At 69.1% G+C, this 45,387-nt stretch carries 51 protein-coding genes, 1 pseudogene and 1 riboswitch; of the genes and pseudogenes, 3 read left to right on the top strand and 49 right to left on the bottom strand.

Annotation, left to right across the window (positions count from 1 at the left end; all coding sequences use genetic code 11):
* Nucleotides 1-203 precede the first annotated feature (203 nt).
* The 5 genes and pseudogenes from AB0B68_RS29780 to thiE form a co-directional block, all read right to left on the bottom strand.
* A pseudogene (locus AB0B68_RS29780) lies at nt 204-749 on the bottom strand (thiamine phosphate synthase); the annotation flags it as partial.
* Nucleotides 746-1,525, bottom strand: a complete 780-nt coding sequence (locus AB0B68_RS29775) for a thiazole synthase (protein ID WP_357264185.1) — start codon at nt 1,523-1,525, stop codon at nt 746-748. The pseudogene AB0B68_RS29780 and the gene AB0B68_RS29775, both read right to left, overlap by 4 nt.
* A complete protein-coding gene (thiS, locus tag AB0B68_RS29770) occupies nt 1,522-1,722 on the bottom strand; it encodes a sulfur carrier protein ThiS (RefSeq protein ID WP_238667543.1) in 201 nt (66 codons plus the stop codon). The genes AB0B68_RS29775 and thiS overlap by 4 nt, the downstream gene beginning before the upstream one ends.
* Nucleotides 1,713-2,879 carry a glycine oxidase ThiO gene (thiO, locus tag AB0B68_RS29765; protein WP_357264188.1) on the bottom strand — a complete coding sequence of 389 codons (1,167 nt, stop codon included), beginning with the start codon at nt 2,877-2,879 and terminating at the stop codon, nt 1,713-1,715. Before thiO ends, thiS begins: the two co-directional genes overlap by 10 nt.
* Nucleotides 2,876-3,502 (bottom strand): thiamine phosphate synthase, encoded by a 627-nt coding sequence (thiE, locus tag AB0B68_RS29760; RefSeq protein ID WP_357264182.1) that lies wholly within the window; start codon nt 3,500-3,502, stop codon nt 2,876-2,878. Before thiE ends, thiO begins: the two co-directional genes overlap by 4 nt.
* Nucleotides 3,497-3,606: riboswitch (TPP riboswitch) on the bottom strand. It overlaps the preceding gene by 6 nt.
* 312 nt (nt 3,607-3,918) lie before the next feature.
* On the opposite strand from thiE, the gene AB0B68_RS29755 reads away from it, so the two are divergent.
* Both AB0B68_RS29755 and AB0B68_RS29750 read left to right on the top strand, forming a co-directional pair.
* A complete protein-coding gene (locus AB0B68_RS29755) occupies nt 3,919-9,750 on the top strand; it encodes a ThuA domain-containing protein (protein WP_357264179.1) in 5,832 nt (1,943 codons plus the stop codon).
* A gap of 72 nt (nt 9,751-9,822) precedes the next feature.
* Nucleotides 9,823-10,377 carry a hypothetical protein gene (locus AB0B68_RS29750; RefSeq protein WP_357264176.1) on the top strand — a complete coding sequence of 185 codons (555 nt, stop codon included), beginning with the start codon at nt 9,823-9,825 and terminating at the stop codon, nt 10,375-10,377.
* A gap of 156 nt (nt 10,378-10,533) precedes the next feature.
* Here the strand turns inward: AB0B68_RS29750 and AB0B68_RS29745 are convergent, their stop codons facing one another.
* Genes AB0B68_RS29745 through AB0B68_RS29730 form a run of 4 tightly spaced genes read right to left on the bottom strand, consistent with a single transcriptional unit; the run spans nt 10,534 to nt 14,654 of the window.
* Nucleotides 10,534-11,496 (bottom strand): aldo/keto reductase, encoded by a 963-nt coding sequence (locus AB0B68_RS29745; protein ID WP_357207843.1) that lies wholly within the window; start codon nt 11,494-11,496, stop codon nt 10,534-10,536.
* Nucleotides 11,497-11,533: 37 nt separating this feature from the next.
* The gene (locus AB0B68_RS29740; RefSeq protein ID WP_357207845.1) at nt 11,534-12,331 is read right to left on the bottom strand and encodes a nucleotidyltransferase domain-containing protein; all 798 of its coding nucleotides are present in this window, start codon (nt 12,329-12,331) and stop codon (nt 11,534-11,536) included.
* Complete coding sequence (locus tag AB0B68_RS29735) at nt 12,328-14,007, bottom strand: ATP-binding cassette domain-containing protein (RefSeq protein WP_357207847.1); 1,680 nt, start codon at nt 14,005-14,007, stop codon at nt 12,328-12,330. The genes AB0B68_RS29740 and AB0B68_RS29735 overlap by 4 nt, the downstream gene beginning before the upstream one ends.
* 41 nt (nt 14,008-14,048) lie before the next feature.
* Nucleotides 14,049-14,654 carry a methyltransferase gene (locus AB0B68_RS29730; protein WP_357207850.1) on the bottom strand — a complete coding sequence of 202 codons (606 nt, stop codon included), beginning with the start codon at nt 14,652-14,654 and terminating at the stop codon, nt 14,049-14,051.
* Nucleotides 14,655-14,756: 102 nt separating this feature from the next.
* On the opposite strand from AB0B68_RS29730, the gene AB0B68_RS29725 reads away from it, so the two are divergent.
* A complete protein-coding gene (locus AB0B68_RS29725; protein WP_357264172.1) occupies nt 14,757-15,866 on the top strand; it encodes a hypothetical protein in 1,110 nt (369 codons plus the stop codon).
* Nucleotides 15,867-15,878: 12 nt separating this feature from the next.
* On the opposite strand, the gene truA is transcribed toward AB0B68_RS29725, so the two are convergent.
* The 40 genes from truA to AB0B68_RS29525 all read right to left on the bottom strand — a co-directional run bounded on the left by truA (nt 15,879) and on the right by AB0B68_RS29525 (nt 45,234).
* Nucleotides 15,879-16,709 carry a tRNA pseudouridine(38-40) synthase TruA gene (gene truA, locus AB0B68_RS29720; RefSeq protein ID WP_357264169.1) on the bottom strand — a complete coding sequence of 277 codons (831 nt, stop codon included), beginning with the start codon at nt 16,707-16,709 and terminating at the stop codon, nt 15,879-15,881.
* 67 nt (nt 16,710-16,776) lie between these two features.
* Nucleotides 16,777-17,334, bottom strand: a complete 558-nt coding sequence (rplQ, locus tag AB0B68_RS29715; protein ID WP_091402374.1) for a 50S ribosomal protein L17 — start codon at nt 17,332-17,334, stop codon at nt 16,777-16,779.
* Between the two features lie 34 nt (nt 17,335-17,368).
* Entirely contained in the window at nt 17,369-18,391 is a 1,023-nt protein-coding gene (locus tag AB0B68_RS29710; RefSeq protein ID WP_007465227.1) for a DNA-directed RNA polymerase subunit alpha, read from the bottom strand.
* Nucleotides 18,392-18,489: 98 nt separating this feature from the next.
* A complete protein-coding gene (rpsD, locus tag AB0B68_RS29705) occupies nt 18,490-19,116 on the bottom strand; it encodes a 30S ribosomal protein S4 (RefSeq protein ID WP_030329921.1) in 627 nt (208 codons plus the stop codon).
* 13 nt (nt 19,117-19,129) lie between these two features.
* Complete coding sequence (rpsK, locus tag AB0B68_RS29700; RefSeq protein WP_030329919.1) at nt 19,130-19,537, bottom strand: 30S ribosomal protein S11; 408 nt, start codon at nt 19,535-19,537, stop codon at nt 19,130-19,132.
* A gap of 87 nt (nt 19,538-19,624) precedes the next feature.
* The gene (gene rpsM, locus AB0B68_RS29695) at nt 19,625-20,005 is read right to left on the bottom strand and encodes a 30S ribosomal protein S13 (RefSeq protein ID WP_030329917.1); all 381 of its coding nucleotides are present in this window, start codon (nt 20,003-20,005) and stop codon (nt 19,625-19,627) included.
* A 266-nt stretch (nt 20,006-20,271) separates the two neighbouring features.
* Nucleotides 20,272-20,385, bottom strand: coding sequence for a 50S ribosomal protein L36 (rpmJ, locus tag AB0B68_RS29690; RefSeq protein ID WP_043965539.1), 114 nt, complete (start codon nt 20,383-20,385; stop codon nt 20,272-20,274).
* Between the two features lie 91 nt (nt 20,386-20,476).
* Nucleotides 20,477-20,698, bottom strand: a complete 222-nt coding sequence (infA, locus tag AB0B68_RS29685; RefSeq protein WP_007073013.1) for a translation initiation factor IF-1 — start codon at nt 20,696-20,698, stop codon at nt 20,477-20,479.
* Between the two features lie 328 nt (nt 20,699-21,026).
* Nucleotides 21,027-21,578 carry a DUF1707 domain-containing protein gene (locus AB0B68_RS29680; protein WP_357207558.1) on the bottom strand — a complete coding sequence of 184 codons (552 nt, stop codon included), beginning with the start codon at nt 21,576-21,578 and terminating at the stop codon, nt 21,027-21,029.
* Nucleotides 21,579-21,714: 136 nt separating this feature from the next.
* Nucleotides 21,715-22,566 carry a type I methionyl aminopeptidase gene (gene map / locus AB0B68_RS29675; protein WP_357207561.1) on the bottom strand — a complete coding sequence of 284 codons (852 nt, stop codon included), beginning with the start codon at nt 22,564-22,566 and terminating at the stop codon, nt 21,715-21,717.
* Between the two features lie 87 nt (nt 22,567-22,653).
* Entirely contained in the window at nt 22,654-23,307 is a 654-nt protein-coding gene (locus AB0B68_RS29670; protein WP_088950228.1) for an adenylate kinase, read from the bottom strand.
* A complete protein-coding gene (gene secY, locus AB0B68_RS29665; protein ID WP_357207564.1) occupies nt 23,308-24,636 on the bottom strand; it encodes a preprotein translocase subunit SecY in 1,329 nt (442 codons plus the stop codon).
* A gap of 232 nt (nt 24,637-24,868) precedes the next feature.
* Nucleotides 24,869-25,312, bottom strand: a complete 444-nt coding sequence (rplO, locus tag AB0B68_RS29660) for a 50S ribosomal protein L15 (protein ID WP_088950230.1) — start codon at nt 25,310-25,312, stop codon at nt 24,869-24,871.
* On the bottom strand, nt 25,312-25,494 hold the full coding sequence (rpmD, locus tag AB0B68_RS29655) for a 50S ribosomal protein L30 (protein WP_007465262.1): 183 nt from the start codon (nt 25,492-25,494) through the stop codon (nt 25,312-25,314). The genes rplO and rpmD overlap by 1 nt, the downstream gene beginning before the upstream one ends.
* Nucleotides 25,494-26,108 carry a 30S ribosomal protein S5 gene (gene rpsE / locus AB0B68_RS29650; RefSeq protein WP_357206394.1) on the bottom strand — a complete coding sequence of 205 codons (615 nt, stop codon included), beginning with the start codon at nt 26,106-26,108 and terminating at the stop codon, nt 25,494-25,496. Before rpsE ends, rpmD begins: the two co-directional genes overlap by 1 nt.
* 33 nt (nt 26,109-26,141) lie before the next feature.
* Entirely contained in the window at nt 26,142-26,531 is a 390-nt protein-coding gene (rplR, locus tag AB0B68_RS29645) for a 50S ribosomal protein L18 (protein ID WP_030329901.1), read from the bottom strand.
* Complete coding sequence (gene rplF, locus AB0B68_RS29640; protein ID WP_357206396.1) at nt 26,528-27,070, bottom strand: 50S ribosomal protein L6; 543 nt, start codon at nt 27,068-27,070, stop codon at nt 26,528-26,530. Before rplF ends, rplR begins: the two co-directional genes overlap by 4 nt.
* A gap of 16 nt (nt 27,071-27,086) precedes the next feature.
* A complete protein-coding gene (rpsH, locus tag AB0B68_RS29635; RefSeq protein ID WP_007465270.1) occupies nt 27,087-27,494 on the bottom strand; it encodes a 30S ribosomal protein S8 in 408 nt (135 codons plus the stop codon).
* 116 nt (nt 27,495-27,610) lie between these two features.
* Nucleotides 27,611-27,796, bottom strand: a complete 186-nt coding sequence (locus AB0B68_RS29630; protein WP_007465272.1) for a type Z 30S ribosomal protein S14 — start codon at nt 27,794-27,796, stop codon at nt 27,611-27,613.
* A gap of 1 nt (nt 27,797) precedes the next feature.
* Nucleotides 27,798-28,364, bottom strand: coding sequence for a 50S ribosomal protein L5 (gene rplE, locus AB0B68_RS29625; RefSeq protein ID WP_091402385.1), 567 nt, complete (start codon nt 28,362-28,364; stop codon nt 27,798-27,800).
* Entirely contained in the window at nt 28,364-28,684 is a 321-nt protein-coding gene (rplX, locus tag AB0B68_RS29620) for a 50S ribosomal protein L24 (RefSeq protein ID WP_172899047.1), read from the bottom strand. Before rplX ends, rplE begins: the two co-directional genes overlap by 1 nt.
* A complete protein-coding gene (gene rplN / locus AB0B68_RS29615; RefSeq protein WP_007465279.1) occupies nt 28,681-29,049 on the bottom strand; it encodes a 50S ribosomal protein L14 in 369 nt (122 codons plus the stop codon). The genes rplX and rplN overlap by 4 nt, the downstream gene beginning before the upstream one ends.
* 97 nt (nt 29,050-29,146) lie before the next feature.
* Nucleotides 29,147-29,425, bottom strand: a complete 279-nt coding sequence (rpsQ, locus tag AB0B68_RS29610) for a 30S ribosomal protein S17 (protein ID WP_112584814.1) — start codon at nt 29,423-29,425, stop codon at nt 29,147-29,149.
* Nucleotides 29,422-29,658: a 50S ribosomal protein L29 gene (gene rpmC / locus AB0B68_RS29605; protein WP_007465283.1), complete on the bottom strand. Its 237-nt coding sequence runs from the start codon at nt 29,656-29,658 to the stop codon at nt 29,422-29,424. The genes rpsQ and rpmC overlap by 4 nt, the downstream gene beginning before the upstream one ends.
* Complete coding sequence (rplP, locus tag AB0B68_RS29600) at nt 29,658-30,083, bottom strand: 50S ribosomal protein L16 (RefSeq protein WP_053653940.1); 426 nt, start codon at nt 30,081-30,083, stop codon at nt 29,658-29,660. Before rplP ends, rpmC begins: the two co-directional genes overlap by 1 nt.
* 3 nt (nt 30,084-30,086) lie before the next feature.
* Nucleotides 30,087-30,956, bottom strand: coding sequence for a 30S ribosomal protein S3 (gene rpsC / locus AB0B68_RS29595; RefSeq protein WP_091402401.1), 870 nt, complete (start codon nt 30,954-30,956; stop codon nt 30,087-30,089).
* A complete protein-coding gene (gene rplV / locus AB0B68_RS29590) occupies nt 30,956-31,414 on the bottom strand; it encodes a 50S ribosomal protein L22 (protein WP_007465297.1) in 459 nt (152 codons plus the stop codon). Before rplV ends, rpsC begins: the two co-directional genes overlap by 1 nt.
* A 42-nt stretch (nt 31,415-31,456) precedes the next feature.
* Nucleotides 31,457-31,738, bottom strand: a complete 282-nt coding sequence (gene rpsS, locus AB0B68_RS29585) for a 30S ribosomal protein S19 (protein WP_007465299.1) — start codon at nt 31,736-31,738, stop codon at nt 31,457-31,459.
* 12 nt (nt 31,739-31,750) lie between these two features.
* Nucleotides 31,751-32,590, bottom strand: a complete 840-nt coding sequence (rplB, locus tag AB0B68_RS29580) for a 50S ribosomal protein L2 (protein ID WP_053653944.1) — start codon at nt 32,588-32,590, stop codon at nt 31,751-31,753.
* A 12-nt stretch (nt 32,591-32,602) separates the two neighbouring features.
* Nucleotides 32,603-32,905, bottom strand: a complete 303-nt coding sequence (gene rplW / locus AB0B68_RS29575; RefSeq protein WP_007465304.1) for a 50S ribosomal protein L23 — start codon at nt 32,903-32,905, stop codon at nt 32,603-32,605.
* Nucleotides 32,902-33,552 (bottom strand): 50S ribosomal protein L4, encoded by a 651-nt coding sequence (gene rplD, locus AB0B68_RS29570; protein WP_030489587.1) that lies wholly within the window; start codon nt 33,550-33,552, stop codon nt 32,902-32,904. Before rplD ends, rplW begins: the two co-directional genes overlap by 4 nt.
* Nucleotides 33,549-34,214, bottom strand: a complete 666-nt coding sequence (rplC, locus tag AB0B68_RS29565) for a 50S ribosomal protein L3 (protein WP_357206399.1) — start codon at nt 34,212-34,214, stop codon at nt 33,549-33,551. The genes rplD and rplC overlap by 4 nt, the downstream gene beginning before the upstream one ends.
* Nucleotides 34,215-34,225: 11 nt before the next feature.
* Nucleotides 34,226-34,534, bottom strand: coding sequence for a 30S ribosomal protein S10 (gene rpsJ, locus AB0B68_RS29560; protein WP_007073037.1), 309 nt, complete (start codon nt 34,532-34,534; stop codon nt 34,226-34,228).
* A gap of 350 nt (nt 34,535-34,884) precedes the next feature.
* Nucleotides 34,885-36,078, bottom strand: a complete 1,194-nt coding sequence (gene tuf / locus AB0B68_RS29555; RefSeq protein ID WP_030489585.1) for an elongation factor Tu — start codon at nt 36,076-36,078, stop codon at nt 34,885-34,887.
* Nucleotides 36,079-36,290: 212 nt separating this feature from the next.
* Nucleotides 36,291-38,387: an elongation factor G gene (fusA, locus tag AB0B68_RS29550; RefSeq protein WP_308193421.1), complete on the bottom strand. Its 2,097-nt coding sequence runs from the start codon at nt 38,385-38,387 to the stop codon at nt 36,291-36,293.
* 74 nt (nt 38,388-38,461) lie between these two features.
* The gene (gene rpsG, locus AB0B68_RS29545) at nt 38,462-38,932 is read right to left on the bottom strand and encodes a 30S ribosomal protein S7 (protein ID WP_030489583.1); all 471 of its coding nucleotides are present in this window, start codon (nt 38,930-38,932) and stop codon (nt 38,462-38,464) included.
* Nucleotide 38,933: 1 nt separating this feature from the next.
* Entirely contained in the window at nt 38,934-39,308 is a 375-nt protein-coding gene (gene rpsL, locus AB0B68_RS29540) for a 30S ribosomal protein S12 (RefSeq protein WP_007465318.1), read from the bottom strand.
* Nucleotides 39,309-39,816: 508 nt separating this feature from the next.
* On the bottom strand, nt 39,817-40,197 hold the full coding sequence (locus AB0B68_RS29535; protein ID WP_355009603.1) for a hypothetical protein: 381 nt from the start codon (nt 40,195-40,197) through the stop codon (nt 39,817-39,819).
* Between the two features lie 685 nt (nt 40,198-40,882).
* The gene (locus tag AB0B68_RS29530; protein ID WP_210784125.1) at nt 40,883-41,251 is read right to left on the bottom strand and encodes a hypothetical protein; all 369 of its coding nucleotides are present in this window, start codon (nt 41,249-41,251) and stop codon (nt 40,883-40,885) included.
* 95 nt (nt 41,252-41,346) lie between these two features.
* Nucleotides 41,347-45,234, bottom strand: coding sequence for a DNA-directed RNA polymerase subunit beta' (locus AB0B68_RS29525; RefSeq protein ID WP_357207783.1), 3,888 nt, complete (start codon nt 45,232-45,234; stop codon nt 41,347-41,349).
* Nucleotides 45,235-45,387 lie beyond the last annotated feature (153 nt).

Here is a 45,387-nt window from a genome sequence, read left to right as displayed (position 1 = left end):
CCACTCGGACTGCAACTGCCGGATCTGCTGCCGGCTCGGCTTCTCCGTCTCGTCGGCGCAGTTGATGGCCAGGTTGGCGTCGAACAGGTTCGAGTCGGCCGCAGCCCTGACGTGGGGACCTGAGGGACCCCGCGGCGGGTTTGGGTCAGCTTGGGGGTGACCGCCTCTTGAAAAGCGCTGGTCAGGGTGGCGGCTGTTTCGGTGGGGTTCCCTGCTCGCATGAGTGCGCCCAGGACTGCTACTCCGGTTGCTCCTGAATGGACGCAGGCGGTCACCTGTTCTGGGGTTTCGACTCCGCCGAGGGCAAGCAGGGGCACCGGGCTGGCGCGGACCAGGCTGCCCAGCCCTACAACACCCAGGGGTGGGCCATAGCCCGGCTTTGTCTTCGTCGGCCAGACCGGGGAGATGGTGGCGTAGTGCTCGGTGGTCAGGCGGTCCAGCTCGGCTCGGTTGTGGCAAGAACGGCCGACCAGGTTGTGGGTTGGCGGCGGGTACGGGCCGGCGGCGGGCAGGTGCACGGCGTCGCCGCCGAGCGGGTCGGGGCCGGCCACGATGAGGGTTCCGCCGACGTCGGCGAGGATCGCGCGCAGGTCGGCGGCGAGGGCGGCGCGTTCGGCGCGGGGCAGGTCCTTCTCCCGCAGCACCACCCAGCGCACTCCCCCGGCCACGGCTCCCGCCACGACCCGGTCGAGCCCTTCCCGCGCGACGCGCCGGTCGGTCAACAGGACAACCCCGGACGGCGGTGTCACAGCTCGGGTCTTCCCTCGTCGGGGGTGGAGGCGAGCGCGTGGAAGCGGCGCTCGATCCGGCCGGCCTGGGCCGCCAGCCGGCCCGCCTCGACGGCGTGCCGCATCGCGGTGGCCATCACCACCGGGTCGGCCGCCCGGGTGACAGCGCTCGCCAGCAGCACCCCGTCACAGCCCAGCTCCATGGCCAGCGCCGCGTCGGACGCGGTGCCGATGCCGGCGTCGAGGATCACCGGCACGTCCACACCCTGCCGGATGAGTCGAATGTGGTGCGGGTTGCCGATGCCGAGCCCCGAGCCGATCGGGGAGCCGGCCGGCATCACCGCGGCGCAGCCCACGTCGGCGAGGCGGCGGGCGAGCACCGGGTCGTCGCTGGTGTACGGCAGCACTGTGAAACCGTCGGCGACCAACTCCTCGGCGGCGCGGAGCAGTTCCACCCCGTCGGGCAGGAGCGTCCGCTCGTCGCCGATCACCTCCAGCTTGACCCAGTCGGTGTCGAACGCGTCCCGGGCCAACCGGGCCACCTTCACGGCCTCGGTCGCGGTGTGGCAGCCGGCGGTGTTCGGCAGCAGGCGTACGCCGCACCGGTCCAGCAGCTCCAGCAGCCCACCCGTGGAGCCCGGTGCCGTGCCCACCCGGCGCAGCGCCACTGTGACCAGCTCGGTGCCGGACGCCCGGATCGCCTGCTCCAGGACGTTCAGGTTCGCGGCACCGCCGGTGCCGAGGATCAGCCGTGAGGTGAAGGTCTCCCCACCCAGCTCGAACGGCACGCCGCTCACCCGCCCTGCGCCGCGGTGAGCACCTCGACCCGGTCACCGTCGCGCAGTGCCCGGGCCGGCCAGCCGGTCCGGGGCACCACCTCGCCGTTGACCGCGACCGCCACCCCACGTGGGTGCGCCACGATGTCGCGGACCAGGTCCGCCACTGACGCGCCCGCGGCGACGCTGCGCCCGGCCCCGTTCACTGTCAACTCCACAGGTCCCCCTCCACACTCGGTTCAGGTAGGCCCGACGCGGCCACCGTGGCACCGCCGAAGAAGCGGTCGGCCCGGAAGGGCGCGAGCAGCGGGTCGGGTACGCCGCCGAGCACCAGGTCGGCGATCAGGTCGGCGGTGATCGGGGTGAGCACGATGCCGTGCCGGTGGTGCCCGGTGGCGACCAGGACGTCCGGTCGGTCGGGCAGCGGCCCGAGGATCGGCGCGTTGTCCGGGGTGCCCGGGCGCAGCCCGGCGACCGCCTCGACCAGGTCGTACTCGGCCAGCTCGGGCAGCAGGTCGACCCCGGCGCGCAGCAGCCGTTGCACAGCACCGGCGGTGACAGTGGTGTCCGAGCGCTCCTCGACCGTCGCGCCGAGCACCACCTCACCGTCGGCGCGGGGCACCAGGTAGACGTGCTCGCCGTCGGCGTACCCCCGGATCACGTGCCGGAAGCCCGGCGCGACGCCGTCGGGCGCGCGGAGCCGGAGGATCTGACCTTTCACCGGCCGCACGGGCAGGCCGGTGAGCGCTGTGGCCCCGCAGCCGGCAGCGACAACGGTGACCGTTGCGTCCACATCGGACAGCGACCGAACCTGCTGCGGCACGAGCACCGCGCCGGCCCGCTGCGCGGCCGTGCGCAGCGCCGGCACCAGCAGCCGGGGGTCGACCTGATGGTCGGTGGGCGCGAGCGCGCCGCCGCGCACCCGTGGGGCGAGCGCCGGTTCGCTGTCGCGCAGTTCGCTGGGGCGCAGCGGCGTCACGGGCAGGCCCAACCCCTGCTGGTACGCCCACAGCCGGCGCGCCTCGGCCAGGTCGTCGCCGGTGAGCCCGACCATCAGGGTGCCCTCGGTCCGATAGCCGATCTCGACCCCGGTCGTCTCGGTCAACTCGGCGGCGAACGCCGGCCAGCGGGCAGCGGATGCCAGAAGCAACCCGGTCAGCTGCCGCTCACCGAAGTACGCCTCGGCGACCGGGGAGAGCATGCCGGCGGCCACCGCCGACGCCCCCGAGCCGGGTGCCGGATCGTGCACCACAACCCGCAGCCCGCGAGCGGCGCAACGCCAGGCGATGGCCAGCCCGATCGGCCCCGCCCCCACCACTGCCACGTCCGGCCGGACCCGGTCGCTCGACAGCGGTGACGGGGACCGGCCGGTCAGCACGTCAGAGCCTCGATCAGCTCGGCGGTTGCCCGTGCCGGATCGGCGGCGGAGGAGACCGCGCCGACCACCGCCACCCCGTACGCCCCGGCGGCCCGCAGCGCCGGCACCCGGGCCGCTGTCACTCCGCCGATCGCGATGACCGGAACGTCGACGGCGTCGACGACGGCGCGCACTCCGGCGGGCCCGATGGGGTCCGGCAGGCCGGTCTTGGTGCTGGTGGCGTGACACGGACCGACGCCCAGGTAACTGGTGCCCGCCGCGACGGCCTCGGCCGCCGGGCCCGGCGCGCGAGCGGTGGCGCCCAGCACACCGGTGGGGCCGAGCACCCGGCGGGCGGCGGCGACCGGCAGGTCGTCGGCGCCGACGTGTCCACCTGCCGCGCCGACCGCCAGCGCAACGTGCAACCGGTCGTTGACCAGGCAGGTCGCCTGGTACGGCGCGCAGAGCGCCAACACCCGCCCGGTCAGGTCGTACGCCTCGCGGTCGGTGGCGGAATCCTCGACCCGGACCTGCACCACCAGGTCGGCGTGGGCCACGGTGAGGGCGGCGCGGACCACGGCGAGTGGGTCGCGACCGGGTCGGGTGTCGGTGATGAGATGCAATCGCCCCAGGGACGGCACGGCAACGCTCCTCCCTGCGCCGGCATTATCCGGATCAGGTTCGACGGTCGGGGGCTGTCAGCCCCCCTCTCAGCCCGGTACACCGGGCTCCCGTGGGTTACTTGCGTGTCACCGTACGACAGATCCGTCGGCCTGCCAAGGCGTGGGGTCGGCGGTGGCCGGCCGGGCCGGCGCGTCAAAACGAGCTAGATCCAATGGGGCACTTCATACGGTCCTGTTCGGAATGTCGCCCCCCGTTGCAGAACCGTTACCCGTCCGCATCTTGCCCGACATCGAGCCAGCCGAATTAATTTGTTCAGCGATTCGACAAAATGTCGGTGGGGGCACCTTGGCACGGTGTGACCACCGGCTCCATCAGGGACGGCCTTCGGCGAGCCGACTCCCGCGAGCTCTGTCACTACGACACAGGAGGCGGCGTGTCCCGTTCTCGTCGTGCCCGCGTACCAATCACCGCAACCCTGATCTCCCTGGCCATGGCCTCGACCACCCTGTTCGGCGCGCCCGCGCAGGCGGCCGCCCAGGTTCCCCCACGGGATGCGAAAGCCGCAGCCCCGGTCAGCCAGGTGGCGCCGAAGGCGCCAAAGGCCGCGGCCGATCCCTTCTCCGTCCTGATCTTCTCCAAGACCGCCGGCTTCCGGCACGACTCGATCCCCACCGGCATCGCCGCCATCCAGCAGCTCGGTGCCGCCAACGGATTCACAGTGGACAACTCCGAGGACGGCGCAGCATTCAACGACGCCAACCTGGCGAAGTACAAGGCGGTGATCTGGCTCTCCACCACCGGTGACGTGCTCAACGCCGACCAGCAGGCGGCGTTCGAGCGCTACGTGAAGGCCGGCGGCGGCTACGTCGGCATCCACGCCGCGTCGGACACCGAGTACAGCTGGGCCTGGTACGGCGACCTGGTCGGCGCGTACTTCGCCAACCACCCGCAGAACCAGACCGCCACCGTCAAGGTGGAGGACCACGCCCACCCGTCCACGGCCGGGTTGCCGGACCGGTGGTCCCGGTTCGACGAGTGGTACAACTACCAGAGCAACCCCCGGCCGGACGTGCACGTGCTGGCCAGCCTGGACGAGAAGAGCTACACCCCCGGCGCCGGCGCGATGGGTGCGGACCACCCGGTCGCCTGGTGTCAGGACTACGACGGTGGCCGCTCCTGGTACACCGGTCTGGGCCACACCCGGGAGTCGTACGCCGAGCCCGAGTTCCTGTCCCACCTGCTCGGCGGCATCCGCACCGCGGCCGGCGTCGAGAACGCCGACTGCGGCGCCTCGAAGACCTCGAACTTCGAGAAGGTCACGCTGGACAGCAACACCAGCAACCCGATGGAGCTGGACATCGCCCCCGACGGGCGGGTCTTCTACATCGAGCGTGACGGTCGCGTGCAGATCGTGAAGCCGGACACCGGCAACACCGTCACCGCCGTCGACCTGGACGTCTTCACCGGCAACGAGGACGGCCTCATCGGCATCCGGCTCGACCCGGACTTCGCCACGAACAACTGGGTGTACCTGTACTACGCCCCGAACGACGGGGTCACCCGCAACCTGCTGTCCCGCTTCACGGTCACCGGCGACACCATCAGCCTGGCCAGCGAGAAGCAGGTGCTCCGGGTCGACACCCAGCGCAACACCTGCTGCCACGCCGGCGGCAGCATGACCTTCGACGGCGACGGCAACCTCTACCTGGCCACCGGTGACAACACCAACCCGTTCGAGTCGAACTCGTACTCGCCACTCGACGAGCGGGCGGGCCGCCAGGACTACGACGCGCAGCGCACCTCCGCGAACACCAACGACCTGCGCGGCAAGGTGATCCGGATCCACCCGGAGGACGACGGCACCTACACGGTTCCGGCCGGCAACCTCTTCGCGGCTGGCACCGAGAAGACCCGTCCCGAGATCTACGCGATGGGCTTCCGCAACCCGTTCCGGATCGGCACCGACCCGAAGACCAACACGCTGTACGTCGGCGACTACGGGCCGGACGCCAACACCGACAACCCGAACCGTGGCCCCCGCGGTCTGGTCGAGTGGAACATCGTCACCCCGGGCAACTACGGCTGGCCGTACTGCACGGGCACGAACGAGGCGTACAACGACTACACGTTCCCGTCCGGTCCGAGTGGCCCGAAGTTCGACTGTGCCGCACCGGTCAACAACTCGCCGAACAACACCGGCCTGACCAACCTCCCGCCGGTGGTCCCGGCGACCGTCGACTACGGGTACGCCGGTGACGCGCGCTACCCGGAGATCGGCGGCGGCGGCGCCCCGATGGGTGGCCCGGTCTACCGTTACGACGCCGACCTGAACTCGAACCGCAAGTGGCCGGCGTACTACGACGGCAAGGCTCTGCTCGGTGAGTGGAACCAGAACAAGATGTACACCATGCAGGTGACCCCCGACGGCAAGTCGTTGGTGGACATCAACCAGCTGCTCACCGGCATGAGCATGATCCGGCCGATGGACTTCGAGTTCGGCCCGGACGGCGCGCTGTACCTGATCGAGTGGGGCAGCGGCTTCGGTGGCAACAACGACAACTCCGGCGTCTACCGGATCGACTACACCGCCGGTGACCGTGCGCCCATCGCGGCGGCGTCCGCCAACCCGACCTCGGGTCCGGCGCCGTTGGCCGTCACGTTCTCCAGCGCCGGCTCCCGGGACCCGGACGGTGGCACGCTCACCTACGCCTGGACGTTCGGCGACGGGCAGACCTCGACCGAGGCCAACCCGACCCACACGTACGCCACGGCGGGCAACTACACCGCCCAGCTCACCGTCACCAACCCCAAGGGTCGGACCGCGGTAGCGAACGTGCCGGTGACGGTCGGCAACACCGCGCCGACGGTCACCATCGAGTTCCCGCCGGACGGCGGGTTCTTCAACTGGGGTGACCAGGTCCGGTACACCATCAAGGTGACCGACCCCGAGGACGGGGAGATCGACTGCGCCCGGGTCGGGCTGCAGGTGCTGCTCGGTCACGACGAGCACGCCCACCCGCTGGAGCAGCACACCGGCTGCACCGGCACCGTCCAGACGTCGCTCGCCTCCGGGCACGGCGCCGAGGCGAACGTCTTCGCGGTCTTCGAGGCCACCTACACCGACGAGGGTGGTGCCGGTGGCTCCGGTGCCCTGACCGGCCGGCAGATCGAGGTCCTCCAGCCGAAGCAGAAGCAGGCCGAGTACTTCACCGCCACCGGGCGCGCCCCGGTGAGCACCGGTGGTGGAGACCCCGGCGTGCAGCGCGAGGCCGGCGCCGACACCGCCGGTGGCGGCCAGAGCATCGCCTTCATCGAGGACGGTGACTGGTGGTCGGTCGCCCCGGCGAACCTGACCAACATCACCGAGATCCGGTTCCGCGCCGCCTCCGCCGCCGCTGGCGGTCGGATCGAGGTGCGCGCCGGTGCTGTCGACGGACCGGTGGTCGCCACGGCCGTCGTACCGTCGACCGGGGCGTGGCAGACGTACACGGACGTGAGCGCGCCGGTCACCGGTGCCGCGAGCGGCTCGCTGTACTTCCTGGCGCGCGATCCGAACGGCGGAAGTGGTTCGCTGTTCAACGTCAACTGGATGGACTTCGTCGGCCGCGGTGTCACCGAGAACGGGCCGCCGGTGGTCAGCGCCACCGCCACCCCGGGCACCGGCACCGCACCGGTCACCGCCGCCTTCGACGGCACGGCCACCGACGCCGAGGGCGACACCCCGCTGACGTACGCCTGGGACTTCGGTGACGGAGGCACGGCGACCACCCTGGACGCCAGCCACACCTACACCACCGCGGGCACCTTCACGGCCACCCTCACGGTGACCGACAGCAAGGGCGCCAAGTCGTACGCCACGGTGCCGGTGCGGGTCGACGCTCCGGACACGTCCTGCTTCGGGGCGCGTTCGGACGACTTCAACGGCAACAGCCTCGACAAGGCCCGCTGGACCAGCGTGATCCGGGAGAACCAGCTCTACTCGCTCAGTGGCGGCGCGCTCCGGCTGCCCACTGGCGTTGGTGACCTCTACGGCGCTCGCAACGACGCCACGAACCTGGTGCTCCAGGCGGCCCCGACCGGCGCGTGGGAGATGACCACCAAGGTCACCCTGCCGGTGACGGCCAACTACCAGCAGGCAGGTCTGCTGGTGTACGGCGACGACGACAACTACGCCAAGGTGGACCTGCTGTACAACGGCAGCCGTCGGGTGGAGTTCATCCGGGAGACGGCGGCGACTCCTCGCAACGAGGCCGCCGACGCCACCAACGCACCTGCCGGTGACACCGTGTACCTGCGGATCACCAGCGACGGGACGAACCTGACCGCGTCCGCCTCGGGCGACGGTCAGACGTTCACCCCGGTGGGCCGTTCGGCCGCGCTCGCCGGCATCACCAACCCGCGGATCGGGGTCTTCGCGCTCAACGGTGGCACTGAGGCACCTGTTGTCGACGCGGCCTTCGACTCGTTCCAGGTGACGCCGGACGCCCCGGCCGGGCCGGTCGACCCGTCGGACGAGTTCACCGGCAGCACGCTCGACAAGTGCCGGTGGGACGCGATCCTTCGGGAGGACCCGAACGGTTACCGGGTCACCGATGGCTCGTTGCGCATCGACGTGCCCAACGGTGACATCTACGGCACCGACAACACCGGGCCGAAGAACTTCATCCTCCAGACCGCGCCGTCAGGCGACTGGACCCTGGAGACGAAGGTCGACGGCAGTCTGCTGAACGAGCAGTACCAGCAGGCCGGTCTGCTCGTGCAGGCGGACGACGACAACTACCTGAAGCTCGACTTCATCGCGGACAACCAGGCCGGCCAGGCGGTGACGCGGCGGATCGAGTTCCGCAGCGAGATCGCCGGGGCGGTCCAGAACCCGCAGCCCGAGGCGGGCAACCTGACCTCGGCGGTGTGGCACCTGCGGCTGGCCCGCACGGGCGACACGTTCACCGCGTCGTACTCGGCCGACGGCACGACCTGGACCGCGTTGGAGGCGCTGACCAACAGCGCGGTGGGTGCCACCCCGAAGGTCGGGCTGTTCACCCTCGGCGCCAACCAGACGGCGTCGAAGACCGCCTCGTTCGACTACTTCCGGCTCAGCACGGAGGTGGCCGACGAGACCGCGCCGGTGACCACTGCGGCGGTTTCCGGCACCCCGACCGACGGGTGGTACACCGGGCCGGTGACGATCACGCTCACCGGTGCCGACGAGGCCGGCGGTAGCGGGCTCGGCAGCACGGAGTACCAGCTGGACGGGTCCACCACCTGGACGGCGTACACCGCTCCGGTGGCGATCAGCGGGGACGGCGAGCACGAGCTCCGGTTCCGCTCGACGGACAAGGCCGGCAACGTGGAGGCGACCAAGACCGTCTCGGTCAAGATCGACGCCACCGCGCCGGTGACCTCGGCGACGTTCGCTCCGGCGAACGACGCCGGTTGGCACAACGGGACCATCCCGGTCGTGCTGGCCGCCACCGACGCCGGTTCCGGTGTCAAGACGGTGGAGTGGTCGCTCGACGGTGGCGCGTGGGCGCCGTACTCGACGCCGATCGAGGTGACCGGCGACGGGCAGCACGAGCTGCTGTTCCGCTCGGCGGACAAGGCGGGCAACGTCGAGACGCTGAAGTCGGCGGTGCTGCGCATCGACGGCACCAAGCCGACGCTGCTGGTGTCCGGGCTGGCCGACGGCCAGCTCTACGGCGACAGCCAGGACGTCCGGGTGGCCTGGCAGGCCGTTGACCCGAGCTCGGGCATCGCGAGCGTGGTCGGTCAGCTCGACGGCCAGGCGTACACCAGTGGCACCCTGCAGGCCATGTACGACCTGTCGCTCGGCCTGCACGAGCTGACCGTGACCGCGACCGACAAGGCGGGCAACAAGACCACCTCGACGGTCCGGTTCTTCGTCACCACCTCGTTCCGGGACATGCAGGGTCTGCTGGACCGGTTCAAGGCGACGGGGCGGCTCTCGACCAAGGCGCACAAGCAGCTGTCGAACAAGCTCGACGCTGTCCGTGCGTCCGAGGCGGCCGGCGACGACAAGGCGGCTGTCCGGCAGCTGACCGCGTTCCGGACGCTCGCCTCCGACACCGCGCTGGTGGGCGAGGCGGAGGTCCGGGACGTCCTGATCCGGGACGCCGACGCCATGATCGTTCGGCTCGGCGGCGCGGCCAGCAAGGCCGGGGTCAAGGCGAACGACGGTGACTCGGTCAAGGGCACCGGACGGCTTGGTGGCGACGCCACCCGGCTGGCACCCGGTCGCCAGCTCTGATCCGACGAGGCCCCTCCTCGGCGCTGCGGCGTCGGGGAGGGGCCTCCCTCATCGGTAGGAAGGGAGATGTCCGTGACCGGTATCCGCAAGGCGTTGGCCGCCGTGTTCGTCGGGCTGGCCCTGACCCTGTCCGCCGCCGCCCCGGCGGCGCAGGCCGCGCAGGCCGCTCAGGCGGCGCAGGCGGCGCAGGCCGACAAGCTCAAACTCACTGTGGCCGGCGACGGGGCTCAGGGCGTCACCATCCAGGCCACCTACGCCGATGGCCGCCGGCTGGAACAGGTGGTGCGGCTGGTCCTCACCGCCACCGGTCCGGACGGGCAGCGGGTCGGGCCGGTGCAGCTGGAACCGCAGCCCGAGGGGCAGGGTTTCTACAGCAGCGGCCCGGTGCTCTCCACCGGCACGTGGAAAGTGTCGGTGAACTCCCCCGCTCCCCTGGCGGGCAAGGCCACCGCCACGGTGCAGGCGAAGGCGGCACAGTCGCCGCCGGCACCCGCGCCGGTCGCGGTGACCACGCCGACGGATGACGCCGGCAGCGCCGCCTGGTGGCCGCTCGCGGCGGCCGGTCTCGTGCTCGTCGCCGTCGCGATGGGGGTGGCCATGCTGTTCGGCCGCCGACGCACCACCTGACCAAAGCAGTGCATGACAGGGCCGGGCCGCGACGAGCGGCCCGGCCCTGTGTCGTCTCGGCTTCCGTGAAGTCGGGGCTTCCGTGAAGTCGGGGCTTCCGCAGACCGCAGATGCCCCGCCTTCACGGAACGCGGGTGGATCAGCGACAGCGCGCCGTCAGAGGATGGCGCGCAGCGCCGCCAGATCGTCGTCGCTGGGCTCCCAGACGCCGGCGGCGGCGTTGGCACGCACCTGCTCGGGCGTTGTGGCACCGGCGATCACCGAGGTCACCGCCGGCTGGGCGGCCAGTCCGCCGATCGCCACCTGGAGCATCGTCAGACCCCGCTCGGCCGCGTACGCCTCGATCGCCTCGATGGTGTCCCAGTCGGCCGCGGCGAGCCGCTCCGCGTACCGGCCACCACCGGAGAGCCTGCTGCCGGCCGGCGGCTGAGCCTCCCGCTTGTACTTGCCGGTGAGCAGGCCGTTGGCGAGCGGGAAGAACGGCAGCATGCCGAGGCCGAACCGCTCACACGCCGGGATCACTTCGGCCTCCACGGACCGCTCCACCAGGCTGTAGTGGTTCTGTGCGCTGATGAAGCGGGACCGGCCGTTGGACGAGGCGACCCAGTCCGCGTCGGCGATCTGCCAGCCGGCGAAGTTGGAGTTGCCCAGGTAGCGCACCTTGCCGTCACGGACCAGGTCGTCCAGGGCGGCGAGGGTCTCGTCGATCGGGGTGCCCGGGTCGGGCTCGTGCATCTGGTACAGGTCGATGTGGTCGGTGCCGAGCCGGCGCAGCGACGCCTCCACCGCGCGGGCGATGTAGCGCCGCGCACCCCGTGCGCCGTAGTCCGGTCCGTTGAGACCGTTCATGTCCATGCCGAACTTGGTGGCCACCACCACGTCGTCCCGGCGGCCCTTGAGCGCCTGCCCGAGCAGTTCCTCGGAGCCGCCCTGCGGCTCGCCGTAGATGTCGGCGGTGTCGAACAGGGTGATCCCGGCGTCCAGGGCCGCGTCCACCACCGCCCGGGTGCCGTCGAGGTCCAGCTTGCGGCCGAAGTTGTTGCAGCCGATGCCGACCACGGACACCACGAGCCCGGAGTCGCCCAGCCGGCGATAGGTCATGTCAGTCACGCGATCCACCCTATGCCGGCTCGGTGCGGGCCACCTCGGCGGCGGCTCAGCCGACCACCTCGGTGACCAGCTCACGGGCGGCGTTGACGGTCGCGGCCAGCTCGGCCGGACTGCGGCCGACGCCACCGAGCAGTGCCTGCGCCCGCTGCGCGAAACGCGGAGGCGCCCCCGGCAGCCGGCCCGCTGCGGCGATCATCCCCTTCTCGTTGATCAACCAGTGGCCAGCCCGGGCGTGCAGCACCTGGGCGAGCACTCCGACCGCCCGGAACAGGCAGCCGGCGACGTACCCGCTGTCCCCGCCTGCGGCGGCCTTGGCCGCGCCGGCCAACAGGAACCCGGCCTCCCAACCGCCGGCCACGAGCGCGTCGGCCAACGCGGGCGGATAGTCCCGGGCCTGCTCCTTCAGCGCGGTCAGCTGGCCGGTCGGGTCCGCCAGCACCTGGCACAACGCCACCTCGCCGACGTAGGCGGACGAGTAGAACCCGAGCGGGTGCCCGGCCTGCACACCGACCTCGTACCGGCCGGCCCGGCAGTCCGCCCAGGCGCTGTGCACCCGGTCGAGGTCCCGGTAGATCCAGTCCACGGCGACCCCGCCGATCCGCAGCCAGCCACCCCCGTCCACCCAGGGGCCCCAACCACCGGGGGCGGTGAGCGCGACGGCGGTGTCGGCGACCGTCGCGGCCACCGCACGCAGCGCCGGCAGGTCCAGCTCACCCCGGTAGTAGAGACCCAGGTCCCAGTCGGAGTCCGGGCGCTGCTCGCCGCGCGCCCGACTGCCGCCGAGCGCCACGGCCACCACCCCCTTGACGGCGCACAGGCGGTCGGGCAGGTCGGTGGGGATCACCCGACATCCCAGACCGGTTCCGGCGTCTCCACCACCTCGCTGTCGCCTCGGAACAGCACGAACCTGTCGAAGGAGCGGGTGAACCAACGGTCGTGGGTGACAGCGATCACCGTTCCCTCGAAGGCGTTCAGGCCCGTTTCGAGAGCTTCCGCGCTGGCCAGGTCGAGGTTGTCGGTGGGCTCGTCGAGCAGCAGCAGGGTCGCCCCGGACAGCTCCAACAGCAGCACCAGGAACCGGGCCTGCTGCCCGCCGGAGAGCGTCCCGAAGCGCTGGTCGCCCTGCGCGGCCAGCTCGTAGCGGCTGAGCACACCCATCGCCGCGTGCCGGTCCATCCCGGTGCGGTGCTCGTCGCCCCGCCACAGGATCTCGACAAGCGTCTTCGACATCAGCTCCGGCCGGTCGTGAGTCTGGGAGAAGTGCCCGGGGCGGACCCGGGCACCGAGGCGGGCCGACCCCTCGTGCATCACCGGAGCGAGCGCGCCCGCGCCGTCGACCGGGCCGTTCGCCGGGTCCGGGTCGGTGCCGCCGCGGGCCAGCAGCCGCAGGAAGTGCGACTTGCCGGTGCCGTTGGCACCGAGCACCGCCACCCGGTCGCCGTACCAGATCTCCAGGTCGAAGGGGAATGTCAGGCCGTCGAGCTCCAGCTGCTCGCAGACCACCGCGCGCTTGCCGGTCCGCCCGCCGCTGAGCCGCATCCGGATGTCCTGGTCCTTCGGGGGTACGGGCGGCGGCCCTGCCTCCTCGAACTTGCGCAACCGGGTCTGCGCGGCCTGGTAACGCGAGGCCAACCCGTCGTTGTACGCGGCCTTCTGCTTGTACATCAGCATCAGCTCGCGCAGCTTCTGGTGCTCCTCGTCCCAGCGCCGGCGCAGCTCGTCGAGGCGGGCGTGCCGAGCCACCCGAGCCTCATACCAGCTGGCGAAGCCGCCCGGGTGCACCCAGGCACTGCCACCCTCGACGGCGACCACCCGGTCGGCGCTCTGGGCCAGCAGCTCGCGGTCGTGCGAGACGTAGAGCACCGACTTCGTCGACTCGCGCAGTCGCGCCTCCAGCCAGCGTTTGCCGGGCACGTCGAGGAAGTTGTCAGGTTCGTCGAGCAGCAACACCTCGTCCGGGCCGCGCAGCAGCAACTCCAGGGCGAAGCGCTTCTGCTGGCCGCCGGAGAGGGTACGCACCGGACGGTCCCGTACGGCGTCCCACGGCTTACCGAGCACGATGGTCGCGACGGTGTCGAAGAGCACTTCGGCGTCGTACCCGCCGGCCTCGCCCCAGGCGCCGAGCGCATCGGCGTACGCCAGCTGGGCCTTGCCCGCGGCGTTGCTGAACTTGCCGTGGGCCTCGGCCGCCCGCATGGCCGCCTCGGTCTCGCCGAGCCGCCGGCCGGCGTCGCGAAGCGCCGGCGGGGCCAGCGACAACGCCAGGTCGGCGACTGTCGACTCGTCGCCGATCATGCCGATGAACTGGCGCATCACACCCAGCCCGCCGGCCCGCGCGACGACGCCGCTGCGCACCGGCAGGTCGCCGGCGACCATCCTCAGCAGCGTCGTCTTTCCCGCGCCGTTCGGCCCGACCAGGGCGACCTTGCTGCCCTCCCCGACCCGGAACGACACGTCGGCGAAGAGTTCCCGACCGTCGGGCAGGATGTGCCCGACCGCTGCCACGTCCACGTATCCCACGCCGGGATCCTGCCCCAGTGAGGGTCGGGGGGTACATCCAATTACCGGGTGACGCGCAGCACCCGGAAGCCTTTCTGGCTCGCGTACCGCTCGACCTGCCAGCTCTGCTCGGTGAGCCAGCGTTGCAGCGAGTCGCCGCCGAGGTGTCGGGCGACGACCAACCAGCCGACGCCGTCCGGGGCGAGTCGGGGCAGCCAGCGCAGCAACAGGTCGTGCAGCCCGTCCTTGCCGATCCGGATGGGCGGGTTCGACCAGATCTGGGCGAAGCGGATGTCGTCCGGAACGTCGTCCGGCGCGCTGACCCGGACCCGGTCGGCGGCACCGACCCGAGCCGCGTTGGCGGCGGTCAGTTCGCGGGCCCGGGCGTTGACGTCGACGGCCCAGATGGTGCTGCTGGGCGCGAGGTCGGCTAGCACGCAGCTGATCGGCCCGAACCCGCAGCCGAGGTCGAGCAGGTCACCGGTGGTGTCGTCGGCGGGCAGCTCGGCCTTGCGCAGCAGCACCGCGGTGCCCGGGTCGAGCCGGCTGGCGGAGAACACCCCGCCGGCCGAGGTGAGCCGGTAGTCGCGGTCGGCGACGGTGAACTCGACCTCGCGCGCCGGGGCGTCGCTGGTGGGCTGAGCGGTGAAGTAGTGGTCGCCGGTCACCCGACAATTCTCGCACCGGTCTGGGACGGACCTGACGCGGCCCACACGTACATTTCCCCGAAATTACCACCTAAAGGGACAATGACTCCTACTCTGGGTGACATGGTGTATCGGTACCAGTCCGATGAGGACGCTTTCGAGGAGTACCCGGAGCCCGGGTCCGACCTGTCGGTGCTCGGCGCCGGTCCGCCCCCGGCGGCCGGGCCCTCTCCGTCACGCTTCCCCACGCCGTCGCTGCCCCGCCCGAACCAGCTCTCGCTGCCCTCGTCGCAGCCGGCACCGGCTCGTACCGAGGTGCCGCAGCTCGGGCCGGCCGCCCACGCCGATGCGCCGCAGGCAGTGCCGACACGCGCCGACATCCCACCCGCACCGCCGCGCAGCCAGATCTACACCTCGGCGACGGCGGCTGAGCCGCCCGCCCGGCGCGGCGGCGGTCGACTGTGGCAGGCGCTGATCGGCGGCGCAGCCGTCCTGGTGCTGCTCGCCCTCTGTGGCCTCGGCGCCGCCGCGCTGCTCATCGACCGCGGCGAGCAGCCGCAGAGCAACCCGACGAACCAGCCGAACGCCGCCCCGACGTCGGCGTCGGCGGAACGGCTGGCGCTCGACTCCCGGGACACCGACCAGGCCCCGCTCACCGCCAAGGAACTCTTCCCCGGCAAGGAACTGAAGCTCACCGACGGCCAGCCGAGCTACCAGGTGCTCAAGACACAGTCCAGCGGCAGTTGCGCCGTCGCCGCCACCGACGAGGTCGCCGACCTGCTGGTCCGGCTCGGCTGCAACCAGATCGTCCGGGCCACCCTGAGTACGCCCGACGACAGCCACCTGGTCACCGCCGGCCTGTTCAACCTCACCGACAAGGTCAGCGCGGAACGAGCCCGAGACCGGCTCCGGCAACTTCTCGACGAGCGGCAGGGCCGTTTCCGTGGCCTCACCGGGAACGACGGCGACGGCACCGATGTCCTGGCCAACGCCCCGGCACGCGTCGGCTGGCAGGTCCGTGGCCACTACCTGGCGTACGCGCTGGTGGTCCGCAAGGACGGCACAGCGGTCAAGGCGGGAGACGCCAAGGTCCGCGAGATCCTGTTCGACATGATCGAGTTGCACCTCAGCCGGGGCGTACTCCAGAGCCGGGCCGACGGCGGCACCGCCTCGCAACCGACGGCGGCACCTACCGGCAGCAACGCCAACCAGGGCGATCTGCCCGGCGACTGACAGTGCGGACGGTCAACCCTCGATCGGGACCCGCAACCGGCGGGTGAGGGTCGCCCGTTGGGCGTACTCGGCCGGATCGGCCGGGTAGCCGACGGCGACCAGGGTCAGCCCGCGCGCGGGGGCCACCGTCACCTCGCTGGACCGCTCCCGCTGGGTGAGCAGAGTTCCCGGCCACTCGACCGGGCGGCGGCCGTCGCCGGCCACCAGCATGGCTCCCACCAGGCTGCGCACCATCGCCTGACAGAACGCGTCCGCCTGCACCGTGGCGACCAGGATGTCGTCCGGGTCGCGACGCCAGTCCAGCCGGGTCACCTCGCGCAGTGTGGTGGCGTGCTCCTTGCGCCGGCAGTACGCGGCGAAGTCGTGCTCCCCCACCAGCCCGGTGGCGGCGGCGTTCAGCGCGGCCAGGTCCAACGGCTTCGGCCAGGCCAGCACCTCGTGGCGGCGCAACGGCTCGGCGCCGAAGGGCGCGTCGGTGACCCGGTACTCGTAGCGTCGGAAGGTGGCCGAGAACCGGGCGTCGAAGTCGGCCGGCACCTCGGTAATCGCCCGTACCCGCACGTCGGTGGGGAGCAGCCGGGCCAGACGACGCAACAGCCGCCCCTCGTGCTCCCGCCACACCTCCACGGGCAGGTCCACGTGGCACACCTGACCGGTGGCGTGCACTCCCGCGTCGGTCCGCCCGGCGACCGTCAGCCCGGTGGCGGTACCGACGCCGAGGACCAGGTCCAGGGTCTCGACGAGCACCCCCGCGACGGTGCGCCTGGTCGGCTGGGCTGCCCAGCCGGAGAAGTCGGTGCCGTCGTACGAGACGTCCAGCCGCAGCCGGATCCGCTCGTCCACCTCGTACCTCCTGTTACGGGTCGGGCCCGGCACCCCGATGGGGTGCCGGGCCCGACGATGCCCTTGATCAGGCCTTGTTCTCGGTGGCCTCGTCGCTGTCCTCGCGGGCGGCGTCGGTGTCACCGGACGCCGACACCGGCGCCTCGGAGTCCTGGTCGGCCGGAGCCGACTTCGGGGCCTCGTCGGCCGGGGCGAGCGCCTCGACCTTGTCCTGCTGCGCGGCCTTGCGGGCGGCGGTCTTCTTGTTCGCCTTCGGCTCGGCGACCTGAAGCTCCTCCACCAGCTCGATGATGGCCATCGGCGCGTTGTCACCCTTGCGCGGACCGGTCTTCACGATCCGGGTGTAACCGCCGGGGCGGTTGGAGTACCGGGGCGCGATCTGGTCGAACAGGGCGTAGACCACGTCCTTGTCCTTGACGACACCCAGCACCCGACGCCGCGAGGCGAGGTCACCGCGCTTGGCCTTGGTGATGAGCTGCTCGGCCAGCGGGCGCAGCCGCCGGGCCTTCGTCTCGGTGGTCTGGATCTTCCCGTGCTGGAACAGCGCGGTCGCCAGGTTGGCCAGCATCAGCCGCTCGTGCGAGGGGCTGCCGCCGAGGCGGGGGCCCTTGGTGGGCGTGGGCATTTTTGGTGCTCCTCAGTTGTGGCGGCAGCGCGGACTAGAGCTGCTCGGTCTCGCGGTAGTCGTCGGTGTCGTAGTCGGCCTCGCCGAAGGTGTCCACGACGTGCGCCGGGTCGAAGTTCGGAGCCGAGTCCTTCAGCCCGAGACCCATCCCGGCGAGCTTCATCTTGACCTCGTCGATCGACTTCTGACCGAAGTTGCGAATGTCGAGGAGGTCGGCCTCGGTACGCCCGATGAGCTCACCAACGGAGTTGATGCCCTCGCGCTTGAGGCAGTTGTAGGAGCGGACGGTGAGGTCCAGCTCCTCGATCGGCAGAGCGAGGTCCGCCGCCAGCTGGGCGTCCTGCGGGGACGGCCCGATGTCGATGCCCTCGGCGGTCTCGTCCAGCTCCCGGGCGAGCCCGAACAGCTCCACCAGCGTCGAACCGGCGGAGGCCAGCGCGGTACGCGGACCCATCGACGGCTTGGTCTCGACGTCGATGATCAGCCGGTCGAAGTCGGTGCGCTGCTCGACACGGGTCGCCTCGACGCGGTAGGTCACCTTCAGCACCGGCGAGTAGATCGAGTCGACCGGGATCCGGCCGATCTCCGCGCCGGACTGCTTGTTCTGCGCCGCCGTCACGTAGCCCCGGCCCCGCTCGACGGTCAGCTCCATGTCGAGCCGGCCCTTGCCGTTCAGGGTGGCGAGCTTGAGATCCGGGTTGTGCACCGAGACGCCGGCCGGGGGCTGGATGTCGCCCGCGGTCACATCGCCCGGGCCCTGCTTACGCAGGTACATGCTGACCGGCTCGTCGTGCTCGGAGCTGACGCACAGCTCCTTGATGTTCATGACGAGCTCGACCACGTCCTCCTTGACACCGGGGATCGTGGTGAACTCGTGCAGCACACCGTCGATCTTGATCGAGGTGACGGCCGCGCCCGGGATCGACGACAGCAGCGTACGCCGCAGCGAGTTACCCAGGGTGTAGCCGAAGCCCGGCTCCAACGGCTCGATGGCGAACCGGGAACGGGTCTCGTTGATCGACTCCTCGGAGAGGGAGGGTCGCTGGCTGATGAGCATCTTTTCTCTTCTCTTCCGGGACGCCCGCTATTTGACGCCCACGACACAAACTGTTCCGGTGGCCCGCCCCGAAGGGCGGGCCACCGAACGAGCTCGGACTACTTGGAGTAGAGCTCGACGATCAACTGCTCCTGGACCTGCGTGTCGATGACCTGCCGGGCCGGGAGGGAGTGCACGAGCACCTTCATCTGGCTCGGGATGGCCTCAAGCCACGCCGGAACCGTCTTCGAGCCGGCCTGAGCCTGCGCGACGATGAACGGGGTGAGCTCCTTGCTCTTGCCCCGAACCTCGATGATGTCGTGCTCCTTGACGCGGTACGACGGGATGTCGACCTTCTTGCCGTTCACCGTGAAGTGACCGTGCTTGACCAGCTGGCGGGCCATGTCCCGCGAGTGGGCGAAACCGGCCCGGTAAACGACGTTGTCCAGCCGCGACTCGAGGATCTGCAGGAGGACCTCACCGGTCTTGGCCTGCTTGCCAACGGCTTCCTCGTAGTAACCGCGGAACTGCTTCTCCAGCACGCCGTAAACCCGACGGGCCTTCTGCTTCTCGCGGAGCTGGAGCAGGTACTCCGTCTCCTTCGTGCGGCCGCGGCCGTGCTGCCCGGGCGGGAACGGCCGGGACTCGAACGGGCACTTCGGACCATCGCACTTGCTGCCCTTGAGGAACAGCTTCATCTTCTCCCGCCGGCAACGGCGGCAGTCTGCACCGGTGTAACGAGCCATCTCTCTCTACCTCTCAGACCCGGCGACGCTTCGGCGGACGGCACCCGTTGTGCGGCTGCGGGGTGACGTCGGCGATCTGCCCGACCTCGAGGCCCACTGCCTGCAGCGAACGGATGGCGGTTTCCCGGCCGGAGCCGGGGCCCTTGACGAACACGTCGACCTTGCGCATGCCGTGCTCCATGGCGCGACGCGCGGCAGCCTCGGCGGCCAGCTGCGCAGCGAACGGAGTCGACTTGCGGGAGCCCTTGAAGCCGACCTGGCCAGCGGAGGCCCAGGAGATGACCGCACCGGTCGGGTCCGTGATGGACACGATGGTGTTGTTGAACGTGCTCTTGATGTGCGCCTGCCCGTGGGCGACGTTCTTGCGTTCCTTGCGCCGGACCTTCTTTACAGCGGCTCCGGCACGAGCCTTCGGTGGCATAAGTCTGTGCGCTCCTAGTTGACTTTCCGGACTGGGTTGCGACCTGACCCGCCTCGGCGGCGGCCGATCCCGTCATCCGGTTAAGAACTACTTCTTGCCGGGCTTCTTCTTGCCGGCGACGGTCCGCTTCGGGCCCTTGCGGGTCCGGGCGTTGGTCTTGGTCCGCTGGCCACGCACGGGCAGACCCCGGCGGTGCCGGATGCCGGCGTAGCAGCCGATCTCAACCTTGCGGCGGATGTCAGCGGCGACCTCGCGGCGCAGGTCGCCTTCAACCTTGTAGTTGCCCTCGATGTGGTCGCGGAGCTGCACGAGCTCCTCGTCCGTGAGGTCCCGAGCGCGCTTGTCCGGCGAGATGCCGGTGGCGGCGAGTGTCTCCAGGGCGCGGGTGCGACCGACCCCGAAGATGTAGGTGAGCGCGATCTCCAACCGCTTTTCGCGGGGGAGATCCACGCCGACTAGACGTGCCATGTGCGGGCGTACTCCTCGTGATGTGTGGCGGAGGTGTGGACCCGTCCCACCCCGCTACCGGCCGTCCCGTCTTTCCGACGCGATGAGCGCCGGCGACCGGGATCGGTCGCTGCCCGAGCGGGCCCCGGCCTCCGACCGGGGGTCAGCCACGCAGAGGTACGTCTGGCGTACCGCTCGCGGCTGGGACGAGCATGTGTGATGTGTGTGTCGCTGGGGATCTGCCTGGACCAACGCCACCCGGCCGTGCTCCGGCCGGACGGGCTGAGTCAGCCCTGGCGCTGCTTGTGGCGCGGGTCGCTGCAGATGACCATGACCCGGCCGTGCCGGCGGATAACCCGGCACTTGTTGCAGATCCTCTTGACGCTCGGCTTGACCTTCACGGTTGCCTTACTTCCCATCTGGCCCGGTTACGCGCTCTGCGCGGCACCGGACGTCGAAGACGGACACGGGACTTCCCGGCCGTCGTCAGGACTACTTGTAGCGGTAGACGATGCGCCCGCGGGTCAGGTCGTACGGCGAGAGTTCGACGACGACCCGGTCCTCCGGAAGGATACGGATGTAGTGCTGCCGCATCTTCCCGCTGATGTGAGCCAACACCTTGTGGCCGTTCGCGAGCTCCACCCGGAACATGGCGTTCGGCAGGGGCTCGATGACCCGACCCTCGATCTCAATGGCTCCGTCTTTTTTCGGCATGTCCTCCGCTGTCCTGACGTCGATTGCACCGGGCGGCCCACAACGTCTTACACGGAAATCTGACCAGAATCAGAAGCCCGCGCCAGCCGCGGCTCCAGCTCCCACCGAAGCGCAGGGTGGGCATGCCGGAGTGGACGCTGTGCGCCGATCTGAAAGTGTACGCCGGCCTGCGGTCCCCCGCCAAACCGGCCACCCACCAACCCGCGCGAGTCGACCCTCAGCCCTGTTGATCATGAAGTTGTTGTCACGACACGCCGTACTCGGCGGCAACAACTTCATGATCAACGAATCGCGGGGAGTCCGGCCCGCGGGTTGGAGTTGGTGGGGTTCAGGGGGTTGGTTCGTCGTTGTCGGGTTTGAGGGCGCGCTTTGCCTGCCTGCGCTCCCGGCGGCGTTGGCGCTTGACGGCCTGGCGCTGGGGCTCCTTCGCAGCCAGCCCGCTGACCGTGCGGACCACCAGCACCGCGCCCCACGGCCCGGCGACCCAGGCCGGCCAGAAGTAGAGCAGGTGCTTGCTGAGCAACGACGTCACCGCCCAGATGGTCACCACGACGGCGATCACCCGCAGGTACGGGAACCACACCTCGGCCAACCAGCGGGCGGTCACGCCCCTGCTGACGGCCGGATCGAGCTGGTCACCCAGCGGGCTCATCGTCGACCCGGCGACCGGCGCCAGGCCCGACCGCTGCGCCGGCGTCACCGGCGGCAGGTCGGTCAGCAGACCCTCGAGGTCGGCGTACGTGCGTGCCGCGTAGGCCTGCTGCAACCGCTCGTCGTACTCGTGCAGATCCAGTCGGCCCTCGTCGAGGGCGACCCGTAACCGGTCAGCCACCGCCGCACGGTCCGAGTCCGCAGCTCGCATCCCGTCGCGCCCGTCCATGCCGGCAAGCATGCCACCGTCGCGCCACTCCCGCCCGCCCCCCGACAGCGGTCGATCATGAAGTTGTTGCCCGCCCCACCGGCGTGTCGGAGCTGAAACTTCATGATCAACGGCGCGACGCGGGGCCGGGATCGGACTAGAGAGTCTTTGTGGCCGCGGGTTGGCGGGCGGTCACCAGGTCGCCCAGGCGGGCCCGGCCACCGTCGAACGCGGTGAGCACCCAGACGCCGTCCGGCAGCAGCGCCATCGAGTGCTCGACGTGCGCGGCGACAGAGCCGTCCCGGGTGACGACCGTCCACCCGTCGGCCAACTCGACGGTACGCGGGGACGCCATGGTGATCATCGGCTCGATGGCCAGGGCCATCCCGGTAACCAGTCGCGGACCCTTGCCCGGCCGACCGTGATTGAGCACGTGCGGGTCCTGGTGCATCTCGGTGCCGATGCCGTGCCCGCCGTAGCCGTCGACGATGCCGTACCGGCCGCCCTTGCGGACAGCGGTCTCCACCGCGTGCGAGATGTCGGTGAGGCGTCCCTTGCCGCTGGCCGCACCACGCGCAGCGGCGGCGATACCGGCCCACATGGCGTCCTCAGCGACCTCGGCCATCTTCAACAGCGCCGGGTCGACGTCACCGACCCCGACCGTGATCGCGGAGTCGCCGTGCCACCCGTCCAGCACCGCGCCGCAGTCGATGGAGATCAGGTCACCGGCCTGGAGCACCTGCTTGGGCGACGGGATGGCGTGCACGATCTGCTCGTTGACCGAGGAGCAGATCGACGCCGGAAAGCCGTGGTAGCCCTTGAACGACGGAACACCGCCCGCCTCACGGATGGTCGCCTCCGCGATGGCGTCCAGATCGGCGGTGCTCACACCGGGGGCGACAGCCTCCCGCATCCGACGCAACGCCTCGGCCACCACCAGCCCGGCGGCCCGCATCTTCTCGATCTGGTCAGGGGTCTTCAGCTGGATGTCCAGCTGGGGACGACGCATGGAGCGGTTACCTTTCGTTGCCGAACAGCGGGGCACATAACGCGTACCCCGCTGTTCGCACTCTATCCGCCGTGGCCCGGCCGGACCTCAGCCGCCGTACGACCGCAGCGCGTCGATGGCCCGGGTGGTGACGTCCTCCACCGGCCCGGTGGCGTCGATCCCGACCAGCTTGCCCTGAGCGCCGTAGTAGTCGACCAGGGGTGCGGTCTTCTCGCTGTATTCGCGGAGCCGCGTGGCGATCGTCTCCGGCTTGTCGTCGTCGCGCTGGAACAGCTCGGCGCCGCAGCGGTCACAGATGCCAGGCCGGGTGGTGGCGTCGAACTCGACGTGCCAGATCTTGCCGCAGCCCCGGCAGGTGCGCCTGCCGGAGAGCCGCCGGATCACCTCGTCGTCGTCGACGACCAGCTCCAGGACCAGATCCAGGGCGGTGCCCAGATCGGCCAGGAGCTTGTCCAGAGCGGCAGCCTGCGGAGTCGTCCGCGGGAAGCCGTCGAGCAGGAAACCCTCGCTGGCGTCGGGCTCGGCCAGCCGGTCCCGGACCATGTTGATGGTGACCTCGTCCGGAACCAGCTCGCCCGCATCCATGTACCGCTTCGCCTCGACACCGAGCGGCGTGCCCTGGGTGACGTTCGACCGGAAGATGTCTCCGGTCGAAATCTTCGGCACCGAGAGGTGCGCGGCGATGAACTCGGCCTGCGTGCCCTTGCCCGCGCCCGGCGGGCCAACCAGAACGAGTCTCATCTACCGCAGGAACCCTTCGTAGTTCCGCTGCATGAGTTGGCTCTCGATCTGCTTCACGGTCTCCAGACCGACGCCGACCATGATGAGCACAGCGGTGCCGCCGAACGGGAAGTTCTGGTACTGCTGGTTGTCCAGCCAGATGAAGAAGAAGTTCGGCAGGATCGAGATGATGCCGAGGTAGAGCGCGCCCGGCAGGGTGATCCGGCTGAGGATGAAGTCCAGGTAGTCGGCGGTCGGCTTGCCCGGGCGGATACCCGGCACGAACCCGCCGTACTTCTTCATGTTGTCCGCGACCTCGGTCGGGTTGAACGTGATCGAGACGTAGAAGTACGTGAAGAAGATGATCAGCAGGAAGTAGACCGCGATGTAGATCGGGCTGCTCGGGTTGACCAGGTTGTTCTGGATCCACGACTGGGTCTTGCCCGGGTCGGTCTGGTCGAAGAACTGCAGCGCCAACTGCGGCAGGTAGAGCAGCGACGACCCGAAGATGACCGGGATCACACCCGCCTGGTTGACCTTGAGCGGGATGTAGGTCGAGGTGCCGCCGTACATCCGCCGGCCGATCATCCGCTTGGCGTACTGCACCGGGATCCGGCGCTGCGACTGCTCGATGAAGGTGACAGCGGTGATGACCACCAGGACCAGCGCGATGACCAGGGCGAACATGTCCCAGCCCTTGCTGGTCTTGATCTGCCAGCCCTCGCTGGGCAGCCGCGCCGCGATCGAGGTGAAGATCAGGACGGACATGCCGTTGCCGACGCCGCGGTCGGTGATCAGCTCACCGAGCCACATGACCATGCCGGTGCCGGCGGTCATCGTCATCACCAGGATGGTCAGGGTCAGCCAGTCCGGGATGCCGGTGCCGGTGGGGATGATCGGGAACTGGTCGCAGCGGTTCTGGAACAGCTGGCCCGAGCGGGCCAGCGCCACGAACGCCGAGGCCTGAAGCACACCGAGGCCGAGGGTCAGGTAGCGGGTGTACTGGGTGATCTTCGCCTGACCGGCCTGGCCCTCCTTGCGGAGCTGCTCCAGGCGGGGGATCACGACGGTCAGCAGCTGCAAGATGATCGACGCGGTGATGTAGGGCATGATGCCCAGCGCGAAGACCGAGAGCTGCAGCAGCGCTCCGCCGGAGAAGAGGTTGAGAAGGTTCACCACCCCGGTGGTGTCACCCTGGATGGTGTCGAGGCACTTCTGCACGTTGCCGTACGAGACGCCCGGGCTGGGGAGCGTTGCACCCAGCCGGTAGACCGCGATGATGCCTACTGTGAACAGCAGCTTCTTGCGCAGGTCAGGCGTACGGAACGCACTGAGAAAGGCGGACAGCAACTTCTTCCTCCTGCGCGAGGCGGGCCGCCGGTGATCCCTGGCGGGTCGGGGTGGATCACGGGCGAGTGCCCGCAATCCATGGCTGGGATGGGACTCTAACAGCCTCACCCCGGTCCGGGCAGATGTGCCCGACTACATAAATCGATTCCGATGTTACCGGGCGCTCACGGCCCAGGCAGACCATGGCGCCCGCCAGTTGCTCTCAACTGGACGGGCGCCATGGTCGTACGCCTTACAGCTCGGTGGCGGAGCCACCGGCGGCAGCGATCTTCTCCTTGGCCGACGCACTGAACGCGTGCGCGGACACCTGGAGCGCCACACCGCCGAGATCCCCGGTACCGAGGACCTTGACCGGGTGACCCTTGCGGACCGCGCCGGACTCAACGAGCTCCAGCGGGCCGACCTGACCACCATTCGGGAACAGCTCAGCGAGTCGGTCCAGGTTGACAACCTGGAAGACCACCTTGAACTTGTTCTTGAAGCCCTTCATCTTCGGCAGGCGCATGTGGATGGGCATCTGCCCACCCTCGAACGCCGCCGAGATGTTCTTGCGGGCCTTGGAGCCCTTGGTACCGCGACCAGCGGTCTTGCCCTTGGAACCCTCACCGCGACCCACACGGGTCTTCGCGGTCTTGGAACCGGGCGCCGGGCGCAGGTGATGCACCTTGATCGTCATTACTCGACCTCCTCGACCTTCACGAGGTGGCTCACAGTGAAGATCATGCCGCGGATCTCGGGCCGGTCCTCCTTGACCACCACGTCGTTGATCCGCTTGAGACCGAGCGAACGCAGCGACTCACGCTGGTTGTGCTTGGTCCCGATACCGGACCGGAGCTGGGTGACCTTCAGGCGTGCCATCAGTTCGCCACCCCCGCACGCGACGCCAGCATGGCGGCCGGCGCGACGTCCTCCACCGGCAGACCACGACGCGCCGCGACCTGCTCGGGGGACTCAAGCCCCTTCAGGGCCGCCACGGTGGCGTGCACGATGTTGATCGGGTTCGACGAACCGAGGCTCTTGGAGAGCACGTCGTGGATCCCAGCGCACTCCAGCACGGCACGCACCGGTCCACCGGCGATGACACCCGTACCGGCCGAGGCCGGCTTGAGCAGCACCACACCAGCGGCGTCCTCACCCGTCACCGGGTGCGGGATCGACTGACCGATCCGCGGGACCTTGAAGAAGTGCTTCTTGGCCTCCTCGACACCCTTGGCGATGGCCGCGGGCACCTCCTTGGCCTTTCCGTAGCCCACGCCGACCGTGCCGTCGCCGTCGCCCACGATCACCAGGGCGGTGAAGCTGAAGCGACGACCACCCTTCACGACCTTGGCGACGCGGTTGATCGCGACGACCCGCTCAAGGTGCGGGGTCTTCTCGACGGGCGCGTTTCCGCGGCCGCCCTCACGGCGGTTGTCGCGGCGACCACCCTCGTTGCCACCGGACCCGCCGCCACGGCGCTGTTGACCTGGCATCAGCAGCCTTCCTTCTCTCTCGTGACGGGGTTGTTAGAACTCGAGCCCGGCTTCGCGGGCGGCGTCGGCAAGCGCGGCGACTCGCCCCGCGTACCGGTTGCCGCCGCGGTCGAAGACGACCTTGGAGACGCCGGCGGCCTTGGCCCGCTCGGCGAGCAGCGCGCCCACCTTGCCAGCCAGGGCGCTCTTGTCGCCCTCCGCACCGCGCAGCGAGGCGTCCAGGGTCGACGCCGACGCCAGGGTGTGACCCTTGGTGTCGTCGACGATCTGGGCGACCATGTGCCGCAGCGAGCGGGTGACGACCAGGCGCGGACGCTCGGCCGTACCGCTGACGTTCTTGCGGACGCGGAAGTGTCGACGCGCACGCCCAACGGCGCGCTTGGCGGCGACACCGCGGCGGCGCTTGAGCAGCGTGGCGCTCACTTCTTACCTGCCTTTCCAGCCTTGCGGCGGATGACCTCGCCCTGGTACTTGACGCCCTTGCCCTTGTAGGGCTCCGGCGGGCGGATCTTCCGGATGTTGGCGGCGACCTCACCGACCTGCTGCTTGTCGATGCCAGCCACGTGGAACAGAGTCGGCCGCTCCACCGTGAAGGTGATGCCCGCCGGGGCGGGGACGACCACCGGGTGCGAGAACCCGAGCGCGAACTCGAGGTCCGAACCCTTGGCGGTGACCCGGTAACCGGTGCCGGCGATCTCCAGGCTCTTGCGGTAGCCCTCGGTGACCCCGACGATCATGTTGGCAACCAGCGTACGGCTCAGGCCGTGGAGTTCCTTGGCCTTGCGCTCGTCGTTCGGCCGGTTGACGCTCAGCTGCCCATCCTCGGCCCGCTCGACCGTGATCGGCTCGGCGAGGGTGTGCTGGAGCTGACCCTTGGGGCCCTTGACCTTGATGGTCTGCCCGTCGATCGTGATGTCGACGCCGGCTGGTACCGGGATCGACTTACGTCCAATTCGCGACATTTCTACCTGTCTCCCGTTACCAGACGAAGGCGAGGACTTCCCCGCCAACACTCCGCTTGCGGGCCTGCCGGTCGGTCAGCAGCCCCTGGGACGTCGAAATGATCGCCACGCCCAGCCCACCGAGCACCCGCGGGAGCCCGTCCGACTTGGCGTACACCCGGAGACCGGGCTTGGACACGCGCTTGATGCCGGCCAGGCTCCGCTCGCGGTTCTGGCCATACTTCAGCTCGACGACCAGTCGCTTGCCGACGGCGCCCTCCTCGGGCTCCTCGACCGACCAGGTGGCGATGTAACCCTCGGCCTTCAAGACCTCGGCGATGTTCGCCTTGATCTTGGAGTAGGGCATCTTCACCTGATCGTGGTACGCCTGGTTGGCGTTACGCAGACGCGTGAGCATGTCTGCGATCGGGTCGGTCATCGTCATGGATTTCGTCAGCCTTTCTCGCCGGGGTTCCCGGGGCATCAGCCCCGGGCCTACGGCGAAGAGCAATACCTAATCGGTGCAGGAGTTCCCGGCCGACGGCCGGGACGCGGTCGCCCTTACCAGGAAGCCTTGGACACGCCCGGCAGCTCACCGCGGTGAGCCATCTCCCGGATGCAGACCCGGCAGAGCCCGAACTTGCGGTAGACCGCCTTCGGACGCCCGCACCGCTGGCAGCGGGTGTACGCGCGAACCGAGAACTTCGGCTTCGCGGCCGCCTTGATGATCAGCGCCTTCTTGGCCATCTCAGTTCTCCTTGAACGGGAAGCCCAGGAGCTTGAGCAGCGCCCGGCCCTCGTCGTCGGTCGTGGCGGTCGTGACCACCGTGATGTCCATGCCCCGCTGGCGATCGATCCGGTCCTGGTCGATCTCGTGGAACACCGACTGCTCGGTCAGACCGAACGTGTAGTTGCCGTGCCCGTCCAGCTTGCGCCCGTCCAGACCGCGGAAGTCGCGGATACGCGGCAGCGCGATGGAGAGCAGCCGGTCCATGAACTCCCACATCCGGTCGCCGCGAAGGGTGACCTTCGCGCCGATCGGCATGCCCTCGCGGAGCTTGAACTGCGCGATGGACTTGGTCGCCCGCCGCACCTGCGGCTTCTGGCCGGTGATCGTGGCGAGGTCGCGGACCGCGCCGTCGATCAGCTTGGCGTCGCGAGCAGCCTCGCCGACACCCATGTTGACGACGATCTTGACCAGCCGCGGCACCTGCATGGGGTTGCCGTAGCTGCGCTGCTCACGCAGCTGGGCCACGATCTCGTTGCGGTACCGCTCCTTGAGGCGCGGCAGGGTCTTTTCGGTAGCCGTGGTCATCACAGGTCCTTACCGGTGCTACGCGCGATGCGGACCTTCTGGCCGTTGTCGTCGATCCGGTAACCGACGCGGGTCGGCTTGCCGTCGGAGTCCAGGACCTGCACGTTCGAGACGTGGATCGGGGCCTCCTGAGTGACGATGCCGCCGGTCTTGGCGCCACGCTGGGTGGTGCTGATGCGGGTGTGCTTCTTGACCCGGTTCACGCCCTCGACCAGGACCTTGTCCTGCCGCGGGTAGGCCTGAATGACCTTGCCCTTGGCACCCTTGTCCTTGCCGGCGATGACGACGACCGTGTCGCCCTTCTTGACCTTCACGGTCACAACACCTCCGGCGCGAGGGAAATAATCTTCATGAACCGCTTGTCCCGCAGCTCCCGGCCCACCGGGCCGAAGATACGGGTTCCACGCGGGTCCCCGCCGTCCTTGATGATGACGGCGGCGTTCTCGTCGAAGCGGATGTACGAGCCGTCCGGACGCCGCCTCTCCTTGGCCGTGCGAACGACGACAGCCTTGACGACGTCGCCCTTCTTCACACCGGCACCCGGGATCGCGTCCTTGACGGTGGCCACGATGACGTCGCCGATACTCGCGTAGCGCCGACCCGAGCCACCGAGAACCCGGATGCACAGGATCTCCCGAGCACCCGTGTTGTCGGCGACGCGCAGTCGCGACTCCTGCTGAATCACGTCTATCTCCTATGTCTGCCGGTTCTCCGGCCGCCGTAGCGGCCGGAGCCTGGCGGAACCAACGCCCGACGCAACGCCGGGCGAGCTCGAGCCTTCGCTACTTGGCCTTTTCCAGGATCTCCACGATCCGCCAACGCTTGGTGGCGCTCAGCGGCCGGGTCTCCATGATGAGAACCCGGTCACCGGTGCCAGCGGCGTTCTGCTCGTCGTGCACCTTCAGCTTGCTCGTACGGCGCATGATCTTGCCGTACAGAGCGTGCCGAACCCGGTCCTCGACCTCGACCACGACGGTCTTGTCCATCTTGTCGCTGACCACCAGGCCCTCACGGACCTTGCGGCGGGACCGCGCGGTGGCGGTGGCGGTGTCTTCGGTCATGATGCAGTCACCTCAGTCGGCGCGGCCGAGAGCCCCAGCTCGCGCTCGCGCATGATCGTGTAGATCCGGGCGATCTCCCGACGGATGACCTGCAACCGCCGGTTGTTGTCCAGCTGCCCGGTTGCGGCCTGCACGCGGAGGTTGAACAGCTCCGCCTTGGCCTCCCGCAGCTTCGTGACCAGCTCCTCTTCGGAGAGCTCACGCAGCTCGGTCGCCTTAACGCCCGCTGCCATCAGGATTCACCCACTTCGCGCGTAACAATGCGGCACTTCATCGGGAGCTTGTGGATCGCGCGACGCATGGCCTCTCGCGCGGTCTGCTCGTTGGGGAAGGACATCTCGAAGAGAACCCGCCCCGGCTTGACGTTGGCAACCCACCACTCGGGCGAACCCTTACCGGAACCCATCCGGGTCTCGGCAGGCTTCTTGGTGAGGGCCTGGTCCGGGAAGATCGTGATCCAGACCTTGCCACCACGCTTGATGTGGCGAGTCATCGCGATACGTGCCGACTCGATCTGCCGGTTCGTCACGTACGCCGGCTCGAGAGCCTGGATCCCGAACTCGCCGAACACCACCCGGTTACCACCCTTGGACGCGCCACTGCGGTCCGGGTGGTGCGGCTTGCGGAAGCCCTTCGGGGGCTTGCGCGGCATCAGCATCTGTCAGCCCTCCTGCTGCGTTTCTGCCGGAGCAGCAGTGGCGGCGACAGCTGCGCTGTCGACCGGCTCGCCGCTCGGCGTCTCGGCCTGCTGCGCGATGGTGGTCGCAGCAGCCCGACCGGCCTCGGTGCCACCAGCCGTGGTGCCGGACGAACCCGACCGGCCACGGCGCGGACGCTCGGGACGGTCGCCGCGCTCACCACGACGCGGGCGGGACGGACCGGCCTCGGCCGGAGCTTCCCGGCCCGGGACGGCGTCGCCCTTGTAGATCCAGACCTTCACACCGATCCGACCGAACGTGGTACGGGCCTCGAAGAAGCCGTACTCGATGTTGGCCCGCAGCGTGTGCAGCGGAACCCGGCCCTCACGGTAGAACTCGGTCCGGCTCATCTCGGCGCCGCCGAGGCGACCCGAGACCTGAACCCGGATGCCCTTGCAGACCGGGTTCTTCATCGCCGACTGCATAGCCTTGCGCATCGCCCGACGGAAGCTGACCCGGCTGGACAGCTGCTCGGCCACGCCCTGCGCGACCAGCTGAGCGTCCGACTCGGGGTTCTTCACCTCGATGATGTTCAGCTGAACCTGCTTGCCGGTGAGCTTCTCAAGCTCGCCGCGGATCCGGTCGGCCTCCGCACCCTTACGGCCGATGACGATGCCCGGCCGGGCGGTGTGGATGTCGACCCGGACCCGGTCGCGGGTGCGCTCGATGTCGACCTTGGAAATCCCGGCACGCTCGAGGCCCTTGGACATCATGCGGCGGATCTTGACATCCTCGCCGATGTAGTCCTTGTAGAGCTTGTCCGCGAACCAGCGGGACTTCCAGTCGGTCGAGATGCCGAGCCGGAACCCAGTGGGGTGAACCTTCTGACCCATTACTCGGCGTCCTCCGTCTTGCTCTGCGCTTCGGCCGGTGCGGCCTCCGTGGCCGGGGCGGCCTTCTTAGCCGCGGCCTTCCTCGGTGCTGCCGGCGCGACCGCTTCGACCGCCACGGTGATGTGGCACGTGCGCTTGCGGATGCGGTAGGCCCGACCCTGGGCCCGCGGCTGGAACCGCTTCATCGTCGGGCCCTCGTCCACGAAGGCCTCACTGACGAGCAGCGCGTCGGGGTCCAGCCGCTCGTTGTTCTCCGCGTTGGCGATCGCGCTAGCGAGCACCTTGTACACCTGCTCGCTCGCAGCCTGCGGCGCGAACTGCAGCACCGTGAGCGCCTCCTTCGCGGGCAGGCCGCGGACGAGGTTGACCACCCGGCGCGCCTTCATCGGCGAGATGCGCACGTGCCGCGCAACCGCCCGCGCGCCCGGAAGCACCGGAGCGTCGCCCTTTCCTGGCATCGCTGTAACCCCTTGTTCCCTCTATCCGTATGCCTGGCGGCGTCAGCGCCGACGGCTCTTCCGGTCGTCCTTCTCGTGACCCTTGAACGTGCGGGTCAGCGCGAACTCGCCGAGCTTGTGCCCGACCATCGCCTCGGTCACGAACACCGGGACGTGCTTGCGTCCGTCGTGCACGGCGATCGTGTGCCCCAGCATCTCGGGGATGATCGTCGAGCGCCGCGACCAGGTCTTGATCACGTTCTTGGAGCCCTTGTCGTTCTGAACTTCCACCTTCTTGAGCAGGTGGTCGTCGACGAACGGGCCCTTCTTCAGGCTGCGAGGCATGTCTTATCTCCCTCAGCCGCGCTTACGCGTGGCGTAGCGACGGCGGACGATCAGCCGGTCACTCGGCTGGCCCTTACGGCGGGTGCGGCCCTCGGGCTTACCCTGCGGGTTGACCGGGTGGCGACCACCGGAGGTCTTACCCTCACCACCACCGTGCGGGTGGTCGACCGGGTTCATGGCGACACCACGGACGGTCGGGCGCTTGCCCTTCCACCGCATCCGGCCGGCCTTGCCCCAGTTGATGTTCGACTGATCGGCGTTGCCGATCTCGCCGACGCTGGCGCGGCAGCGCACGTCCACCCGCCGGATCTCGCCGGACGGCATACGCAGGGTCGCGTACGCGCCCTCGCGGCCGAGCAGCTGGATGCCGACGCCGGCGGAACGGGCCAGCTTGGCCCCGCCACCCGGACGCAGCTCCACGTTGTGGATCGTGGTACCGACCGGGATGTTGCGCAGCGGCAGGTTGTTACCCGGCTTGATGTCGGCGCCCGGACCGGACTCGACGCGGTCGCCCTGCTTCATGTCCTTCGGCGCGAGGATGTAGCGCTTCTCGCCGTCGGCGTAGTGCAGCAGCGCGATGCGCGCCGTGCGGTTCGGGTCGTACTCGATGTGAGCGACCTTCGCCGGCACGCCGTCCTTGTCGACCCGCTTGAAGTCGATCAGACGGTACTGACGCTTGTGACCGCCACCGTGGTGCCGCGTGGTGATCCGGCCGTGGGCGTTACGCCCGCCCTTCTTCGGCAACGGAGCCAGCAGCGACTTCTCCGGCGTGGACCGGGTGATCTCGGCGAAGTCAGCGACACTCGAGCCACGTCGGCCCGGCGTCGTCGGCTTGTACTTACGGATAGCCATTGTCTACACCCCTCAGCTGACCGGGCCGCCGAAGGCCTCGATACGGTCACCGTCAGCCAGCTTCACGATCGCCCGCTTGGTCGCCTTGCGCTGACCGAAGCCGGTCTTGGTGCGCTTGCGCTTACCCTGGCGGTTGAGCGTGTTGACCGTCAGGACGCGGACGTTGAAGATCTGCTGGATAGCGATCTTGATCTCGGTCTTATTCGCGTCCGGGTGCACCAGGAAGGTGTACCAGTTCCGGTTCAGCTCGCTGTAGCTCTTCTCCGAGACGACCGGCGCCACGATGATGTCGCGCGGGTCGGCGATCGTGCTCACTTGCCACCCTCCTCGGTGGTCTCGGCGGGCACGCCCAGGAACTCGTCCAGGGCGTCCTTGGTGAAGACCACGTCGTCGGCCACGAGCACGTCGTACGTGTTCAGCTGGCCGGACTCGATCAGGTGCACGCGCGGCTCATTGCGCAGCGACACCCAGTTCAGCTCGTCGGTGCTGCTCAGCACGACCAGGACCCGACGGGCCTCGGTGAGCTTGGTCAGCGTGGCCAGGGCCGCCTTGGTCGACGGCTTCTCGCCCGAGACGAACGCCTCGACGACGTGCACCTGCCCGGCGCGGGCCCGGTCGGAGAGGGCTCCCCGCAGAGCGGCGGCCTTCATCTTCTTCGGGGTCCGCTGGCTGTAGTCGCGCGGCACGGGACCGTGCACGACGCCACCGCCGGCGAACTGCGGCGCGCGGATCGAGCCCTGCCGGGCGCGACCGGTGCCCTTCTGCTTGTACGGCTTCTTGCCGCCACCGGCGACCTCGCCGCGGGTCTTGGCCTTGTGCGTGCCCTGTCGGGCCGCCGCGAGCTGGGCCACCACGACCTGGTGCATCAGCGCGACGTTGGCCTGCACGTCGAAGATGTCCTCCGGCAGCTCCACGGAGCCGCTGGTGGTGCCTTCGACGGTGCGCACGTCAACGGTGGTCACTTGGCCGCACCGCCCTTCTTCACCTTGCTCTTGGCCGCGGTACGGACCAGAACGAGCGCGCCCTTCGGACCAGGAATGGCACCCCGGACGAGCAGCAGGTTGTTCTCGGTGTCGACCGCCTGGACGGTGAGGTTCTGCACGGTGTACCGAACGCCACCCATACGGCCGGCCATCCGGGTGCCCTTGAAGACACGCCCCGGAGTGGCGCAGGCGCCGATGGAGCCGGGCGAGCGGTGCTTGCGCTCGACGCCGTGCCCGGCGCCCAGGCCGTGGAAGCCGTGCCGCTTCATCGGGCCGGCGTAGCCCTTGCCCTTGGTCTTGCCGGTGACGTCGATGATGACGCCGGCCGGGAACTCCTCGACAGTGACTTCCTGCCCGAGCGAGTATTCCCCGGCGTCAGTGGTGCGCAGCTCGACGATGTGCCGGCGCGGCGCCACGTCCGCCTTGGCGTAGTGCCCGCTGACCGGCTTCTTGACCTTGCGCGGGTCGATGGTGCCGTACGCGAGCTGGACCGCGGAGTAACCGTCCTTCTCGGCGCTACGAACCTGGCTGATGACGCACGGGCCGGCCTCGACCACGGTCACGGGAACAACGCGGTTGTTCTCCCAGACCTGGGTCATGCCGAGCTTGGCGCCCAGGATCCCCTTGACTTGCCTGTCCATTTGTCCGGTCCCTACAGCTTGATCTCGATGTCGACGCCAGCCGGCAGGTCGAGGCGCATGAGCGAGTCGACCGTCTTCGGGGTCGGGTCGATGATGTCGATCAGCCGCTTGTGAGTGCGCATCTCGAAGTGCTCGCGCGAGTCCTTGTACTTGTGCGGCGAGCGGATAACGCAGAAACGGTTGATCTCCGTGGGCAGCGGCACCGGGCCCGCGACCTGCGCCCCGGTGCGCGTAACCGTCTCGACGATCTTCCGAGCCGAGGAGTCGACGACCTCGTGGTCATAGGCCTTGAGCCGGATGCGGATCTTCTGTCCCGCCATGGTGGCTTCTGTTCCTTCTCTCGATGCCGCTGTGTTGCGGGCGCCTGTACCGGCTGGTACAGGCCCACTTCGCCGACCCCCGCGGTCGGGCGTGTCGCGCCCTCGGGCCGAGCTCCGCCCCTACGTACCGGAGTGGTGCTGACCGCACTGGGGGTCAAGGCGCCGATCGCACTACCGCGACCTGAACGCCGTGCGAGGGTGGTTGGCGACTGGGCCGCCAACCACCCTACGCTCGACTGCCTCGCCACCCGGAGGTTCAGCGAAAGCCGAACACAGGCGACGAACTGTCGTTACGCAACCTGACTAGTATGCCGCACGACCGGCGGCGGGTCTAATCGGGGTTACCTAGTTCACTTGTTAATCTTGGTGACGAACCCGGCGCCGACGGTGCGGCCACCCTCGCGGATCGCGAACTTGAGGTTCTCCTCCATGGCGATGGGCTGGATCAGCTTCACCGACATGGACGTGTTGTCACCCGGCATGACCATCTCGGTGCCCTCGGGGAGGGTGACGACACCGGTGACGTCCGTGGTCCGGAAGTAGAACTGGGGACGGTAGTTCTGGAAGAACGGGGTGTGACGGCCACCCTCCTCCTTGGAGAGGATGTAGACCGTCGCCTCGAACTCCGTGTGCGGGGTGTTCGAGCCCGGCTTCACGACGACCATGCCGCGCTCGACCTCGTCGCGCTTGGTACCACGCAGCAGCAGGCCGACGTTCTCACCTGCGCGGGCGTCGTCCAGGGTCTTCCGGAACATCTCGATCGCGGTGACCTTGGTCTTGAAGCTCTTCTCCTTGATACCGACGAGCTCAACATCCTCGTTCGGCAGGAGAACGCCGCGCTCCACGCGACCGGTGACGACGGTGCCACGACCGGTGATCGTGAAGACGTCCTCAACGGGCATCAGGAACGGCTTGTCAACCTCGCGCTCCGGCTGCGGGATCGAGGTGTCGACAGCGGTCATCAGGTCCAGCAGCTTGCCGGTCCACTCGGGGTCACCCTCGAGGGCCTTCAGCGCCGAAACCCGAACGACCGGCAGGTCGTCACCCGGGTACTCCTGCGAGGAGAGCAGCTCACGGACCTCGAGCTCGACGAGCTCCAGGAGCTCCTCGTCATCGACCATGTCGCTCTTGTTGAGCGCCACGACGATGTACGGCACACCGACCTGACGGGCCAGCAGCACGTGCTCGCGGGTCTGCGGCATCGGGCCGTCGGTCGCCGCGACCACCAGGATCGCGCCGTCCATCTGCGCGGCACCGGTGATCATGTTCTTGATGTAGTCGGCGTGCCCAGGGCAGTCGACGTGCGCGTAGTGCCGCGACTCGGTCTGGTACTCGACGTGCGCGATCGAGATCGTGATACCGCGGGCCTTCTCCTCCGGCGCCTTGTCGATCTCGTCGAACGGCGTGTAGGGGTTCAGGTCCGGGTACTGGTCGTGCAGGACCTTGGTGATGGCCGCCGTCAGCGTCGTCTTACCGTGGTCGATGTGACCAATGGTGCCGATGTTGACGTGCGGCTTAGTCCGCTCGAACTTAGCCTTCGCCACTGGTGTCCTCCTGTGGACTTCTTGGTTCGTACGCCCGGCGCGCCGGTCGGCGCTTAGGACTCTGTCGACAGCCTTTCCGGCCCGAAGGCCGGAGAGCCTTTGTGGGTTCTGCGGCGATGAAGCCTACAGGCCCGGTCTCACGCGATCCGATCGTGGTGGCCGCAGGCGGGTGAACCCTCCCGCGACCAACCACGAATCACCTGCTCAGAGCGCTACTCGCCCGTTGCCTTGGCGATGATCTCCTTCGCGACGCTCTGCGGAACCTCGGCGTAGGAGTCGAACTGCATGCTGTAGCTAGCCCGGCCCTGGGTCTTCGACCGCAGGTCGCCGACGTAGCCGAACATCTCCGACAACGGCACCAGGGCCCGGACGATGCGGGCGCCGCTGCGCTCCTCCATCGCCTGGATGATGCCGCGGCGGGAGTTGAGGTCACCGATGACGTCACCCATGTTCTCCTCAGGAGTGGTGACTTCAACGGCCATCATCGGCTCGAGCAGTGCCGGATCGGCCTTGCGGGCCGCGTCCTTCATCACCATCGAGCCGGCGATCTTGAATGCCATTTCCGACGAGTCGACCTCGTGGTACTGGCCGTCCAGCAGGGTCAGCTTCACGCCGACCAGCGGGAAGCCCGCCAGGATGCCGTACTGCAGCGCGTCCTGCGCACCGGCGTCCACCGAGGGGATGAACTCCCGGGGGATGCGGCCGCCGCTGACGGCGTTGGCGAACTCGTAGGTCGGCGAGTCGTTGTCCAGCGGAAGCGGCTCGACGCTCACGATCACGCGGGCGTACTGGCCGGAACCACCGGTCTGCTTCTTGTGGGTGTACTCGACCTTGTCCACCTTGCGGCGGATGGTCTCGCGGTACGCCACCTGCGGCTTGCCGACGTTGGCCTCGACGTTGAACTCGCGGCGCATCCGGTCGACCAGGATGTCCAGGTGCAGCTCACCCATGCCGGAGATGACCGTCTGACCGGTCTCCTCGTCCAACTGGACGCGGAAGGTCGGGTCTTCCTCGGCCAGGCGCTGGATGGCCGTGCCCAGCTTCTCCTGGTCGGACTTGGTCTTCGGCTCGATCGCCACCGAGATGACCGGCTCCGGGAAGGTCATCGACTCCAGGATGACCGGGTTCGCCGGGTCGGAGAGAGTGTCGCCGGTGGTGGTCTGCTTGAGACCCTGCACGGCGATGATGTCGCCGGCCTGCGCCGACGGACGCTCTTCCCGCTTGTTGGCGTGCATCTGGTAGATCTTGCCGATGCGCTCCTTGCGGTCCTTGGTGGAGTTGACCACCTGGGAACCGGAATCGAGCGTGCCGGAGTAGACCCGCACGTAGGTGAGCTTGCCCAGGTGCTTGTCCGTCTGGATCTTGAAGGCCAGGCCGGAGAAGGGCTCCGAGTTGGACGGCTTACGCAGCAGCGGGGTCTCGCCGTCGGTGGCCGTACCCTCGATCGCCGGAACGTCCAGCGGCGACGGCAGGAAGTCGACAACGGCGTCGAGCATGGGCTGAACACCCTTGTTCTTGAACGCCGAGCCGCAGAGCACCGGGTTGGCCTTGCCGGCAATGGTGGCACGCCGGATAGCGGCCTTGATCTCCTCGACGGAGATCTCGTCGCCCTCCAGGTACTTCTCCATCACCGCGTCGTCGACGTCGGCGAGGGTCTCCATCAGCTTCTCGCGCCACTCGGCAGCGGAGTCGGCCAGCTCGGCCGGGATCTCCTCGACCGCGTAGTCCTCACCCTTCTGGGTCTCCCCACGCCAGGTGAGCGCGCGCATGCCGATCAGGTCGACGACACCGATGTGGTCACCCTCGAGCCCGATCGGGATCTGGAGCACCAGCGGGGTGGCGTTCAACCGGTCGATCATCATCTGCACGCAGCGGAAGAAGTCGGCGCCGGTCCGGTCGAGCTTGTTGACGAAGCACATACGCGGGACGTTGTACTTGTCGGCCTGCCGCCAGACGTTCTCCGTCTGCGGTTCCACGCCGGCGACACCGTCGTATACCGCTACCGCACCATCCAGGACCCGCAGCGACCGCTCGACCTCGACCGTGAAGTCGACGTGGCCGGGCGTGTCGATGATCTGGATCGTGTGGTCTTTCCACTCACACTTGGTAGCAGCGGAGGTGATGGTGATACCACGCTCCTGCTCCTGCTCCATCCAGTCCATGACGGCAGCGCCCTCGTGGACCTCACCGATCTTGTACGTGATGCCGGTGTAGAACAGGATTCGCTCGGTGGTCGTGGTCTTACCGGCATCGATGTGCGCCATGATGCCGATGTTGCGTACCTTGGCGAGCGCGTCTGCGGCGGCCACTTCAATCCCTACTTATCGTCGTCTCGACACAACTGGTGGCGGTTCCGGCGCCCGGAGGCGCCGGAACCAGGGTGTTACCAGCGGTAGTGCGCGAAGGCCTTGTTCGACTCGGCCATCTTGTGCGTGTCCTCGCGCCGCTTGACGGCGGCACCGAGGCCGTTGCTCGCGTCCAGCAGCTCGTTCATCAGCCGCTCGACCATGGTCTTCTCGCGCCGGGCGCGGGAGTACGTGACCAGCCAGCGCAGGCCCAGGGTCGTCGCCCGGGTCGGGCGGACCTCGACCGGAACCTGGTAGGTGGCGCCACCGACACGACGGCTGCGCACCTCGAGGGTCGGCTTGACGTTGTCCATCGCCCGCTTGAGGGTGACGACCGGGTCGGTGCCGGACTTCTCGCGGCAGCCCTCGAGGGCCGCGTACACGATGGTCTCGGCGAGCTGACGCTTGCCACGGAGCAGGATCTTGTTCACCAGCTGGGTGACCAGCGGCGAGTTGTACACCGGGTCAGCGACCAGTGGCCGCCGCGGAGCGGGTCCCTTACGCGGCATGTCAGCTCTTCTCCTTCTTCGCGCCGTAACGGCTGCGCGCCTGCTTGCGGTTGCGGACGCCCTGGGTGTCCAGCGAGCCGCGAACGATCTTGTAACGCACGCCGGGGAGGTCCTTCACCCGGCCGCCGCGAACGAGCACGATCGAGTGCTCCTGCAGGTTGTGACCGACGCCGGGGATGTAGGCGGTCACCTCGATCTGGCTGCTGAGCTTCACGCGAGCGACCTTGCGCAGCGCCGAGTTCGGCTTCTTCGGGGTGGTGGTGTACACGCGGGTGCACACGCCGCGCCGCTGAGGGGAACCCTTCAGCGCCGGGGTCTTGGTCTTGGTCGTCTTCGCCTGGCGGCCCTTTCGGACCAGCTGCTGGATCGTGGGCACCGGGTTTCTCCGCTCCCTTCGGCCGCATCCGCGGCCGCGCCGTCTGCTCGTTAGCCGGCCTGATGACCGGCTCTCCTACATTCCGACCAGGGTCGCCTTGCGGAGACCCCGGCACCCGCGGTCGGGCGTGTCGCCCTCGTCACGGCCCCGTTGCGACGCTCTCGCGTTCGTACCGGGTTTTGTCACCGGCGCGCGGGTCGCCCCGCTCCGGATCCTTGGCTTGTCGTGCCGCCGTCCGTAAGCCGGAAACAGCGCACGCACGAGTTGCCCGGGCATGCCCGGGCACAAGGGGAAAGAGTACCTACCACAACCGCCCAGGTCAAAACGGAATGGCCCGGCGACTGTCTCACACCAGCCGGCCGGATCTCGTCCTGCCCCGTCGCCCGCGATGGGCACCTACGAATACAAGTGTACCGGCTTCCCCGCAGAAGCACCCATCGCCCCCGGGGTGACCGGAAGCCTTCCGCGGAAAACCGCCGTCAGGTGCCGGATCTGTCGGTGATCACCCTCACGTCAGTGTGAGAAGCAGGGCAAGACCCAGGCCCAGCAGGCTGAGCAGCGCCCCCGCCGCGCCGCAGCTGATCCCTGCCATCGCCAGCCCGCGACCGGTGAACTGGACCGCCGAGGGGGCGGTCGGCCGCCGGATCTGTCGCCGGCCGAGCAGCCCGATGACGACCGCCGCCCCACCGGCCAGCACACCCAGCGCGGCGAACGCCCCGGAGGCCCAGGCCCCGCCGTCGTTCTTGAAAGCCACTCCGAAGCAGATCACCAGCAGTGAGACCAGAAGTGAGGCGATCCCCGCAACCAGCGCCCCGATGGCCAGCCCGGAGGTGACCGGTGCCACGTCCAGGTGCACGACGCCGAACGGCGTACCCGAAACCGCCTCCACCCGCTTCGGCGGCCGGCGTTGGTCGTCGGTGGGCGGCGGTACGGAACGCCCCGGTGCGCCAACACCCCACCCGGGACCGTGCCCCGGCGGCGGCGGTCCCCAGCCGGGCGGCGGCCCGGACGACGGCGGGCCCCAGCCGTGCGGCGCAACCGGCCCGGACGGCGACGGGCCCCACCCGGGCGGCGCAGATGGCGCAGACGGGTACGGACCCCAGCCTGGAGGCACAGCCGGTGCGGACGAGGACGGGCCCCAGCCGTACGGCACTCCCGAACCAGCCGGCGGCGGGCCCCACCCGGGCGGCGCACCCGGCCCGGAGGTGGGCGGGCCCCAGCCCTGCGGCGTCGAGGTCGGTGCGCTGGAGACCGGGTACGGCTGGTCGGAGCCGGGCGTCGTGGTGGCGCCCCAGCCGTTCGGACCCCAACCGGGAGGCGGCGTCGCAGGGGGCTGCGGGCCCGGGTTGGACGCCGGCTGGTGGGTCTCGTCGCTCGGGCCGGGTCGCGCCCAGTCGCTCGGCTCGGGTGGCGGAGCCGGCACGTCCGGCGGGCCGGCCGGTTCGTCCGCAGGGGGCCGCGCCGGTTCCGTCACGAGGTCCTCCTGTCGAAAGGCCGCCACCGTCACACGGTGGACACCGGCCAGGCTACCGCCGGCAGCACCGCCGCCCGCGCCGGGCGCGGCCACCGGTGGCTCAGTCCATGTTCGCGGGATAGTCGTGGCCGAACGGGGCGCCGGCCAACCGGACCACCCCGATGACCACAGCGGCCACGACGCTGACCGCGACCAGTACCAGGCCGGTCCAGGCCATCCACTCCCCCCGCCGCAGCCAGACACCGCCGGTCAGGAAACCCCCTGAGGCGTACGCCTCCCGGCGCGCCTGCCGGGCCAGTTGCAGGGCCACAGTGGCCGGCACCACGCCACCGATGAACAACCCGGTCAGCATGCCGAGCAGGCCCAGCGCGAAGACCGCCCGTGCCTTCGTGGCGCGGGCCGGGTCCGGGTCGAGCGGGTGGCGCACGCCCTGCTGGGCGACGGACACCTGCCCGGGTGCGGTCGTCATCCCCCCATCATGCCGAACCCGGCGCAAGCGGTGGGTTGGCACGGACACGACGAGGCCCCCGGCTTTCACCGGGGGCCTCGTCGTGTGACTGGTGCTTAGCGGTACGACCCGAAGTCGAAGTCGTCCAGCGGCACTGCCTGCCCGCCGGCCGGCCCGAACCCGTAGTCGGTCTCCGGGTAACCGGTCATCGAGTAGACCTTGGCCTTGGCCTCCTCGGTCGGCTCGACCCGGACGTTGCGGTACTTGCTGATGCCGGTACCGGCCGGGATGAGCTTTCCGATGATCACGTTCTCCTTGAGGCCGACCAGCGAGTCGCTGCGCGAGTTGATCGCAGCGTCGGTCAGCACCCGGGTGGTCTCCTGGAAGGAGGCCGCCGAGAGCCAGGAGTCGGTGGCCAGCGAGGCCTTGGTGATACCCATCAGCACCGGACGACCAGCGGCGGGCTCGCCGCCCTCCGAGACGAGCCGGCGGTTCTCCGACTCGAACAGCGCCCGGTCGACGAGCACACCCGGCAGGAACTCGGTCGAGCCGGAGTCGATGACCGTCACCCGCTTGAGCATCTGGCGGATGATGATCTCGATGTGCTTGTCGTGGATGAGCACACCCTGCGAGCGGTAGACCTCCTGGACCTCACTGGTCAGGTGGACCTGGACCGCCCGCGGACCCATGATCCGCAGCAGCTCGTGCGGGTCGATGGTGCCCTCGGTCAGCTTCTCGCCGACCGCGACGTGACCGCCGTCGTGGGTACGGAGCTTGACCCGCTTCGAGATCTTGTCGTAGACGATCTCTTCGCTGCCGTCGTCCGGCACCACGATGATCTTGCGCGAGCGCTCGCCGTCCTCGATCCGGATCCGACCGGGGGTGTCGGCGATGGGCGCCTTACCCTTCGGGACCCGAGCCTCGAAGATCTCCTGAACACGCGGCAGACCCTGGGTGATGTCCTCACCCGCGACACCACCGGTGTGGAAGGTACGCATCGTCAGCTGCGTACCGGGCTCACCGATGGACTGGGCGGCGATGATGCCGACCGCCTCGCCGATGTCGACCGACTTACCGGTCGGCAGCGACCGGCCGTAGCAGGCCGCGCAGACGCCCAGCTTCGACTCGCAGGTGAGCACGCTGCGCACCCGGACCGTCTCCACACCAGCGGCGACGATCTTGTCGACCCCGATGGAGTTGATGTCCTGACCGCGCTCGGCCACCACGGTGCCGTCCGGCCCCTTGATGTCGTCCGCGAGCGTACGGGCGTGCACGCTGGTCTCGGCGTGGGTGTGGACGACGAGCTTGCCGTCCAGCTTCTCGCCGATCTGCATCGGGATCGCCCGGTCGGTGCCGCAGTCCTCTTCGCGGATGATGACGTCCTGCGAGACGTCCACCAGACGACGGGTCAGGTAACCCGAGTCGGCGGTCCGCAGCGCGGTGTCGGCAAGACCCTTACGAGCACCGTGCGTGGAGATGAAGTACTCCAGCACGGACAGACCCTCCCGGTAGCTGGCCTTGATCGGCCGCGGGATGATCTCGCCCTTGGGGTTGGCCACCAGACCACGGATCGCCGCGATCTGCCGGAGCTGGAGCAGGTTACCGCGAGCACCCGAGTTGATCATCTTCCACAGCGGGTTCTCCTGCGGCAGCGCGGTGTCCATCTCCTTGGCGACCTCGTTGGTCGCCTTGGTCCAGATCTCGATGAGCTCGCCGCGACGCTCCTCGGCGGTCATCAGACCACGCTGGTACTGCTTGTCGATCTGGTCGGCGTCCTTCTCGTACTTCGCCAGGATCTCCGCCTTACGCGGCGGAGCGATGACGTCCTCCATGCCGATCGTCACGCCGGACCAGGTGGCCCAGTGGAAGCCGGCCTCCTTGAGCCCGTCCAGGGTGGCGGCCAGCGCCACCTTGGGGAAGCGCTCGGCGAGGTCGTTGACGATCGCGGAGAGCTGACCCTTGCGGATCTCGTAGTTCACGAAGCGGTAGCCCTGCGGCAGCGTCTCGTTGAACAGCACCCGGCCCAGGGTGGTCTCCACGGTCAGCGGGTCACCCTCGACCCAGCCCTCCGGGGCGGTCCACGCCTCGGCACCAGAGCCGTTGTCGACCCCGACCACGTCACGCAGGCGGATCTTCACCGGTGCCTGCAGGTGCAGCTCGCCGTTGTCGAAGGCCATCCGCGCCTCGGCGTCCGAGCTGAACGCCCGGCCCTCGCCCTTCTCACCGGCGGTGAGGTGGGTGAGGTGGTACAGACCGATGACCATGTCCTGGGTAGGCATGGTGACCGGCTTACCGTCGGCCGGCTTGAGGATGTTGTTCGACGACAGCATCAGGATCCGCGCCTCGGCCTGAGCCTCGGCGGACAGCGGCACGTGCACCGCCATCTGGTCACCGTCGAAGTCGGCGTTGAACGCGGTGCAGACCAGCGGGTGGATCTGGATCGCCTTGCCCTCGACCAGCTGCGGCTCGAAGGCCTGGATGCCCAGGCGGTGCAGGGTCGGCGCCCGGTTGAGCAGCACCGGGTGCTCGCCGATGACCTCTTCCAGCACGTCCCACACGACCGGGCGCTGACGCTCGACCATCCGCTTGGCGGACTTGATGTTCTGTGCGTGGTTGAGGTCGACCAGCCGCTTCATCACGAAGGGCTTGAACAGCTCCAGCGCCATCTGCTTGGGCAGACCGCACTGGTGCAGCTTCAGCTTCGGGCCGACCACGATGACCGAACGGCCGGAGTAGTCGACGCGCTTGCCCAGCAGGTTCTGGCGGAACCGGCCCTGCTTGCCCTTGAGCATGTCGGACAGCGACTTGAGCGGGCGGTTACCCGGGCCGGTGACCGGCCGGCCGCGACGGCCGTTGTCGAACAGCGCGTCGACGGCCTCCTGGAGCATCCGCTTCTCGTTGTTGACGATGATCTCGGGCGCGCCGAGGTCGATCAGCCGCTTGAGGCGGTTGTTCCGGTTGATCACGCGGCGGTACAGGTCGTTCAGGTCGGAGGTCGCGAAGCGGCCACCGTCGAGCTGCACCATCGGGCGCAGGTCCGGCGGGATGACCGGGACGCAGTCCAGCACCATGCCGAGCGGGGAGTTGCGGGTGTTCAGGAACGCCGCGACGACCTTGAGTCGCTTGAGCGCCCGGATCTTCCGCTGACCCTTGCCGGACCGGATGGTCTCCCGCAGGCTCTCGGCCTCGGCGTCGAGGTCCATGTTCTGGACCAGCGCCTTGATCGCCTCGGCGCCCATGGAACCGGTGAAGTACTCACCGAACCGGTCGCGCAGCTCGCGGTAGAGCAGCTCGTCGGTGACCAGCTGCTTCGGCTCCAGCTTGCGGAAGGTGTCCAGCACCTCGTCCAGGCGGTCGATCTCGCGCTGGGCCCGGTCGCGGATCTGGCGCATCTCGCGCTCTCCGCCCTCCTTGACCTTGCGCCGGACGTCCGCCTTGGCACCCTCGGCCTCCAGCTCGGCCAGGTCGGCCTCGAGCTTGGCGGCCCGCTTCTCGATCTCCGAGTCGCGGCTGTTCTCGGACTGCCGCTTCTCAGCCAGGATCTCGTTCTCGATCGTCGAGAGGTCGCGGTGACGCGACTCCGCGTCCACGCTCGTCACGACGTACGAGGCGAAGTAGATGATCTTCTCGAGGTCCTTGGGAGCGAGGTCCAGCAGGTAACCCAGCCGGCTCGGAACGCCCTTGAAGTACCAGATGTGGGTCACCGGAGCGGCGAGCTCGATGTGCCCCATCCGCTCACGGCGGACCTTGGAGCGAGTCACCTCGACGCCGCAGCGCTCACAGATGATGCCCTTGAACCGAACGCGCTTGTACTTACCGCAGTAGCACTCCCAGTCCCGCTGCGGACCGAAGATCTTCTCGCAGAAGAGCCCGTCCTTTTCCGGCTTCAGGGTGCGGTAGTTGATCGTCTCAGGCTTCTTGACCTCGCCGTGCGACCACTGACGGATGTCGTCGGCGGTGGCGAGACCAATGCGCAGCTCGTCGAAGAAGTTGACGTCGAGCACTATGTCCCCTATGTCGTCGTCTGTACTGCTAATTCTCGGGTGGGGTCGGGGGGCGGCGAGCCGGCCCCCCACCGCGCACCACAGACCCCAAAGGCCCAGCGAGGCGCGCGCCCGGGCAGGGCGGTGGCCCCCGCCGCACCGCCCCCCGACACC

Origin of the sequence: Micromonospora sp. NPDC049049 (assembly GCF_040649115.1) — a bacterium.
Lineage (GTDB): Bacteria > Actinomycetota > Actinomycetes > Mycobacteriales > Micromonosporaceae > Micromonospora.
The sequence above is the reverse complement of the archived record's forward strand: the minus strand, read 5'-3'. Positions and strand labels throughout refer to the sequence as shown.

What these genes read in the sequence shown, in the direction of transcription:
- AB0B68_RS29725 (WP_357264172.1), top strand. Translation starts at nt 14,757, where the DNA reads ATGGTGTATCGGTACCAGTCCGATGAGGACGCTTTCGAGGAGTACCCG.
- rplQ (WP_091402374.1), bottom strand. Translation starts at nt 17,334, where the DNA reads ATGCCCACGCCCACCAAGGGCCCCCGCCTCGGCGGCAGCCCCTCGCAC.
- AB0B68_RS29710 (WP_007465227.1), bottom strand. Translation starts at nt 18,391, where the DNA reads ATGCTCATCAGCCAGCGACCCTCCCTCTCCGAGGAGTCGATCAACGAG.
- rpsD (WP_030329921.1), bottom strand. Translation starts at nt 19,116, where the DNA reads ATGGCTCGTTACACCGGTGCAGACTGCCGCCGTTGCCGGCGGGAGAAG.
- rpsK (WP_030329919.1), bottom strand. Translation starts at nt 19,537, where the DNA reads ATGCCACCGAAGGCTCGTGCCGGAGCCGCTGTAAAGAAGGTCCGGCGC.
- rpsM (WP_030329917.1), bottom strand. Translation starts at nt 20,005, where the DNA reads ATGGCACGTCTAGTCGGCGTGGATCTCCCCCGCGAAAAGCGGTTGGAG.
- infA (WP_007073013.1), bottom strand. Translation starts at nt 20,698, where the DNA reads ATGCCGAAAAAAGACGGAGCCATTGAGATCGAGGGTCGGGTCATCGAG.
- AB0B68_RS29680 (WP_357207558.1), bottom strand. Translation starts at nt 21,578, where the DNA reads ATGGACGGGCGCGACGGGATGCGAGCTGCGGACTCGGACCGTGCGGCG.
- map (WP_357207561.1), bottom strand. Translation starts at nt 22,566, where the DNA reads ATGCGTCGTCCCCAGCTGGACATCCAGCTGAAGACCCCTGACCAGATC.
- AB0B68_RS29670 (WP_088950228.1), bottom strand. Translation starts at nt 23,307, where the DNA reads ATGAGACTCGTTCTGGTTGGCCCGCCGGGCGCGGGCAAGGGCACGCAG.
- rplO (WP_088950230.1), bottom strand. Translation starts at nt 25,312, where the DNA reads ATGACGATCAAGGTGCATCACCTGCGCCCGGCGCCCGGTTCCAAGACC.
- rpmD (WP_007465262.1), bottom strand. Translation starts at nt 25,494, where the DNA reads ATGGCACGCCTGAAGGTCACCCAGCTCCGGTCCGGTATCGGGACCAAG.
- rpsE (WP_357206394.1), bottom strand. Translation starts at nt 26,108, where the DNA reads ATGCCAGGTCAACAGCGCCGTGGCGGCGGGTCCGGTGGCAACGAGGGT.
- rplF (WP_357206396.1), bottom strand. Translation starts at nt 27,070, where the DNA reads ATGTCGCGAATTGGACGTAAGTCGATCCCGGTACCAGCCGGCGTCGAC.
- rpsH (WP_007465270.1), bottom strand. Translation starts at nt 27,494, where the DNA reads ATGACGATGACCGACCCGATCGCAGACATGCTCACGCGTCTGCGTAAC.
- AB0B68_RS29630 (WP_007465272.1), bottom strand. Translation starts at nt 27,796, where the DNA reads ATGGCCAAGAAGGCGCTGATCATCAAGGCGGCCGCGAAGCCGAAGTTC.
- rplE (WP_091402385.1), bottom strand. Translation starts at nt 28,364, where the DNA reads ATGACCACGGCTACCGAAAAGACCCTGCCGCGCCTCAAGGAGCGGTAC.
- rpsQ (WP_112584814.1), bottom strand. Translation starts at nt 29,425, where the DNA reads ATGACCGAAGACACCGCCACCGCCACCGCGCGGTCCCGCCGCAAGGTC.
- rpmC (WP_007465283.1), bottom strand. Translation starts at nt 29,658, where the DNA reads ATGGCAGCGGGCGTTAAGGCGACCGAGCTGCGTGAGCTCTCCGAAGAG.
- rplP (WP_053653940.1), bottom strand. Translation starts at nt 30,083, where the DNA reads ATGCTGATGCCGCGCAAGCCCCCGAAGGGCTTCCGCAAGCCGCACCAC.
- rpsC (WP_091402401.1), bottom strand. Translation starts at nt 30,956, where the DNA reads ATGGGTCAGAAGGTTCACCCCACTGGGTTCCGGCTCGGCATCTCGACC.
- rplV (WP_007465297.1), bottom strand. Translation starts at nt 31,414, where the DNA reads ATGCCAGGAAAGGGCGACGCTCCGGTGCTTCCGGGCGCGCGGGCGGTT.
- rpsS (WP_007465299.1), bottom strand. Translation starts at nt 31,738, where the DNA reads ATGCCTCGCAGCCTGAAGAAGGGCCCGTTCGTCGACGACCACCTGCTC.
- rplB (WP_053653944.1), bottom strand. Translation starts at nt 32,590, where the DNA reads ATGGCTATCCGTAAGTACAAGCCGACGACGCCGGGCCGACGTGGCTCG.
- rplC (WP_357206399.1), bottom strand. Translation starts at nt 34,214, where the DNA reads ATGGACAGGCAAGTCAAGGGGATCCTGGGCGCCAAGCTCGGCATGACC.
- rpsJ (WP_007073037.1), bottom strand. Translation starts at nt 34,534, where the DNA reads ATGGCGGGACAGAAGATCCGCATCCGGCTCAAGGCCTATGACCACGAG.
- rpsG (WP_030489583.1), bottom strand. Translation starts at nt 38,932, where the DNA reads ATGCCGCGTAAGGGACCCGCTCCGCGGCGGCCACTGGTCGCTGACCCG.
- AB0B68_RS29530 (WP_210784125.1), bottom strand. Translation starts at nt 41,251, where the DNA reads ATGACGACCGCACCCGGGCAGGTGTCCGTCGCCCAGCAGGGCGTGCGC.